The organism is Achromobacter agilis (genome assembly GCF_900496965.1).
GTDB lineage: Bacteria > Pseudomonadota > Gammaproteobacteria > Burkholderiales > Burkholderiaceae_B > Achromobacter > Achromobacter agilis.
Map to the genome: position 1 here is coordinate 55,921 of NZ_UFQB01000004.1, position 54,856 is coordinate 110,776.

General features: G+C 65.2%; 57 protein-coding genes and 4 tRNA genes (2 of these 61 running past the window's edge). 28 read left to right on the forward strand and 33 right to left on the reverse strand.

The window, feature by feature from the left end:
• A protein-coding gene (locus AGI3411_RS06080; RefSeq protein ID WP_129526502.1) for a c-type cytochrome crosses the window boundary here: on the reverse strand, nt 1-90 show its 5' end (the start). The gene continues 264 nt to the left of window position 1, outside the view; the window shows 90 of its 354 coding nt (coding positions 1-90); it begins with the start codon at nt 88-90; the stop codon falls past the left edge of the window.
• 175 nt (nt 91-265) lie between these two features.
• On the opposite strand from AGI3411_RS06080, the gene AGI3411_RS06085 reads away from it, so the two are divergent.
• Both AGI3411_RS06085 and AGI3411_RS06090 read left to right on the forward strand, forming a co-directional pair.
• Nucleotides 266-1,147 carry an AAA family ATPase gene (locus AGI3411_RS06085; protein ID WP_129526503.1) on the forward strand — a complete coding sequence of 294 codons (882 nt, stop codon included), beginning with the start codon at nt 266-268 and terminating at the stop codon, nt 1,145-1,147.
• A 23-nt stretch (nt 1,148-1,170) separates the two neighbouring features.
• Entirely contained in the window at nt 1,171-2,343 is a 1,173-nt protein-coding gene (locus AGI3411_RS06090) for a vWA domain-containing protein (RefSeq protein ID WP_129526504.1), read from the forward strand.
• A gap of 51 nt (nt 2,344-2,394) precedes the next feature.
• Here AGI3411_RS06090 and AGI3411_RS06095 read toward each other — a convergent pair whose 3' ends face one another.
• The 3 genes from AGI3411_RS06095 to AGI3411_RS06105 all read right to left on the reverse strand — a co-directional run bounded on the left by AGI3411_RS06095 (nt 2,395) and on the right by AGI3411_RS06105 (nt 4,257).
• Complete coding sequence (locus AGI3411_RS06095) at nt 2,395-2,952, reverse strand: GNAT family N-acetyltransferase (RefSeq protein ID WP_129526505.1); 558 nt, start codon at nt 2,950-2,952, stop codon at nt 2,395-2,397.
• 118 nt (nt 2,953-3,070) lie between these two features.
• Nucleotides 3,071-3,448, reverse strand: coding sequence for a hypothetical protein (locus AGI3411_RS06100; protein ID WP_129526506.1), 378 nt, complete (start codon nt 3,446-3,448; stop codon nt 3,071-3,073).
• Between the two features lie 215 nt (nt 3,449-3,663).
• The gene (locus tag AGI3411_RS06105; protein ID WP_129526507.1) at nt 3,664-4,257 is read right to left on the reverse strand and encodes a GNAT family N-acetyltransferase; all 594 of its coding nucleotides are present in this window, start codon (nt 4,255-4,257) and stop codon (nt 3,664-3,666) included.
• A 108-nt stretch (nt 4,258-4,365) separates the two neighbouring features.
• Here AGI3411_RS06105 and AGI3411_RS06110 point away from each other — a divergent pair, with 108 nt between their 5' ends.
• Both AGI3411_RS06110 and AGI3411_RS06115 read left to right on the forward strand, forming a co-directional pair.
• Nucleotides 4,366-7,122, forward strand: a complete 2,757-nt coding sequence (locus tag AGI3411_RS06110; RefSeq protein ID WP_129526508.1) for a M16 family metallopeptidase — start codon at nt 4,366-4,368, stop codon at nt 7,120-7,122.
• 287 nt (nt 7,123-7,409) lie between these two features.
• Nucleotides 7,410-7,799: a DUF4148 domain-containing protein gene (locus AGI3411_RS06115; RefSeq protein ID WP_129526509.1), complete on the forward strand. Its 390-nt coding sequence runs from the start codon at nt 7,410-7,412 to the stop codon at nt 7,797-7,799.
• Nucleotides 7,800-7,824: 25 nt separating this feature from the next.
• Here AGI3411_RS06115 and AGI3411_RS06120 read toward each other — a convergent pair whose 3' ends face one another.
• From AGI3411_RS06120 to hrcA, 8 genes are all read right to left on the reverse strand, one after another.
• Nucleotides 7,825-8,025, reverse strand: a complete 201-nt coding sequence (locus tag AGI3411_RS06120; protein ID WP_129526510.1) for a hypothetical protein — start codon at nt 8,023-8,025, stop codon at nt 7,825-7,827.
• 52 nt (nt 8,026-8,077) lie between these two features.
• Nucleotides 8,078-9,202, reverse strand: a complete 1,125-nt coding sequence (gene dnaJ / locus AGI3411_RS06125; protein ID WP_129526511.1) for a molecular chaperone DnaJ — start codon at nt 9,200-9,202, stop codon at nt 8,078-8,080.
• Nucleotides 9,203-9,311: 109 nt separating this feature from the next.
• Nucleotides 9,312-11,237 (reverse strand): molecular chaperone DnaK, encoded by a 1,926-nt coding sequence (dnaK, locus tag AGI3411_RS06130; RefSeq protein ID WP_129526512.1) that lies wholly within the window; start codon nt 11,235-11,237, stop codon nt 9,312-9,314.
• A gap of 80 nt (nt 11,238-11,317) precedes the next feature.
• Nucleotides 11,318-11,722 (reverse strand): thioredoxin family protein, encoded by a 405-nt coding sequence (locus AGI3411_RS06135; RefSeq protein ID WP_129526513.1) that lies wholly within the window; start codon nt 11,720-11,722, stop codon nt 11,318-11,320.
• 14 nt (nt 11,723-11,736) lie between these two features.
• A complete protein-coding gene (grpE, locus tag AGI3411_RS06140) occupies nt 11,737-12,294 on the reverse strand; it encodes a nucleotide exchange factor GrpE (RefSeq protein ID WP_129526514.1) in 558 nt (185 codons plus the stop codon).
• A gap of 123 nt (nt 12,295-12,417) precedes the next feature.
• On the reverse strand, nt 12,418-12,654 hold the full coding sequence (locus AGI3411_RS06145) for a hypothetical protein (protein WP_129526515.1): 237 nt from the start codon (nt 12,652-12,654) through the stop codon (nt 12,418-12,420).
• A gap of 12 nt (nt 12,655-12,666) precedes the next feature.
• Nucleotides 12,667-13,758 carry a ferrochelatase gene (hemH, locus tag AGI3411_RS06150; protein ID WP_129526516.1) on the reverse strand — a complete coding sequence of 364 codons (1,092 nt, stop codon included), beginning with the start codon at nt 13,756-13,758 and terminating at the stop codon, nt 12,667-12,669.
• 45 nt (nt 13,759-13,803) lie between these two features.
• Nucleotides 13,804-14,808, reverse strand: a complete 1,005-nt coding sequence (gene hrcA / locus AGI3411_RS06155) for a heat-inducible transcriptional repressor HrcA (RefSeq protein WP_129526517.1) — start codon at nt 14,806-14,808, stop codon at nt 13,804-13,806.
• Between the two features lie 142 nt (nt 14,809-14,950).
• On the opposite strand from hrcA, the gene AGI3411_RS06160 reads away from it, so the two are divergent.
• The gene (locus AGI3411_RS06160) at nt 14,951-15,850 is read left to right on the forward strand and encodes an NAD kinase (RefSeq protein ID WP_129526518.1); all 900 of its coding nucleotides are present in this window, start codon (nt 14,951-14,953) and stop codon (nt 15,848-15,850) included.
• 13 nt (nt 15,851-15,863) lie between these two features.
• Nucleotides 15,864-17,525 carry a DNA repair protein RecN gene (gene recN, locus AGI3411_RS06165; protein ID WP_129526519.1) on the forward strand — a complete coding sequence of 554 codons (1,662 nt, stop codon included), beginning with the start codon at nt 15,864-15,866 and terminating at the stop codon, nt 17,523-17,525.
• A gap of 111 nt (nt 17,526-17,636) precedes the next feature.
• Here the strand turns inward: recN and fur are convergent, their stop codons facing one another.
• Entirely contained in the window at nt 17,637-18,056 is a 420-nt protein-coding gene (fur, locus tag AGI3411_RS06170; protein ID WP_043543731.1) for a ferric iron uptake transcriptional regulator, read from the reverse strand.
• 152 nt (nt 18,057-18,208) lie between these two features.
• Here fur and AGI3411_RS06175 point away from each other — a divergent pair, with 152 nt between their 5' ends.
• Both AGI3411_RS06175 and dapB read left to right on the forward strand, forming a co-directional pair.
• Nucleotides 18,209-18,745, forward strand: coding sequence for an outer membrane protein assembly factor BamE (locus AGI3411_RS06175; protein ID WP_129526520.1), 537 nt, complete (start codon nt 18,209-18,211; stop codon nt 18,743-18,745).
• A 16-nt stretch (nt 18,746-18,761) separates the two neighbouring features.
• Nucleotides 18,762-19,553, forward strand: a complete 792-nt coding sequence (gene dapB / locus AGI3411_RS06180; protein WP_129526521.1) for a 4-hydroxy-tetrahydrodipicolinate reductase — start codon at nt 18,762-18,764, stop codon at nt 19,551-19,553.
• A 68-nt stretch (nt 19,554-19,621) separates the two neighbouring features.
• Here dapB and murB read toward each other — a convergent pair whose 3' ends face one another.
• Complete coding sequence (gene murB, locus AGI3411_RS06185; protein WP_129526522.1) at nt 19,622-20,668, reverse strand: UDP-N-acetylmuramate dehydrogenase; 1,047 nt, start codon at nt 20,666-20,668, stop codon at nt 19,622-19,624.
• Between the two features lie 200 nt (nt 20,669-20,868).
• Between murB and AGI3411_RS06190 the strand changes: the two genes are divergently transcribed.
• From AGI3411_RS06190 to AGI3411_RS06200, 3 genes are all read left to right on the forward strand, one after another.
• Nucleotides 20,869-20,944: transfer RNA gene (locus AGI3411_RS06190), tRNA-Gly, on the forward strand.
• A 240-nt stretch (nt 20,945-21,184) separates the two neighbouring features.
• On the forward strand, nt 21,185-22,801 hold the full coding sequence (locus tag AGI3411_RS06195) for a thiamine pyrophosphate-binding protein (protein WP_244240266.1): 1,617 nt from the start codon (nt 21,185-21,187) through the stop codon (nt 22,799-22,801).
• Nucleotides 22,802-22,863: 62 nt separating this feature from the next.
• On the forward strand, nt 22,864-23,865 hold the full coding sequence (locus AGI3411_RS06200; RefSeq protein WP_129526523.1) for a Bug family tripartite tricarboxylate transporter substrate binding protein: 1,002 nt from the start codon (nt 22,864-22,866) through the stop codon (nt 23,863-23,865).
• Here the strand turns inward: AGI3411_RS06200 and AGI3411_RS06205 are convergent.
• Complete coding sequence (locus AGI3411_RS06205; protein ID WP_129526524.1) at nt 23,862-24,827, reverse strand: LysR family transcriptional regulator; 966 nt, start codon at nt 24,825-24,827, stop codon at nt 23,862-23,864. The genes AGI3411_RS06200 and AGI3411_RS06205 overlap by 4 nt on opposite strands.
• A 119-nt stretch (nt 24,828-24,946) precedes the next feature.
• Here AGI3411_RS06205 and AGI3411_RS06210 point away from each other — a divergent pair, with 119 nt between their 5' ends.
• Nucleotides 24,947-26,476, forward strand: a complete 1,530-nt coding sequence (locus tag AGI3411_RS06210; RefSeq protein WP_129526525.1) for a CoA-acylating methylmalonate-semialdehyde dehydrogenase — start codon at nt 24,947-24,949, stop codon at nt 26,474-26,476.
• 10 nt (nt 26,477-26,486) lie between these two features.
• On the opposite strand, the gene AGI3411_RS06215 is transcribed toward AGI3411_RS06210, so the two are convergent.
• The 10 genes from AGI3411_RS06215 to AGI3411_RS06260 all read right to left on the reverse strand — a co-directional run bounded on the left by AGI3411_RS06215 (nt 26,487) and on the right by AGI3411_RS06260 (nt 35,063).
• Complete coding sequence (locus tag AGI3411_RS06215) at nt 26,487-27,239, reverse strand: sulfite exporter TauE/SafE family protein (RefSeq protein WP_341867901.1); 753 nt, start codon at nt 27,237-27,239, stop codon at nt 26,487-26,489.
• 64 nt (nt 27,240-27,303) lie between these two features.
• Nucleotides 27,304-28,305, reverse strand: a complete 1,002-nt coding sequence (locus tag AGI3411_RS06220) for a Bug family tripartite tricarboxylate transporter substrate binding protein (protein ID WP_129526526.1) — start codon at nt 28,303-28,305, stop codon at nt 27,304-27,306.
• A 140-nt stretch (nt 28,306-28,445) separates the two neighbouring features.
• On the reverse strand, nt 28,446-29,348 hold the full coding sequence (locus AGI3411_RS06225) for a LysR family transcriptional regulator (RefSeq protein WP_129526527.1): 903 nt from the start codon (nt 29,346-29,348) through the stop codon (nt 28,446-28,448).
• 53 nt (nt 29,349-29,401) lie between these two features.
• Complete coding sequence (locus tag AGI3411_RS06230) at nt 29,402-30,235, reverse strand: amidohydrolase family protein (protein WP_129526528.1); 834 nt, start codon at nt 30,233-30,235, stop codon at nt 29,402-29,404.
• A gap of 51 nt (nt 30,236-30,286) precedes the next feature.
• Entirely contained in the window at nt 30,287-30,967 is a 681-nt protein-coding gene (locus AGI3411_RS06235) for a fumarate hydratase C-terminal domain-containing protein (RefSeq protein WP_129526529.1), read from the reverse strand.
• The gene (locus AGI3411_RS06240) at nt 30,961-31,896 is read right to left on the reverse strand and encodes a fumarate hydratase (protein WP_129526530.1); all 936 of its coding nucleotides are present in this window, start codon (nt 31,894-31,896) and stop codon (nt 30,961-30,963) included. Before AGI3411_RS06240 ends, AGI3411_RS06235 begins: the two co-directional genes overlap by 7 nt.
• A 13-nt stretch (nt 31,897-31,909) precedes the next feature.
• Complete coding sequence (locus AGI3411_RS06245; RefSeq protein WP_129526531.1) at nt 31,910-33,649, reverse strand: L-aspartate oxidase; 1,740 nt, start codon at nt 33,647-33,649, stop codon at nt 31,910-31,912.
• 1 nt (nt 33,650) lies between these two features.
• Nucleotides 33,651-33,995 carry a succinate dehydrogenase/fumarate reductase transmembrane subunit gene (locus AGI3411_RS06250; protein ID WP_129526532.1) on the reverse strand — a complete coding sequence of 115 codons (345 nt, stop codon included), beginning with the start codon at nt 33,993-33,995 and terminating at the stop codon, nt 33,651-33,653.
• A complete protein-coding gene (locus AGI3411_RS06255) occupies nt 33,992-34,327 on the reverse strand; it encodes a succinate dehydrogenase (RefSeq protein ID WP_129526533.1) in 336 nt (111 codons plus the stop codon). Before AGI3411_RS06255 ends, AGI3411_RS06250 begins: the two co-directional genes overlap by 4 nt.
• A 1-nt stretch (nt 34,328) precedes the next feature.
• Complete coding sequence (locus AGI3411_RS06260; protein WP_129526534.1) at nt 34,329-35,063, reverse strand: succinate dehydrogenase/fumarate reductase iron-sulfur subunit; 735 nt, start codon at nt 35,061-35,063, stop codon at nt 34,329-34,331.
• Between the two features lie 232 nt (nt 35,064-35,295).
• Here AGI3411_RS06260 and AGI3411_RS06265 point away from each other — a divergent pair.
• Both AGI3411_RS06265 and AGI3411_RS06270 read left to right on the forward strand, forming a co-directional pair.
• Nucleotides 35,296-35,371 (forward strand) — tRNA-Gly (locus tag AGI3411_RS06265).
• Between the two features lie 85 nt (nt 35,372-35,456).
• Nucleotides 35,457-36,071 (forward strand): hypothetical protein, encoded by a 615-nt coding sequence (locus AGI3411_RS06270; protein WP_129526535.1) that lies wholly within the window; start codon nt 35,457-35,459, stop codon nt 36,069-36,071.
• 80 nt (nt 36,072-36,151) lie between these two features.
• Here the strand turns inward: AGI3411_RS06270 and AGI3411_RS06275 are convergent, their stop codons facing one another.
• Nucleotides 36,152-39,025 carry an autotransporter outer membrane beta-barrel domain-containing protein gene (locus tag AGI3411_RS06275; RefSeq protein ID WP_129526536.1) on the reverse strand — a complete coding sequence of 958 codons (2,874 nt, stop codon included), beginning with the start codon at nt 39,023-39,025 and terminating at the stop codon, nt 36,152-36,154.
• Nucleotides 39,026-39,845: 820 nt separating this feature from the next.
• On the opposite strand from AGI3411_RS06275, the gene AGI3411_RS06280 reads away from it, so the two are divergent.
• From AGI3411_RS06280 to AGI3411_RS06310, 7 genes are all read left to right on the forward strand, one after another.
• On the forward strand, nt 39,846-40,571 hold the full coding sequence (locus AGI3411_RS06280; protein ID WP_165359082.1) for a Bug family tripartite tricarboxylate transporter substrate binding protein: 726 nt from the start codon (nt 39,846-39,848) through the stop codon (nt 40,569-40,571).
• Between the two features lie 32 nt (nt 40,572-40,603).
• The gene (locus AGI3411_RS06285; RefSeq protein WP_208748023.1) at nt 40,604-41,308 is read left to right on the forward strand and encodes an MBL fold metallo-hydrolase; all 705 of its coding nucleotides are present in this window, start codon (nt 40,604-40,606) and stop codon (nt 41,306-41,308) included.
• A gap of 148 nt (nt 41,309-41,456) precedes the next feature.
• Nucleotides 41,457-42,041, forward strand: coding sequence for a ProQ/FinO family protein (locus AGI3411_RS06290; protein ID WP_129526538.1), 585 nt, complete (start codon nt 41,457-41,459; stop codon nt 42,039-42,041).
• A gap of 190 nt (nt 42,042-42,231) precedes the next feature.
• A tRNA-Gly gene (locus AGI3411_RS06295) sits at nt 42,232-42,307 on the forward strand.
• Between the two features lie 54 nt (nt 42,308-42,361).
• A tRNA-Cys gene (locus AGI3411_RS06300) sits at nt 42,362-42,435 on the forward strand.
• Nucleotides 42,436-42,492: 57 nt separating this feature from the next.
• The gene (locus AGI3411_RS06305) at nt 42,493-42,849 is read left to right on the forward strand and encodes a hypothetical protein (protein WP_129526539.1); all 357 of its coding nucleotides are present in this window, start codon (nt 42,493-42,495) and stop codon (nt 42,847-42,849) included.
• A 2-nt stretch (nt 42,850-42,851) separates the two neighbouring features.
• Complete coding sequence (locus AGI3411_RS06310; protein WP_129526540.1) at nt 42,852-43,451, forward strand: DUF2946 family protein; 600 nt, start codon at nt 42,852-42,854, stop codon at nt 43,449-43,451.
• A gap of 14 nt (nt 43,452-43,465) precedes the next feature.
• Here the strand turns inward: AGI3411_RS06310 and AGI3411_RS06315 are convergent, their stop codons facing one another.
• Nucleotides 43,466-43,930 carry a nuclear transport factor 2 family protein gene (locus tag AGI3411_RS06315; protein WP_129526541.1) on the reverse strand — a complete coding sequence of 155 codons (465 nt, stop codon included), beginning with the start codon at nt 43,928-43,930 and terminating at the stop codon, nt 43,466-43,468.
• Between the two features lie 99 nt (nt 43,931-44,029).
• A complete protein-coding gene (locus AGI3411_RS06320; RefSeq protein ID WP_129526542.1) occupies nt 44,030-44,431 on the reverse strand; it encodes a DoxX family protein in 402 nt (133 codons plus the stop codon).
• Between the two features lie 129 nt (nt 44,432-44,560).
• On the opposite strand from AGI3411_RS06320, the gene AGI3411_RS06325 reads away from it, so the two are divergent.
• The 5 genes from AGI3411_RS06325 to AGI3411_RS06345 all read left to right on the forward strand — a co-directional run bounded on the left by AGI3411_RS06325 (nt 44,561) and on the right by AGI3411_RS06345 (nt 48,750).
• The gene (locus tag AGI3411_RS06325; protein WP_165359083.1) at nt 44,561-45,493 is read left to right on the forward strand and encodes a LysR family transcriptional regulator; all 933 of its coding nucleotides are present in this window, start codon (nt 44,561-44,563) and stop codon (nt 45,491-45,493) included.
• A gap of 10 nt (nt 45,494-45,503) precedes the next feature.
• Nucleotides 45,504-46,085 (forward strand): NUDIX hydrolase, encoded by a 582-nt coding sequence (locus AGI3411_RS06330; RefSeq protein ID WP_129526543.1) that lies wholly within the window; start codon nt 45,504-45,506, stop codon nt 46,083-46,085.
• Nucleotides 46,082-46,855 (forward strand): leucyl/phenylalanyl-tRNA--protein transferase, encoded by a 774-nt coding sequence (gene aat, locus AGI3411_RS06335; RefSeq protein WP_129526544.1) that lies wholly within the window; start codon nt 46,082-46,084, stop codon nt 46,853-46,855. Before AGI3411_RS06330 ends, aat begins: the two co-directional genes overlap by 4 nt.
• 41 nt (nt 46,856-46,896) lie before the next feature.
• A complete protein-coding gene (locus AGI3411_RS06340; RefSeq protein WP_129526545.1) occupies nt 46,897-47,634 on the forward strand; it encodes an arginyltransferase in 738 nt (245 codons plus the stop codon).
• Between the two features lie 75 nt (nt 47,635-47,709).
• Nucleotides 47,710-48,750 carry a quinone-dependent dihydroorotate dehydrogenase gene (locus AGI3411_RS06345; RefSeq protein WP_129526546.1) on the forward strand — a complete coding sequence of 347 codons (1,041 nt, stop codon included), beginning with the start codon at nt 47,710-47,712 and terminating at the stop codon, nt 48,748-48,750.
• A gap of 247 nt (nt 48,751-48,997) precedes the next feature.
• Here AGI3411_RS06345 and AGI3411_RS06350 read toward each other — a convergent pair whose 3' ends face one another.
• The gene (locus tag AGI3411_RS06350) at nt 48,998-49,576 is read right to left on the reverse strand and encodes a phasin family protein (protein ID WP_129526547.1); all 579 of its coding nucleotides are present in this window, start codon (nt 49,574-49,576) and stop codon (nt 48,998-49,000) included.
• A gap of 383 nt (nt 49,577-49,959) precedes the next feature.
• Between AGI3411_RS06350 and AGI3411_RS06355 the strand changes: the two genes are divergently transcribed.
• Nucleotides 49,960-50,937 (forward strand): tripartite tricarboxylate transporter substrate binding protein BugD, encoded by a 978-nt coding sequence (locus AGI3411_RS06355; protein WP_129526548.1) that lies wholly within the window; start codon nt 49,960-49,962, stop codon nt 50,935-50,937.
• A gap of 77 nt (nt 50,938-51,014) precedes the next feature.
• Here the strand turns inward: AGI3411_RS06355 and AGI3411_RS06360 are convergent, their stop codons facing one another.
• The 3 genes from AGI3411_RS06360 to AGI3411_RS06370 all read right to left on the reverse strand — a co-directional run bounded on the left by AGI3411_RS06360 (nt 51,015) and on the right by AGI3411_RS06370 (nt 53,708).
• On the reverse strand, nt 51,015-51,878 hold the full coding sequence (locus AGI3411_RS06360; protein WP_129526549.1) for an IclR family transcriptional regulator: 864 nt from the start codon (nt 51,876-51,878) through the stop codon (nt 51,015-51,017).
• 171 nt (nt 51,879-52,049) lie between these two features.
• Nucleotides 52,050-52,865, reverse strand: coding sequence for a competence/damage-inducible protein A (locus tag AGI3411_RS06365; protein ID WP_129526550.1), 816 nt, complete (start codon nt 52,863-52,865; stop codon nt 52,050-52,052).
• Nucleotides 52,866-52,898: 33 nt separating this feature from the next.
• A complete protein-coding gene (locus tag AGI3411_RS06370) occupies nt 52,899-53,708 on the reverse strand; it encodes an EI24 domain-containing protein (protein ID WP_129526760.1) in 810 nt (269 codons plus the stop codon).
• A 64-nt stretch (nt 53,709-53,772) separates the two neighbouring features.
• On the opposite strand from AGI3411_RS06370, the gene AGI3411_RS06375 reads away from it, so the two are divergent.
• On the forward strand, nt 53,773-54,156 hold the full coding sequence (locus AGI3411_RS06375) for a thioredoxin family protein (protein WP_129526551.1): 384 nt from the start codon (nt 53,773-53,775) through the stop codon (nt 54,154-54,156).
• A gap of 72 nt (nt 54,157-54,228) precedes the next feature.
• Here the strand turns inward: AGI3411_RS06375 and AGI3411_RS06380 are convergent, their stop codons facing one another.
• Nucleotides 54,229-54,856: the 3' portion of a DEAD/DEAH box helicase gene (locus AGI3411_RS06380; RefSeq protein WP_129526552.1), read on the reverse strand. Its footprint extends 845 nt past the window's final position; only the last 628 of its 1,473 coding nucleotides appear in the window; the start codon falls outside the window, past its right edge — the gene reads right to left on this strand; the stop codon is at nt 54,229-54,231.

The window sequence follows — 54,856 nt, forward strand, 5'->3', positions numbered from 1 at the left end:
GTCTGCAGCAACAGCCTGGCCGGCGATCGCACAGGATGCCATTGCGGCCAACACAGATAGCGTGTACTTCAGAGAGGTTCGCAACTTCATTGGAGTGGCTCTTCTTCGTATGGCTAAGGACTAGGGCCTGCTTGCAAGAAAAGGCCCTCGGCAAACACGTTGCGGGTCGAACCCAAAGCAAAACCGCCTGATTGTACGATAATTGCTCAGGATTAATACCTTACGATGGTATTGATCACCATCAAACCACAGAAGCCATCCGACCATGTCCGCAGCCCAGTCCGCCACTTCCGCCTCGCCTGACCGCTTCGACGGGACCGACAGCTATGTCGCCACCGATGACCTGAAACTCGCCGTCAACGCCGCGCTCATCCTGCAGCGCCCGCTCCTGATCAAGGGAGAACCCGGCACCGGGAAAACCATGCTGGCGGAAGAAGTGGCGCGCGCGCTGGGCCGGCCGCTGCTGCAATGGCACATCAAATCCACCACCAAGGCGCACCAGGGCCTGTACGAATACGACGCCGTGTCGCGCCTGCGCGACTCGCAGCTGGGCGACGAGAAAGTCCGCGACATCCGCAACTACATCGTGCAGGGCACGCTGTGGCAGGCCTTCCAGTCGCCGGAGCCGACCGTGCTGCTGATCGACGAGATCGACAAGGCCGACATCGAATTCCCGAACGATTTGCTGCGCGAACTCGACCGCATGGAATTCCATGTGTACGAAACGCGCGAGACCATCTCGGCACGCCACCGCCCGCTGGTCATCATCACGTCCAACAACGAAAAAGACCTGCCCGACGCCTTCCTGCGGCGCTGCTTCTTCCACTACATCCGCTTCCCCGACCGCGAAACGATGCGCGACATCGTGGCGGTGCACTATCCGGACCTGAAGCAGGACGTGCTGCGCGCGGCGCTCGACACCTTCTTCGCGCTGCGCGAAGCGCCCGGCCTGAAGAAAAAGCCTTCCACGTCCGAACTGCTGGACTGGCTGCGCCTCCTGCTGGCCGAGGACGCCACCGCCGCCGAGATCGACGCCCACACCGCCACGGCAGTGCCGCTGATGGCGGGCGCCCTGCTCAAGAACGAGCAGGACGTCCACCTGCTGGAACGCCTGGCGGCCATGACGCGCGGCGGCCAGCGCCGCTGATCGCACCCACGGGCGGTCCTCACATGCTGATCGATTTTTTCTACCATCTCAGGGCGCACAAGCTGCCCGTCTCGGTCAAGGAATACCTGACCCTGGTGGACGCCCTGCGCCAGGACCTGATGGCGCCCACGCTGGATGATTTCTACTTCCTGGCGCGCGCCACGCTCGTCAAGGACGAGGCGCTTTACGATCGCTACGACAAGGCTTTCGGCGCCTACTACCGGGGCATCGCGGCCGCCCTGCCCCCGGGCAAGGAAATCCCGCTGGACTGGCTCATCAAGCAGTTCGAGAAAAGCCTGAGCCCCGAGGAAAAAGCCGCCATCGAAAAGCACGGCTGGGACAAGCTGATGGAGCTTTTCAAAGAGCGCATGGAAGAGCAGAAGGAACGCCATGCCGGCGGCAGCAAGTGGATCGGCACCGGCGGCACCTCGCCCTTCGGCAATGGCGGCTACCATCCCGAAGGCATCCGCGTGGGCGGCGACTCCGCCGGCAACCGCAGCGCGGTCAAGGTCTGGGACATGCGCCAGTTCAAGGACTACGACGACCAGGTCGAACTGGGCACACGCAACTTCAAGGTCGCCCTGCGCCGCCTGCGGCGCTTCGCGCGCCAGGGCGCCGAGATGGAACTGGATCTGGACGACACCATCGCCAGCACCGCGCGCAATGCCGGCCACCTGGACCTGCGCATGGTCCCGGAGCGCCACAACACGGTCAAGGTGCTGATGCTGCTGGACGTGGGCGGCAGCATGGACGACCACATCGAACGCGTCGAAGAACTGTTCTCGGCGGCGCGCAGCGAGTTCCGCAACCTGGAGGTCTATTACTTCCACAACTGCCCGTACGAAAGCCTGTGGCAGAGCAACCGCCGCCGCCAGAACGAACGCTTCGACACCTGGGACGTGCTGCGCAAGTACAACCCCGATTGGCGCCTGATAATCGTCGGCGACGCCACCATGAGCCCCTACGAAATCCTGCAGCCGGGCGGCTCGGTCGAGCACTACAACAAAGAGCCCGGCGCGGAGTGGGTGCGGCGGCTGCTGGAAGCCTGGCCCAAATCGGTCTGGCTCAACCCGGAGCCCACCGCGTCCTGGCAATACCGCCAGTCCATCGCGCTGCTGCGCGACATCATGCAGGGCCGGATGTACCCGGTCACGGTCGCCGGCCTGGAACAGGCCATGCGCACCCTGTCGAAATAACGCGCCGGGGCTCGCGACCGCAGTGCACGCCGCTCCGGTCGCGGCTTCGCGTCAGCCGTCCGCCGGGCTGTCGGGCGTCTCCAGCGTCAGCTGGTAGAACGCCAGGTCCAGCCAGCGCCCGAACTTGAAGCCGGCCTCGCGGATCGTGCCCGCATGCGTGAAGCCCAGCTTCTGGTGCAGGCGGATGCTGCCCTGGTTGGCCGCGTCGATGCCGCCGATCAGCACGTGCACCTGATCGGCCCGCGCCCGCGCGATCAGTTCGCGCATCAGCGCTTCGCCCAGCCCCTGCCCGCGGAAACGCCCATCCACATAGACGGAATGCTCGACCGAATACTTGTAGGCGGGCCACGCGCGGAATGTGCCGTAGCTGGCGAACGCCATCAATTCGCCTGCTTCGTTTTCGTATCCCACCACCGGGAAACCGCCCTGCCGCTTCGCCTGGAACCAACCCGTCATCGCCTCGCGCGGCCGCGGCTTGTAGTCGTAAAGCGCGGTCGACGTGGCGATCGCGTCATTGAAAATGGCAAGGATCTGGTCCGCATGACGCTCGTGCGTGCAGTCGACCAGAATGGCGCCCCCGGGCGCACGGATTTCGGCCTGCGTAGTCATGGCAGAAATTGTAGCCGGGGGAAGAAGGAGGCGCTTTTGCCTTGGGGCGGCGGCTTAAGGCGAAAAAAAACCGGCGATATCCGCCGGTTCAGTGAGATGTTGCCGCTTCTGGCCGCTCTCACGCAGCGCGGCTCTCCACAGATCGGTCGGCGGAAGGAGCCTGGCGCAGGCAGGGGCACTGGCGCCAGGACAGCTCGTCGCCATCCATGTCGAGGTCAAAGAGATCATTCGCGGCGGGCCAGGGATGGCTGCGCGCTGCGACGCCCTCCATCTCCAGCACGTGGCCGGCGAATCCCCTGGGCGATCCGCCGCATTCCGCGAAATACCGTTGTGTGCTCAAGTCCACCACGTACGTGGTCATGTCGTGGGTCAGTATGGCCACGAATTGGCCGTCATCGCTGGCATAAGCGTACTGAAACTGCCCTTTGATCCCGTCGCCGCTCAGGGGGGAGCCGGTCAATTGGGACAGCGCACGCGTGACGATCTCGGTCAGCATGGGTCGTTCCTCCGAAAGATGCGCCGGCAGGATGCCGGCAGCGAAGGCGCGAACGACAATCACCCGCACCGCGCGCAAGGGGCGGCGCCGGGCGTTGGACGGGAAGCCTGTAGGCGGCTATCGCGCATCCCGTCGGCGGACTGCTACTACGTCTTGGACAGCTTACACCCGCAGGCCGCGAGACCTCAAATCGCCCCCGCCGGCAGCAGGGCTTCCTATGCGGCAGCGACCGGCGTTCCGTCTGCGTCACCGTTTTTCTGGCCACGCCAGCCCTGGCGGCCGATCCGGTAGAGCACGTGCTCGCGCAGCGGGCTGCCCACGGGCACGGCGGGGTGATCGAAGCGCGCCGGGTCGGCCTTCATCCCCAGGCGCTCCATGACCGCCCGGGAACGCTGGTTTCCCGTCACCGTGAAGGCCACGATCTCGTTCAGCCCCACTTGCTCGAACCCTACTTTCAGCGCGGCCCAGGCTGCCTCGCTGGCATACCCCTTGCCCCAGTGCGGCCGCGCCAGCCGCCAGCCGATCTCCACGCCTGGCGCGAACGGCAGCGTGGGCGGCAGAGGCTTGATGCCCACGAAGCCGATGAACGGTGCGACGCCCGGCGCCTCCACCGCCCAGAAGCCCCAGCCGTGCTCGTCGATGCCGGCGGCCAGCCGGTCGGCCAGCGCGTCGCTCTCGGACGCCGTCAGGGGCAGCAGATATTCGGTGACGCTGGGGTCCCCGTTCAGCGCCGCGAACGGCTGGCGGTCGGCCGCAAGCCATTGCCGCAGCACCAGGCGCGGCGTTTCAACCTCGATGGATAGGGACATATGCCGGATTTCCTTGCCTTGCGGCCAGGAGACGCGCCGGGCGGCCCCTGAACCATTGTCAACGTATACACTCCAACGGATTCTGCCATGCCAAAGGAATTGTCTGCCATGCGCCTGTCCCTATCGAAGCTGCCGCGCCCGCTGGGCGCGCTGCTGTTTACCTCCTTCCTGGCCTTCCAGGCCGGGGCCGCCAGCCTGCCGGCCGGCGTTTCGGAGGCCGCCTCGATCGAAGGCATTACCGAATACCGCCTGGCCAACGGCCTGAGGGTGCTGCTGGTTCCCGACGAATCCAAGCCCTCCACGACCGTCAACATGACCTACCTGGTGGGCTCGCGCAACGAGAACTACGGCCAGACCGGCATGGCCCACCTGCTGGAACACATGCTGTTCAAGGGCACCTCGACCACGCGCAACGCCATGGGCGAATTCTCCCGCCGGGGCCTGCAGGCCAACGGTTCGACCTCCAGCGACCGCACCAACTATTTCGCCAGCTTCGCCGCCAACCCCGACACCCTCAAGTGGTACCTGGGCTGGCAGGCCGACGCCATGGTCAATTCCCTGATCGCCAAGGAAGACCTGGATTCGGAAATGACCGTGGTCCGCAACGAAATGGAAAGCGGCGAAAACAGCCCCTTCCGCATCCTGATGCAGAAGATGCAGTCCGTGGCGTTCCAGTGGCACAGCTACGGCAAGAACACCATCGGCGCCCGCTCCGACGTTGAAAACGTCGACATCGCGCAACTGCGCGCCTTCTATCACGAGTACTACCAGCCCGACAACGCGGTGCTGATCGTGGCGGGCAAATTCGACCCGCAGACGACGCTCGCCGATATCGAGGAAACGCTGGGCAAGCTGCCCAAGCCCGACCGCCGCCTTCCACCCGAATACACCGTCGAACCTGCCCAGGACGGCGAGCGCTCGGTGACGCTGCGCCGCGCGGGCGGCACGCCGCTCGTGGCCGCGATGTACCACATCCCCGCCGCCGGCAGCCCCGACTTCGTGCCGCTGGACCTGGCCGCCACCATCCTGGCCGACACGCCCTCCGGCCGCCTCTACCACGCCCTGGTGCCGACCAAGCTGGCCTCCGGCGTGTTCGGCTTCACCATGGAGAATCTGGACCCCGGCCTGGCGATGTTCGCCGCGCAGCTCACGCCGGGCAAGAGCCTGGACACCGCCATGCAGGCGCTGACCAGCACGCTGGAATCCCTGGGCAAAAAACCGTTCACCCAGCAGGAGCTCGACCGCGCCCGCAGCAAATGGCTGACCGCATGGGAACAAACCTACAGCGATCCGGAGCAGGTCGGCGTCGCGCTGTCCGAGGCCATCGCCGCCGGCGACTGGCGCCTGTTCTTCCTGCAGCGCGACCGGGCCCGCAAGGCCACGCTGGCCGAAGTGCAGCACGCCGCGACGTCGTACCTGGTGCAGAGCAACCGCATCGAAGGCCGCTACATTCCCACCGAAAAGCCCGTGCGCGCCCCGCAGGCGCAGCGCGTGGACCTGACCGCCGTCTTCAAGGACTATAAGGGCGACCCGGACTTCAAGGCCGCGTCGGCCTTCGACCCCTCGCCCGAAAATATCGACAAGCTGACGCAGCGCAAGAAGCTGGACCTGCCCAACGGCCCGGTACAGCTGGCGCTGCTGCCCAAGGCCACGCGCGGCAACCGCGTGCAGGCGCAGATGCTGATCCAGTTCGGCAACGAAAAAGACCTGCGCGGGCAGCGCGTGAATTCCGGCGCGGTGGCCGACCTGCTCTCGCGCGGCACGGCCAAGCTGTCGCGCCAGGACATCCAGGACCGCCTGGACGCGCTGCAGGCCGAACTCGGCTTCAACGGCAGCGGCACCACGTTGAAGATCGCGATGTCGACCAAGGGCGAAAACCTGCCCGAACTCACCGCGCTGGCGCTGGATATCGTCCGCAACGCCAACTTCCCGGCGGAACAGCTCGAGGAATACCAGCGCCAGATGGAAACCTCGATCCAGAACGCCATGACCGAGCCCTCGGCCCTGGCCGGCCGCGCGATTGCCCGCCAGGACAATCCCTGGCCCGCCGATGACCTGCGCTACGTGCCCACCTTCGAAGAAGCGCTCGCCAGCGCGCGCGGCCTGACGCGCGACGCCTTGGTCAAGTTCCACTCCAGGTTCTACGGCGCGGGCAATATCGAGTACTCCGCCGTCGGCGACTTCGAACCCGCCGCGGTGGAAAAAGCGCTGAAGACCGGGCTGGCCGGCTGGAAGAAGGCGCCCGCCTACACCCGCGTGCCCAACCCGTACCGCGACATCCCCGCCAAGCAGTTCGACATCGACACGCCCGACAAGGCCAACGCCTTCTACATCTCCCGCATGCCGCTGAAGCTGCAGGATACGGACGAGGACTACGCGGCGCTGTACCTGGGCAACTACCTGTTCGGCGCATCGGAAACCTCGCGCCTGTGGAACCGCGTGCGTGAAACCGAGGGTCTGTCCTACAACGTGCGCAGCTCGCTGTCCGTGTCGTCGTTCGAGCCCACCGCCAACTGGACCATGTACGCCATCTACGCGCCGCAAAACCGCGAACGCCTCGAAAAGGCGATAGGCGAGGAACTGGCGCGCGTCCTGAAGGACGGTTTTTCCGACAAGGAAATCTCCGACGGCATCAACGCCTTGCTGAACTACCGCAATCTGGCCCGCGCCCAGGACGACGTGCTGGCCAGCACCTGGCTGGACTACCTGCAGCGAGGCCGCACGTTTGCCTGGTCCGCCGAGATGGACAAGAAGATCTCCGCGCTGACGCCCGATGCCGTCAACGCCACCCTGCGCAAATACCTGCGCCCGGACGGCTTCAGCACGGCGGTAGCCGGCGACTTCAAGAAAAAGACGGCCCCCTGACCGTCAGCCGCCGCGCCACGCAAGCCCCGCTCCGGCGGGGCTTTTTTCTTGGCGTTTCAACCGCCGTTTCCACTTCCCCGCGTGGGAGCCCCCTGTAACCATGCCATCCATGGGGTGAATAAAAGAAAAAAAGTTTATTACTCGTTTATATGGAAAGATGTTTTCAAGAAATACGGGTTTATCCCAGGTGGGATAGCGATCACAATTCAGTCATCGGGAACAAACAACGAACCACGACGGAGGGCCGCCGGATTCGGTCCCCACACAAGACGAATTGGAGGTCTACCATGAAAAGCCTAACCACCACCCTTCTGCTTTCCCTGGCCCTGGCGGGCGTCGGCGCCCAGGCTGCCGGCATCGAACAAGCCAAGAGCAGCGCCCAAGTGGCAACCGAACTGCAGGAAGCCAAGGCCAGCGGCCAATACACCTTCGGCGAACTGGACTATCCCCCCGCGCGGCCGCAAAAGGCCAGCCTGAGCTCGCAGGAAGTGCAATCCCAACTGCAACAGGCCAAGTTCAACGGCCAGTACACGTTTGGGGAACTGGAATACCCGCCCGTCTCGGCGGCACCGGCCAGCGCCAAGTCGCGCGCCGATGTCCAGGCCGAATTGGCGCAAGCCAAGGCCAGCGGCCAATACACGTTCGGCGAACTGGAATACCCGCCGATCACCCGGTGAGCTGCTTGCTGTGGCCCGGCCGGCCTCAGGCGGCATCATGGTTTGAGGCCGGTTTTTTCCGGCGACAGCGGCGGTCGATGTAGCACGAGCAGTTGAAGTTGCAGTCGATGTCGCAGTAGAAGTCGAAGTTGCAGTTGAAGTAGCAGTTGAAGTAGCAGTTGAAGTAGCAGTTGAAGTAGCAGTTGAAGTAGCAGTACGGCCGCGGCGCAAGCCGCGGCTTTTTCATGCGAAAAAAAAGCCGCGATGGTTGTCGCGGCTTTCTTATTCCGTCATGCAGCTCAGCTGAAGAATTCCTTCACCCGGTCCGTCCACGACTTGCTCTGCGGCGAGTGGCGGTCGCCGCCGTCGTTCAGCGACGCCTCGAACTGGCGCAGGATGTTCTTCTGGTCGTCGCTCAGGCGCACCGGCGTTTCCACCACGACGTGGCAATACAGGTCGCCCGGATAGCTGCCGCGCACCCCCCGGATGCCCTTGCCGCGCAGGCGGAAGGTCTTGCCGGACTGCGTGCCTTCGGGAATCGAGATCTCGGCCTTGCCGCCCAGCGTCGGCACCTGGAGCTCGCCGCCCAGGGCCGCGGTGGTGAACGGGATGGTCAATTCACAGTGCAGGTCGTCGCCGTCGCGCTGGAAGATCTTGTGCTGCTTGATGTGGATTTCCACGTACAAGTCGCCCGGAGGCCCGCCGTTGATGCCGGGTTCGCCGTTGCCGCTGGAGCGGATGCGCATGCCGTCGTCGATGCCGGCCGGAATCTTGACCTGCAGGGTCTTGTTACGGCGGATACGGCCCACGCCGTCGCAAGCCGCGCACGGATCGGTAATTTCCTTGCCGTTGCCATGGCAGGTCGGGCACGTCTGCTGCACGCTGAAGAAACCCTGCTGCATGCGCACGGCGCCGGATCCGCCGCAGGTGCGGCAGGTCTTGGGCGAGGTGCCGGGCTTGGCGCCCGAACCGTGGCAGGTGTCGCAGTTTTCCCAGCTCGGCACGCGGATCTCGGTGTCGAAACCGGCCGCGGCCTGCTCCAGCGTGATCTCCAGCGCGTACTTCAGATCGGCGCCGCGGTAGACCTGCGGGCCGCCGCCACGGCGGCCACCGCCGCCGCCGAAGATTTCGCCGAAGATGTCGCCGAAGGCATCGGCGAAACCGCCGCCCATGCCGCCGCCCATGCCGGCGGCGTTGGGATCCACGCCCGCATGGCCGTAGCGGTCATACGCGGCGCGCTTCTGCTCATCGCCCAGGACCTCGTAGGCTTCCTTGGCTTCCTTGAACTTCTCTTCGGCTTCTTTGCTGTCCGGATTGCGGTCCGGATGGTATTTCATGGCCAGCTTTCGATAGGCCTTTTTGAGTTCGTCGTCCGAAGCGTTTTTCGCCACGCCGAGGACGTCGTAATAGTCGCGTTTTGCCATGATCCGTGGGCTCGAAAACGAGCCTTCTTTTCAGTGCTACAGAATGAGTACGCCCGGTAGGCGGATTTCTCCGGCTACCGGGCGGCAGAGGCTGGTCAGCGCCCGGCCATTATTGGTCGCGCTTGACTTCCTTGAAGTCGGCGTCGACGACGTTGTCGTCCACCGGCTTCGCGTTGTCGGCCGCCTGCTGCTGGCTGGCGGCTTGCTGCGCCTGCATGTCGGCGTACATCTTCTCGCCCAGCTTTTGCGACGCGGTGGACAGCGCTTCCGTCTTGGCGTCAATGGCGGCCTTGTCGCCGTCCTTCAGCGTGTCTTCCAGCTCCTTGATGGCGGCTTCGATGCTTTCCTTTTCGGAGGCTTCGAGCTTGTCGCCATATTCGGTCAGCGACTTGCGGGTGGCGTGCACCAGCGCGTCGGCCTGGTTGCGGGCCTGGGCCAGTTCGGCAACGCGGTGATCTTCCTCGGCGTTGGCCTCGGCATCCTTGACCATGCGCTGGATCTCGTCTTCCGACAGACCCGAGTTGGCCTTGATGGTGATCTTGTTTTCCTTGCCGGTGCCCTTGTCCTTGGCGGACACGTGCAGAATGCCGTTGGCGTCGATGTCGAACGTGACTTCGATCTGCGGCATGCCGCGGGGCGACGGGGGAATCCCTTCGAGGTTGAACTCGCCCAGGGCCTTGTTGCCCGCGGCGATTTCGCGCTCGCCCTGGAACACCTTGATCGTCACGGCCGGCTGGTTGTCGTCAGCGGTCGAGAAGGTCTGCGAGAACCGGGTCGGGATCGTCGTGTTCTTCTGGATCATCTTCGTCATCACGCCGCCCAGGGTTTCGATACCCAGCGACAGAGGCGTCACGTCCAGCAGCAGCACGTCCTTGCGGTCGCCCGACAGCACGGAGCCCTGGATGGCGGCGCCAGCGGCGACGGCTTCATCGGGGTTCACGTCCTTGCGCGGATCCTTGCCGAAGAATTCCTTCACCTTTTCCTGGACCTTGGGCATGCGGGTCATGCCGCCGACCAGGATCACGTCGTCGATGTCGGAAACCTTCACGCCGGCGTCTTTGATGGCCACGCGGCAGGGTTCGATCGTGCGTTCGATCAGCTCTTCGACCAGCGCTTCCAGCTTGGCGCGCGTGATCTTCAGGTTCAGGTGCTTCGGACCCGAAGCGTCCGCCGTGATGTACGGCAGGTTGATTTCGGTCTGCTGGGCCGAGGACAGCTCGATCTTGGCCTTTTCGGCGGCTTCCTTCAGGCGCTGCAGGGCCAGCACGTCCTTGGACAGATCGACGCCCTGTTCCTTCTTGAACTCACCGATGATGTAGTCGATGATGCGCTGGTCGAAGTCTTCGCCGCCCAGGAAGGTATCGCCGTTGGTCGACAGCACTTCGAACTGCTTCTCGCCATCGACGTCGGCGATTTCGATGATGGACACGTCGAACGTGCCGCCGCCCAGGTCATAGACGGCGATCTTGCGGTCGCCCTTTTCGGTCTTGTCCAGGCCGAACGCCAGCGCGGCAGCGGTGGGTTCGTTGATGATGCGCTTGACTTCCAGGCCCGCGATGCGGCCGGCATCCTTGGTGGCCTGGCGCTGGCTGTCGTTGAAGTAGGCGGGCACGGTGATGACGGCCTCGGTCACTTCTTCGCCCAGGTAGTCCTCGGCGGTCTTCTTCATCTTGCGCAGCACGTCGGCCGACACTTGGGGAGGCGCCATCTTCTTGCCGCGCACTTCCACCCAGGCGTCGCCGTTGTCGGCGCGGACGATGGCGTAGGGCATCAGGTTGATGTCCTTCTGCACCGCCTTTTCTTCGAACTTGCGGCCGATCAAGCGCTTCACCGCGTACAGGGTGTTCCGGGGGTTGGTCACCGCCTGGCGCTTGGCCGGGGCGCCGACCAGCGTTTCGCCATCGTCCATGTAGGCAACGATGGAGGGGGTCGTGCGAGCGCCTTCCGCGTTTTCAATGATTTTGACCTGCCCGCCGTCCATGACAGCCACGCAGCTGTTGGTCGTGCCCAGGTCAATGCCAATAATCTTGCTCATGGTGGGTTACCTTGATTGAATCTGTGAAAATAGGGAGAAACTTCTTGTCCCCACGTAACTGGGGCTGCCCGCAGGGTTTTTCAAGACGCCTGGCTCGAATTTTCCGATGCCGCGTCCTGCAGGCGCCGGATCGCCGCCGTGAACTGGGGCAGCCCGGGCCAGCCGGTAATGCGCCCTAGCCGCTTTCCGGCCCGGTACAGCACAAAAGTGGGGACACCATGCAGGGAAAAGCGCCGGCCCAGGGGCTCGTCGGCGTAGACGTCGGCCTCGAACCATGTCAGGCCCAGCCCCAGCAACGTTTCCCGGTGCAGCAGCGCGGCCTGCTTGAAAAGATTGCAGTTATAGCAGTCCTGGCCCCACAGGAACACGCAGCGCAGATCCGCCCCCGGCGCCTCGGCCACCGCTGCGTCGAACCCGGCGGTATCGACGTGGCGCATGCCGAACACCTGGAATACCTGGGCCGGGTCGAAGCGGGGGCCGTTCATGGCGCGCGGGGGGCTCAGCCTTGTCCGGCGGACACCACCACCAGCGCCGGACGCAGGGTCCGGTCGGCGATGGAATAACCCTTTTGCAGCAGCTGCACCACGGTATTGGCGGGCTGCTCGTTGGGAATGGAGGAAATGGCCTGGTGCAGGTGCGGGTCGAATTTGTCGCCTTGCGCCGGCGCGATTTCCTTGAGCAGATTGCGTTCGAAGGCGGCCGTCAGCTGCTTGAGCGTCACTTCCACGCCTTCGCGCAGCGCGTCGACGGTCTGTTCGGGCTGGGCCAGGGCGGCTTCCAGGCTGTCTTTCACCGGAACCAGGCTCTCGGCGAACGACTCGATGCCGAACTTGCGTGCCTTGGACACGTCTTCCTGGGAGCGGCGGCGCACGTTCTCGGCTTCGGCCTGCGTGCGCAGCAGCTGGTCGCGCTGCTCATTGACGGTAGCCTGGGCGGCGTCCAGCTGGGCGCGCAACGCGTTCAGTTCGGCCTGCGCGGCGTCCTGGTCGGCGGGGGCCGCGTCGGCGTTCTGGCCGATTTCGGGCGCCTGGTCCGCAGGCTCGTGGGGTGCCGTCATGGGGAATCCTCCAAAAAGAATGGCTTTCGCAGACATGAATGGGGGCCAATACCCCTATTTCAAGCCCGGGAAAGCGAAATATTCCCTGACGGCGCCCGGGGGACCCGCCCGCCGGCCTCCCGCCTATTTCCGCGAGGGTTGCGACGGCGCGGCCGGATCGCTGGCCGGGAAGCTCTCTTTCAGCGCGTGGTCCACGCGCTTTTCGCCGTCGTCGGGTTCCGGGTGGACAGCGATGGGATCGCTGGCGGGAAAGGTCTCGGCAAGCGCCTCGTCGAGCTCGTGCTCGACCTGATCCTCGTCCACCGGAGTGCCAACCGTCCCTTTTTTCACTACCTTGCCAGTCTTGGGATCATGGTGCATGCGCCTTCTCCTTCAAGTCCGTGATTGCGTGGGCCACCCCTGCAAGTGCCGTTCCACCAGGCTGGCCAGCCCTGCGATCCAGGCAGGATCGTCGTTGATCGCGGGAATGTAGCGGAACTGCTTTCCGCCCGCCTCGATGAAGGCGTCGCGGCATTCCAGGCTGATCTCTTCCAGGGTTTCCAGACAGTCTGCCACAAAACCCGGGCACACCACATCGACCTCCGTCGTGCCGGCCGCCGCCAGCGCCTTCAGGGTCGGTTCCGTATAGGGTTCGAGCCAGCGGGCGGAACCGAAGCGGCTCTGGAACGTCACCTCGATCTGCTCCCGCGGCAGCGACAGCCGCTCGGACAGCAGGCGCGCGGTATCCATGCAATCGCGGTAGTAAGGATCCCCCAGTTCGATCGAATAGCGCGGCAGGCCGTGGAAGCTCATGACCAGTTTCTGAGGCTTGCCGTGCTCCTGCCAATAGCGCTCGATGCGGCCCGCCAAGGCGTCCAGGTAGCCCGGCTCTTCATGGAAGCGCTTGATGAAGCGCAGCGCCGGCTGGTCGCGCAGGCGGCCCGCGTGGCGGGTCACGGCGTCCACCACCGTGGCAGTCGTGGACGCCGCATATTGCGGATAGAGCGGAACGGTCAGAATGTGTTCGCAGCCTTGCTCGCGCAGCCGCGAGATGGCCTCGGGGATGGACGGATTGCCGTAGCGCATGCCCAGCTCCACCACGGCCTCGATCCCCGCCGCCGCCAGGGCGGCGCGCACGCCGTCGGCCTGCCGCTTGCTGTAGACCATCAGCGGCGAGCCCTCCTGCATCCAGACGCCTGTGTAGCGCGGCTCGAGTTTCTTGGGCCGCATCGTCAGGACCAGCCCGTGCAGGATCGGCTTCCACAGATAGCGCGGGATTTCGATCACCCGGGGATCGGACAGGAATTCGCCCAGGTACTTGCGTATGTCCTTCTTGCCCGGCGTATCCGGCGTGCCCAGGTTCGCCAGCAGCACGCCGACCTTGCCGGGTCCGCGCGGCGGCGGGTCTTCGTCGAAGGGGTCGTCCTGCTCGGGCTCGGGCAGGTACCGTTCAGGCCACAAGTACTTGAACAGGCGAAGAAACACAAAAACTCCCCTTCCTCCGCAAGGAGGATGTCGCTTTGAATGGGCCTACTGGTTGTGGCTGAGGGCGTTGGACAACAGGCGCGCCGTGATGTCCACGATGGGGATGACCCGTTCGTACGCCATGCGCGTCGGACCGATCACGCCAAGCGTGCCCACCACCTTGCCGTCCACCCCGTAGGGCGCGGTGATGACGGAAACTTCCTCCATCGGCACCAGCTGCGAATCGCCGCCAATGTAGATCTGCACGCCCTGGGCGCGGCTGGAGACGTCCAGGAGCTGCAGCAGATCGGTCTTTTTCTCGAACAGCGAAAACATCTTGCGCAGACGATCCATGTCGGACGCAATGTCGGTCACGTCCAGCAGCTTGCGTTCGCCGGAAATCACCATGGCGTCGCCGTCCTCTGCCGCTTCCGCGCTGGCCTCGACGGCCGCCTGCATCAGGCGTGAAATGTCTTCCCGCAGCTGGGCCAGCTCGGTGGACAAGGTCTGCCGCACGACGTTGAAGGACTTGCCGGCGAAATGCATATTGAAGAAATTGCCGGCTTCCAGCAATTCCGTCTCGGCGTAATCGCGCTGGACGAAGAGAATACGGTTCTGGACGTCGCCGTCGGGCGTGACGATGATCAGCAGCACGCGCTTGTCGGACAGGCGGATGAATTCGATCTGGCGGAACACCTGCGCGCGCTTGGGCGTCAGCACCACCCCGGCGAACTGGGTCAGGTTGGATAGCAGCGCCGCCGCGGCGTTGACGGCCCGGGTGGGTTCCGCCGCCGCCAGCATCTCGCCCATGTTGTGGGGTTCCAGCTGATAGGACTGCACCGCCAGCAGGGAATCGACGAACATGCGGTAGCCCCGCGGCGTAGGAATACGGCCGGCGGAGGTATGCGGACTGTGGATCAGGCCCAGTTCTTCCAGGTCCGCCATGACATTGCGGATCGTGGCAGGGGACAAATCGAAGACTTTCGATAGCGTCCGCGAGCCGACTGGCTGCCCATCGGCGATATAGCGTTCGATCAACGCTTTCAGTAGTGCGCGTGCACGGTCATCCATAACAGGTATTTTAGGGAAACTTTTCCGATTGAGGCGATTTTTGTCCTGCAAGCCGATATGCGGCCCCATATAATCGGCTAAACAGCCCATTCCGGGCGGGTTTCGGCCTGACGGCCCGCCCTTTTTGGATTCGCACGCAGCCATGCACTTTCCTACCGTCGCCCTGATCGGCAGATACCAGGACACCGGCCTGGACACACCGCTGAGAGCCCTTGCCCACGCGCTGGCGCAGGCAGGCCGGCACGTGCTCATCGATGCGGACACGGCGCGCAATACCGGGCTGACCGAATACCCTGTCGCCACCCTCGAGGAAATCGGCGAGAACGCATCGCTGGCCGTGGTGATGGGCGGCGACGGCACCGTGCTCGGCGCGGGGCGCCACCTGGCGCCCTACGGCGTGCCGTTGATCGGCATCAACCACGGGCGCCTGGGCTTCATCACCGATATCGCGCTGCAGGATGCGCATGGCGCGCTGGCGCGCGTGCTCGAGGGCAGCTTCCAGATCGAAGAACGCACGCTGCTCGAAGGCAGCGTGTGGCGCGGCGACCAGAAAATGTATTCCGCCACCGCCCTGAACGACGTGGTCCTGAACCGCGCGGGGCGCGGCGGCATGATCGAAGTGCGCGTCGAACTGGACGGCGCCTTCATGTACACGCAGCGCGCCGACGGCCTCATTATCGCCACCCCCACCGGCTCCACCGCCTATGCGCTGTCGGCCAACGGCCCCATCCTGCACCCCGGCATGAACGCCATGGTGCTCGTGCCCGTGGCGCCGCAGACGCTCTCCAACCGCCCCATCGTGATCCCCGACACGGGCGTGCTCAACATGACCCTCACGGCCATGGGCCGCGTGGAAGTGGGCGCCAGCGTGCATTTCGACATGCAGACCTGGTCCGACCTGCAACCCGGAGACCGCATCGTCGTGCAGCGCGCCCCCTATGCCATCCGCTTCGTGCACCCTGAAGGCTACAGCTTCTTCTCCACCCTGCGCCGCAAGCTGCACTGGAATCTGATGCCCCAGGCCACCGACAACGTAGAGTAGTAAGCGCCCCGTCATGCTGCGCACCCTGCATATCCGCGACTTCGTCATCGTCGAACAGACCGAGATCCATTTCGGCCCCGGCTTCACCGTCTTCTCCGGCGAGACCGGCGCGGGCAAATCCATCCTGGTCGACGCGCTGGCGCTCGCGCTCGGCGAGCGGGGCGACGCCAGCATGTTGCGCGAAGGCGCGACGCGCGCCGACATCACCGCCGTCTTCGACACGCCCAAGGCGCTGCACGCCTGGCTCGAAGAACGCGAGATCGACGCCGACACCGAACTGTCGCTGCGCCGCGTCATCGATGCGCAGGGCCGCAGCCGCGCCTACATCAATGGCACCCCCGCCACCGTCGCGCAATTGCGCGAGCTGGGCGACAGCCTGGTCGACATCCACGGCCAGCACGCGCACCAAAGCCTGATGCGTCCCGACGCGCAGCGCGACCTCCTGGACGCCCATGGCGGCCACGGCGAACTGCGGCACGCGATCGGCCAGGCCTGGAAGCAATGGCGCGCGCTGGCGCGCCAGCTGGAATCCGCCGAAAAAGATGCCGAAAGCCTGACCGCCGAACGCGACCGCCTGCAATGGCAGGTCGACGAACTGGACCAGCTGGCCCTGGGCCCGGACGAATGGGAATCCCTGCAGTCCGAGCACACGCGCCTGTCGCATGCGCAATCCCTGCTGGACGGCGCCACCCAGATCCTCGACGCCCTGGACGGCGAAGGCGATTCGGCGCACCACCGGGTCACCCAGGCCAACCAGCGCATCCAGCAGATGCTGCGCCACGACCCTGGCCTGCAAGGGGTGTACGACGAGCTGGAATCCGCGCGCATCGCGATCACCGAAGCCGTGTCCGATCTGAACAACTACGTCAGCCGCGTCGACCTCGATCCCCAGCGGCTCGGCACCGTCGAAACTCGGCTGAGCCTGGTGTTCGAGACCGCCCGGAAATTCCGCACCGAACCCGACGCGCTATGCGAACTGCGCGAAACGCTGCATGCCCAGCTGGCGGCGCTGCAGGCCGCGGGCGATATCGACGCGCTGCGCGCCCAGGCGCAGGCCGCCCAGGCGCAGTACGACGTGGCCGCCGCCAAGCTCACCGCCGCGCGCCGCAAGACCGCCAAGGACCTCGGCAAGCTGGTCACCCAGGCGATGCAGACCCTGGCCATGCAGGGCGGCAAGTTCGAGCCGACGCTCGCCCCCTCGGCGCCCTCCGCCCACGGCAACGAACAGGTTGAATTCCTGGTGGCCGGGCATGCCGGCACCACGCCGCGCTCGCTGGCCAAGGTGGCATCGGGCGGCGAACTGTCGCGCATCTCGCTGGCGCTGTCCGTCATCGCCAGCCGGGCCGCGCGCGTGCCCACCCTGATCTTCGACGAAGTCGACAGCGGCGTGGGCGGCGCGGTGGCCGAGGTCGTGGGCAAGCTGCTGCGCGAACTCGGCGAACGCCATCAGGTGCTGTGCGTGACGCACTTGCCACAGGTCGCGGCCTGCGGCAACAACCAGTTCCTGGTCAGCAAGGCCGAATCGCGGGGCACCACGCGTTCCAGCATCGAAGAACTGGGCGCCCAGGCCCGCGTCGAGGAAATCGCCCGCATGCTGGGCGGCATCAAGCTCACCGCCACTACGCGCGAACACGCGCGCGAAATGCTGCAAGGCGTCGGCCAGGCGCCCGCATAAGGCGCAAAACCCCAGCCATCCGGAATAAAAAAAGCCCCTTCAGCGCGAAGGGGCTTTGGAATTCACTGGCCCGCTGCGAGCGCAGCCACGGGCCGGGAGATCAGCCTGGGATCAGCGTCCTTTCATGCAGCTGCCGCAGATGCCGTACAGCACCATGGCGTGGCTTTCCAGGGCAAAGGAGTTGTCTTTGGCAATCTTCTGCTGTCGCTTTTCGATCTCCGGGTCCGAAAACTCGACCACCTTGCCGCAATTCGTGCAGATCAAGTGATCGTGGTGGTCCCCGTCGTTGAGCTCAAAAACCGCCTTGCCGCTGTCGAACTGGCTGCGGGCAAGAATGCCGGCCTGTTCGAACTGGGTCAGGACGCGGTACACGGTGGCCAGGCCGATTTCGACGTTTTCGCCAATAAGGGCGCGATAGACGTCTTCGGCGCTGAGGTGCCGCTGGTCCGATTTCCGGAAAATATCAAGAATTTTCAGGCGCGGGAACGTCGCCTTCAAACCCATGTTCTTCAGTTCGCTTTGGTCGCTCATGGTGTAATCGCTCTCCGTCCGCGTTGGCATGGGCAGGATGGGTGCACCGCGAGCCGGCTCACCGAATTCATGCCGCCACGCGGAACTATCCTTATGAAACCTTTATGATAACGGTTTTGTCTGCTTCCAAATAATAGGGGCGCGTAGTGTCCATGATTGCACGAATTCCCTCCCGCTCGCTCAAGACCGGTTTGGCGGTCGCCGCCCTGGCCGTCGCCCTGGCCGGATGCTCGGGCGACAAGTGGGGCTTCCCCTACAAAGCCTCCGTCCAGCAAGGAAACTGGATCACCCAGGAACAGGTCGCGCTGCTGCAACCGGGCATGACTCGCGAACAGGTGCGTTTCGCGCTCGGCAGTCCCACGCTGACCAGCGTGCTGCACGCCAACCGCTGGGACTACCCCTACTACTTCAAGCCCGGCTACGGCGAAGCGCAAGAACGCAAGTTCACCGTCTGGTTCGAAAACGACCGCCTGGTCCGCTGGGAAGGCGACAAGCAGCCCGACCTGCAGCCCTACCAGATCAACACGCCCAGCTCGGTCGCCGACGAAAAGGCGGACAAACGCCTGAACGAGGAAGAAGCCCGCCAGCAGGAAGAAGAAGGCGAGACCCGCCGCGACTCCGCCGCTCCCGTCAGCCCGCTGAACCAATACCCCGGCCAACCGGGCAATGCGCCCGAGCCGCTCAATTAATTCCAAGGACTCCGCCATGCGTATTGCAATTGCCGGCGCCAGCGGCCGTATGGGCCAGATGCTGATCGACGCCGTCCTGAACGCCCCCGACCTGCAGCTTGCCGTTGCCCTCGACCGCAAGGGTTCGGCCGCGCTGGGCCAGGACGCCGGCGCGCCGCTGGGCAAGCAGACCGGCGTGGCCATCACGGACGACCTCGACGCCCTCTCCCTGGCCGACTGCCTGGTCGACTTCACCCGCCCGGAGGGCACGCTCGAACACCTGCAGGCCTGCGTCAAGCACGGCGTGAAGGCCGTCATCGGCACCACCGGCTTCGACGACAACGGCCGCGCCGCGATCGAGGTCGCCGCGCAGAAGATCGGCATCGTCTTCGCGCCCAACATGAGCGTGGGCGTCAACGCCACGCTCAAGCTGCTCGACATGGCCGCGCGCATCCTGAACGCCGGCTACGACGTGGAAGTCTTCGAAGCGCACCACCGCAACAAGGTCGACGCCCCCTCGGGCACCGCGCTCAAGATGGGCGAAACCATCGCCTCGGCCTGGGACGTCGCCCTGCCGGACGTCGCCACCTGGAGCCGCCACGGCGACACCGGCGTGCGCAAGCCCGGCACCATCGGCTTCTCGGTCCTGCGCGGCGGCGACATCGTGGGCGACCACACCGTCTCGTTCTGCGGCATCGGCGAACGCGTCGAGATCACGCACCGTTCCTCCAGCCGCGCCACCTACGCGGAAGGCGCCCTGCGCGCCGCCCGCTTCCTGGGCGGCAAGCACAACGGCCTGTATGACATGCAGTCCGTTCTGGGCCTCTGACACCGCCCCGCCAAAAACGAAAAAAGGACCCTTCGGGGTCCTTTTTCATTCCTGCCTTCGGGCTTGCGTCAAACCACCACGGGCTCCGGCTCGAGCCGCACGCCGTAGCGCTGGAACACCGAGTCCTGGATGGCGCGCGCCAAGGCCATGATGTCGGCGGCGCCGGCGCCGCCGCGATTGATCAGCACGAGCGCCTGCCGGTCGTGCACGCCTGCCGCGCCCAGCGCCCGGCCCTTCCAGCCGCATTGGTCGATCAGCCAGCCCGCGGCCAGCTTGTAGCGGCCGTCCGGCTGCGCATAGGACACCAGCCCCGGATAGCGGCCGGCCAGCGCATCGCGCGTTCCGGCCGGGACGATCGGGTTCTTGAAGAAGCTGCCGGCGTTGCCGGTCACCGCGGGGTCGGGCAGCTTGGCTCGGCGGATGTCGCATACGGCATCAAATACGTCCCGCGCCGTCGGAGCGCCGGCGGCCAGCCGCGCGTGGCGCTGCAGATCGGGGTAGCCCAGCACGGGCCGCCAGGGCCGCGGCAGGGCGAAACGCACGCTCACGATGATCCAACGCCCCGGCTCGTCATGCTTGAATACGCTGTCGCGATAGGAAAACCGGCAATCCGCCTCGCTCATTTCGACATATCGGCCCTCGCGCACATCCCAGGCGGTCAGCCCATGGAAACGCGCTTGCAGTTCCACGCCATAGGCGCCGATGTTCTGCACCGGCGCCGCGCCGACCGTGCCGGGGATCAGCGCCAGGTTTTCGAGCCCGTCCCACCCCTGGCCGACGCAGGCTTCGACGAAGCCGTGCCAGGTCTCGCCGCCCGCCGCCTCGACCAGCCAGGCATCCGGCCGGGCCTCCAGCAGGCGCACGCCCTTGAACGCCACCCGCGCCACCAGCCCTTCGACGCGCTCCGGCAGCACCAGGTTGCTGCCGCCGCCCAGCACCAGCAGGGAAGACGCCTCGCCCGCCAGCCGCGACACCTCCGGCAATTGCGCCGGGTCGGCCAGCGTCACGAACGCGTCCGCCCGCGAGGCCAGCCCCAAGGTATTCAGCCGGGAAAGGTCCTGGCTGACCGGGGTCAAGACGAGGGACGCGGGATCGGTAGCGGGCAAATTTGACATGGGTGCTGCAGGGTGTGCTATAGTTTCTGTCTTCGCTCATATTACTTGATTGAGTGCCTGCCCTGAATTTCAGGCTTTGTTCGACAACTGCTCGCAGTGCACAACGCCGCAAGAAGCCCAGGCCAAGACAAACTCAAAAAAATCATGTAGAATGCGCGCCTTCTGATCGATAACCAAGTTGATCAGAGTGAATAAGAAATGCGGGAGTAGCTCAGTTGGTAGAGCGCAACCTTGCCAAGGTTGAGGTCGCGAGTTCGAGACTCGTCTCCCGCTCCAAATTTTGATTTCCAGCCGTCCTTCACGGCGTTCTGGAAATTCTTGAGAAAGGGCCCTCCGGGCCCTTTTTTCATTTCAGCGCCGGTTCCGGCCATCGCGCGAGCCATCCCCCTAGGTTCAAAAAACATCAACCAATGCGCCGTACATCGCCGATAAACTGAACGCTCCCACAACCGGTTGAAAGAAGCGCGCGGCACCGCCGGCGCGGCCATCACGGAGGCGAAGGTGCTTGGATCTCAGTTGATTATCCGTTCGCTGCATCGCCTGGGCGTCAAAACCCTCTTCAGCCTGTCGGGCAACCAGATCATGCCGCTCTACGATGCCTGCCTGGACGCGGGCATCCGCATCATCCACGTGCGGCATGAAGCGGCCGCCGTCTTCATGGCGGATGCATGGGCCCAGATCACCGGCGAGCTCGGCGTCGCAATGCTCACCGCGGCGCCCGGCATTACCAATGGCCTCGCGCCGCTTTATTCGGCATCGCAGGCGGAAAGCCCCGTGCTGCTCATTTCCGGCGACTCCCCTGTCGCAGAAGACGGCTCGGGCGCGTTTCAGGAACTGGACCAGGTCTCCATCACCCGTCCGCTGACCAAGCTCTCGCTCCGCCCGCTCAGCGTGGCGGAACTCTATCCCGCGCTCGACAGCGCGGTCGCCGAGGCGCTTGCGCCCCGGCGCGGCCCGGTTCACCTGGCCCTCCCCTTCGACTTGTTGACAGCCGAAACAGGCCTGGCGGAACTCCCCGCGGCCACCGCGAATCGCGCGGCCTCCTCGCTGGACACAGACTGCCTGGAAACACTTGCCACCCTGCTGGATTCGGCAGAGCAGCCGCTGGTTCTGGCAGGGCCGGCCGGCGCGCGGCCGCACCTGCGTTCGGCCCGTACGGCGCTCGAAGAGACGCTCGGGCTGCGCATCATCCCCATGGAAAGCCCGCGCGGCCTGAAGGACCCTTCGGTGGGCGCCTTGGCCGAACTCATTCCGCACGCAGATCTCATCGTGCTGGCGGGCAAGTGCCTGGACTTCACGCTGGGGTTCGGCGGCACGGGCGCGCTCGGCAGGGATGCCCGGGTCGCGGTGATCGACCCGGATCCCGGAATGCTCGAACGCGCGCGCCGTCTTCTCGGCGAACGCCTCGTCCTGGCGATCCAGGGAGAACCCTTTGCGGCGCTGTCCGCGATGCGGGCGGCGGCCCCGCGTGCCGGGCGCGACGCATGGCGCGCCCGGGTGGATGAGGCGCTTCGGAACCGGGCCGGCAAGGGGCCGTCCGTACCCGCCGGCGGCGCATTGAACCCGCGCGCGCTTTGCGAGACGGTACAGGCCTTCCTGGCGTGCGCGCCAGACCCGGTCCTGATCTGCGACGGCGGTGAATTCGGCCAGTGGGCGCAGGCCTTCTGCCAAGCGCCGGTACGCATCATCAACGGCATGTCCGGGGCAATCGGCGCGGGCATCTGCTACGCGATCGCCGCGAAGATCGCGCGGCCGGACGCGACGGTGGTCGTCCTCATGGGCGACGGCACGGCCGGCTTCCACCTGATGGAGCTCGACACGGCGGTGCGCGAAAACGCCGCGGTCATCGCCGTGATCGGCAACGACCTGCGCTGGAACGCGGAACATCTGATCCAGGTACGCACCTACGGCCCGCAGCGGCTGATCGGCTGCGAACTTTCGCCGACGGCGCGCTACCACGACGTCGCCTCGGCCCTTGGCGGAGCGGGTTTCGCGGCGCAAGACGCCGAGAGCCTCGGCACGGCCCTGCGACAGGCCGCCTGCAGCGGGCGGCCCTCCTGCATCAACGTTTCCATGGCGGGCGAGGCCGCCCCGGTTTTCAGCGCATCAACGCAGTCCGCGACCGGTCATTGACCTCGAGGCATCGAGCACAGCTGCAGTCCGGTTTCGTCCCTTAGAACGACAGGAGACCTCCCATGATCCGCCTTACCGGCATTCCGCCGGGCGCGTTCGCTCGCGCCGCGATTTGCATGCTCGCCACGATTCCCGGCCCGGCATCCGCCCAAACCTATCCCGCCAAACCGGTCCAGCTCATCGTTCCCTTCAGCGCGGGCGGCGACGCCGACATGGCGGCCCGCAACCTGTCCGCCGCCGCGCAAGACGTTCTCGGACAGCCCGTCGTCGTCGTCAACAAGGCGGGCGCGAACGGCGCGATCGGCTCCACCGCCGTAAAAAATGCCGCGCCCGACGGCTACACGCTGCTGGTGGGCCGGATAGGCTCCCAAGTCTTGCTGCCCGCCCTGCAGCCTAAAACGACGCCATACACGTCGAAGGATTTCACCTTCATCGGGCTGCTGGAGCTGAACCCAGTGGTCTGTATCGTGCATCCGGACAGTCCTTACAAGACCCTCGGCGACCTGACGCAGGCATTGAAGGCGAATCCCGGCAAGCTCAACTACAGCCATTCCGGTCCGGCAACGGTACAGAACCTTGCTCCCCAGCTGCTGCTCAGCAACCTCGGGTTGAAGCCGGAGACGGTAGTCAGCGTTCCGTACAAGGGCGGCAACGAGGTCGCCCTCGCGGTCCTCAGCAAGGATGTCGATTTCGCCTGCAACAACCTGAGCTCGATGACCGGCATTCTTGCGAGCGGCAAGCTGCGCGCCCTGCTGACGACCACGCCCGAACGCCTGGCGCAGTTCCCCGACATACCGACCGCGCGCGAATTGGGGCTGCCTCAGCTCGAGGCGGTCATCGGCTGGAGCGGGCTTTTCGGCCCGCCCGGCATGAGCCCCGCCGCCGTCGATAAGTGGGCGTCCGTGCTCCAACAGATCGCACAGGACCCGAAGTGGGTCGCCGGGAACGCCAACTTCGGAGGCATTCCCCATGTGCTGTCGCCAGCCGAGACCGAGAAGTACGTCAGCCAGGGGGCCACGATCTATGCCGATCTCGTGGCCAAGGCGGGGTTGCAGGTCAACTAGCGGCCGTCGCTTGCCGCCGGGAAAGACCCGCCCAGGCCTTCGGACGCCGGGATGGCCTTGCGCAGATAGCCGACGAACGACGACACGGTCAGGGGCACGCGCGGCGTGTAAGGCCTGACCGCGTAAAGCCGCTCGGCATAGTCGCCCACCACGCGCCACTCTTGCAGCACTTCGACCAGCGCGCCGCTCTGCAGGGCCTGGCCCGCGCTGAAGTCCGGCAGCAGCGCGATCCCGAGCGAACCGGCCGCCGCTTCCCGCAGCACTTCGCTGTTGTTCGCGGTGAAGCTTCCACGCACCGGCACCGCCACGCGCTTCTCTCCGGCGCGCGACTCGAATGACCAGGTGGCGCCGCCGCTGCGCCGGAGATAGTGCAGGCAGTTGTGGCCCGCCAGGTCCATCGGCGTCCGCGGCGTGCCGTTCTTCGACAGGTATTCCGGGGCCGCGACGAGAACGGAGCGCGTCTCGCAGATCACCGAGGCCACATGCGTGTCCGGCACGCCAGCCACGTGCCGGATCGCCAGATCGAATCCTTCGGTGGCCAGGGACGCCAGATGATCGCTGAGCTCCAGTTGGATCCGTACGTCGGGAAAGCTCTTCAGGAATCCCGGGATCAGCGGCGCGATGACCTGGCGCCCCAGGGCCACCGGCGCGGTCAACGACAGCACGCCGCGCGGGCCATCGGAAAGGTCCCGCACGGCGGAAAACCCCTCTTCGATGCGAAGGTAGGCCGCGGCGGTCTGGTCGACCAGGCTCGCTCCCGCTTCGGTCAGGCTCACGCTGCGGGTCGTGCGGCGCACGAGCGGCACGCCGGCCGCCTGCTCCAGCTCCACGATCCGCTGGCTAACCGAGGCCTTGCTGATCTGCAGGCGGCGGGCGGCCGCCGTGAAGCTGCCGGTATCGGCCAGCACTCCCAGGCAGTGAATATGCGACCACAGGTCTTCCAGGCGTCTCGTTTTCGTCATGCCCTCCTCCATTGTTCAAAACCTCAAACACTGATTCCAGCCCCTTGGTCTCGACTGCCGGCCGCCAATGGGCGACAGTGCCAGCTCCCACACGCCATGCTTGAGCACAGGAGCAAACCATGAACGCAACCACGGCCAGCGCCGGCATCCGCGATGCCGGACACTTCATTGCCGGCAGCCTCGTCGACGGCGCCGGCAGCCGCCAGCCCATCTTCAACCCGGCCTCCGGCGCCGTCACGAAGCATGTGGCGATGGCCACGCCCGAAGAAGTGCAGCGCGCGGTGGAAAGCGCGAAAGCGGCATTCCCGCGGTGGGCGGACACGCCGCCGATCCGCCGCGCGCGCGTGCTGTTCAGGTTCCTCGAACTGATGAACAAGCACCGCGACGAACTGGCCCACCTGATCACCGCCGAGCATGGCAAGGTTTTCAGCGATGCGCAAGGCGAAGTCTCCCGCGGCATCGACATCGTCGAGTTCGCCTGCGGCGTCCCCCAGCTCCTGAAGGGCGCTCACACGGAGCAGGTTTCCACCGGCATCGACAACTGGACGCTGCGCCAGCCGCTGGGCGTCGTGGCGGGAATCACGCCCTTCAACTTCCCGGTGATGGTGCCCATGTGGATGTTCCCCGTGGCCATCGCCGCGGGCAACACCTTCGTGCTCAAGCCCAGCCCGACGGATCCCAGCCCGGCGCTGCGCATCGCCGAACTGCTGCAGGAAGCCGGCCTGCCCGACGGCGTATTCAACGTGGTGCAGGGCGACAAGGTGGCCGTGGACGCGCTGCTGGAACATCCCGACGTGAAGGCCGTTAGCTTCGTCGGCTCCACGCCGATAGCCAACTACATCTACGAAACCGGCGCCCGCCTCGGCAAGCGCGTGCAAGCCCTGGGCGGCGCCAAGAACCACATGGTGGTGATGCCCGATGCCGATATCGACCAGGCGGTGGACGCGCTGATCGGCGCCGGCTATGGTTCGGCCGGCGAACGCTGCATGGCGATCAGCGTGGCGGTGCTGGTGGGCGACGTGGCCGACCGTCTGCTGCCCAGGCTGATCGAACGCACGAAGGCGCTGAAGGTGCTGGATGGCGAAAATCCGGCGGCCGAGATGGGTCCGATCGTGACCCGGGCCGCGCGCGAGCGCATCAGCGGCTACATCGCTCAGGGAGAGGCAGAGGGCGCAAAACTGCTGGTGGACGGCCGCGGCTTCCAGGGCTCGCAGGCCGGCGAAGGCTGCGGCGACGGCTTCTGGCTGGGGGGCACGCTGTTCGACCACGTCACGCCCGATATGCGCATCTACAAGGAAGAAATCTTCGGCCCGGTGCTGGGCTGCGTGCGCGTGAAGGACCTGAAAGAAGCCGTGGACCTCATCAACGCCCACGAGTTCGGCAACGGCGTGGCCTGCTTCACCCGGGACGGCAACGTGGCGCGCGAGTTCGGCCGGCGCATCGAGGTGGGCATGGTGGGCATCAATGTGCCGATCCCCGTCCCGATGGCCTGGCATGGCTTCGGCGGCTGGAAGCGCAGCCTGTTCGGCGACATGCACGCCTATGGCGAAGAAGGCGTGCGCTTCTACACCCGCCAGAAGTCCATCATGCAGCGCTGGCCCGAGAGCATCGGCAAAGGGGCCGAGTTCGCGATGCCGACGGCGAAGTAGCACCGGGGCGTCACGCGGGCGAGACCCATCCCCGGTAGATGGCGCCCGCGCCGGCAATCGCAAGCAGCACGAAGATGGACCGCTTCAGCAGCTCGGGGGAAACTCGGCTCCTGAGGCGGGACCCCGCGTACAGGCCGGCGAGGGAAATGGGCAGCAACATGGCGGCGGCTGTCAGGATGTCCGGTTGCGCGTACAGTCCGGCGGCGCCGAAGGCCGCCGCCCGTATCACCCCGCTCAGCAGGATCACCACCGAGATGGTCGCCCGGAACTGATCCAGCGCGTCGAGCCGGCGCGAGAGATAGATGGTGTAGATCGGGCCCCCGGTGCCGAACAGCGCGCTGAACACGCCGCCGAAGACGCCGAACGGAAAGGCCCAGGCCCCCTTCATCGGCGCCGCGGCCCTCCCCGGCGCGCCTCGCAGCCCCCGGATGCACACCGCCAGCACGAAGCCCCCCAGAAGCATCAAAGGCCACCTGGCGCCGGCATTGTGCAGCAACGTCACGCCCAACGCGATCCCGAGCAGCAGCCAGGGAAACAGGCGCTTGAGTTCGGCCAGGGAGACGCGCCTCCAGTTGCTTCCGCCGACCAGCGCGGTGCAGGCCAGGTCGAACAGAACGACAAGCGGCACGGCGAATTGCAGCGGAATGAACTGGACCAGGACCGGCACGGCCACCATGGCCGCGCCGAATCCGGTCATCCCGAAGACCGTGTAGGCGACGAAAATGACGGGGGCAACGATAGCGAAGGATTCGGCGGGCATCATGCGGGCACGGCAACCTTGATGGATGGGAAAGGCCTTTGGCGCGCCGAAAGGCCCGGGGGCATGCTCAGCTGGCGGTGATTTTCTTCTTCAGCACCAGCGCCTTCCATTTGGCCGACTCTTTCGCGATCTCGTCCTTGAGTGCCGCTGCAGGCACGATGGTCGCGGACATGCCTTGGTCCTCGAGGTAGCGCTTCAGGCTCGGCTGTTCCACCGCCATCCTGGCGTCGGCCAGGAGCCGGTCGACCGAGGCCTGCGGCGTTCCCGCCGGCGCCAGCAGCGCGAACCAGCCAGTGAACTCGAAGCCCGGCACGCCGTCCTCCGCCGTGGTCGGCACGTCCGGCAGCAAGGCCGCGCGTTCCGTGCCCGTGACCGAAAGCGCCCGCAGCCGTCCGCCCTTGAGCAACGGCGCAATGGCGTTGATGTTGCCCACGGCAACCTCGATCACGCCCGCCATGAGGTCGGTGTAGGCGGGCCCCTCCCCCTTGTACGGAACGTGCATAAGTTCGATCCCCGCGGCGTCGGTGAAGGCCTCGCCCGCCATATGCGTCTGGCTGCCGACGCCGGCGGACGAGAAGCTGAGTTTCCCCGGCCTGGCCTTGGCGTATTCGATCAGCTCCCGCGTGTTCTTGACGGGAAGGCTGGCGTTGACCGTGATAACCATCGGCCCGTTCGCCACCTTGCCGATGAGGCTGAAGTCGTCCAGCGAGTACGGCAGCTTGCTGTAGATGAACTGGTTGACGGTGAACATGCTGCCCGACGCGAGCAGCAGCGTGTAGCCGTCCGCCGGCGAACTGGCGACGGCCTGTGCGCCCACGCTGCCGCCGGCGCCTGCGCGGTTCTCGACAATCACGCTCTGCTTCAGGCCCTTGCCCAGCTCTGAGGCGAGCGCGCGGCCCAGCAGATCGGTCGCGCCGCCCGCCGAAAACGGCACGACCATCCGTATGACCTTGTCCGATGGCCAGGCCGCGCGCGCCGGCATCGCAAGAAACGGCGAAAGCGCCAGCCCATACCCCATGGCTTTGACGATACGGCGGCGCGCATTTACAGATTGATTTGCGTCTTTCATGGCTCTGTCTCCTTCAGTTCACGGACGGCGAGGCCCGCCGGCGCGGGCCGGCGGACGATTCGCCAGGCAACAGCCGTCCCTCGGGCCGATTGGGCTCGATTCCTCAGGTATGGGCTGTGGTGATTCTTCTTGGTGGACTACTAACCGGAGCCGGCCTTCTCCGTAAGCGCGTGCTGGCCGGCGCACACCGACTTCAATGCCTCAAGCAGCAACTGCGAAAGGTGGGACCGCGGGTTCTCCTTCGGAGCCAGGATGCCCAGCCGCCGGGTGACGGTCGGAGAACCGAACGGAATGACGCGGATGCCGGGCGGGAACTCGTTCCTGCCTCGCCTGGCCGGCACCACCGATGCGCCCAGGCCGTTGGCAACCATGGCAATGACACCCTCGAGGTTGTCGATTTCCATGGTCGAGCGCACGGTGATGCGCCTGCGCACCATCTCTTCCTGCACGAGATGCCCAACGCGGGCCGAGCGGTTGAAGCGGACGTAAGGCGTCTGCTCCAGGATCTCCTGATCGCTCGCGCCCTTCACCGAGCGGTGCGCGATGACGACCAGTTCTTCCTCGACGAACGGCAGGAAGTCTAGGCCCGACCGTGGCGCGTCGGGTTCCGTCACGATGGCCACGTCCAGCTGCCGGTGATAGATGGCCCGCTCCAGGTCGTGCGTCAGCCCCGTCGTGACATGGACCTCCAGGCCATGCCCCTGCTTCTGCAGGTGCCGCAGGGCGAGCGGCAGCACGCCCGACACACAGGTATGGACGCTGCCGAGCTTGAGCAGCCCCGCGGACGTCCCTTTCTTGAGCGAGGCGCTCATGCTCTCCCAGTGCGCGATCAGGTCGCGCGCCCGGTGTACCAACGCAAGGCCCGTGTCCGTGAGGATCGGCGGACGCCGGCTGCGGTCGAAAATCGTAATGCCGAGTTCGTCCTCGAGCGCGCGGACCTGCATGCTCACGGCCGACAGCGACAGGCCGATGGTGTTGCCGGCCTCGGCGAAGCTGCCATGGTCTGCAATCGCGATCAGCGTGTAGAGCGTCCGGATGTCCATGCAAGAGGTGTCCTGGTAAAGATCAGCGTTGCGAAACGCGGGAGTATGAACCGCTAGATGCCAAGCAGCCGCCGGGCGTTTCCGCCCATGACCTTCTTCAGGTTTTCTTCCCGGATCGGCAACTGCTCGAACCACTCTTTGTACCCTTGCACGGGGCAGAATGGGAATGAACTGGCGTAGAGCATCCTGTCCGAGAGGAAACCGTCGGCCGCCTTCACGTACGCCTCCCAGCCGGGCATGCGGGAAAAATACATGTCGGGGGACAGCCACAGATTGGGCCGCCGGAAGCCCAGGTGCAGGATTTCATTGACCCACGGCCACCCGCCGTGCGCCACGACGACATTGAGGCCGGGGAAATCCGCAAGGACCCGGTCTGTCCGGATCGGGTCCGAATAGCTCAGATCCGGGCCCGCCGTACCCCCGACCATCATGATCACCGGCACGCCGATGTCCTCGCAATGGCCGTAGATCGGGTAAAGGCGCCGGTCGTCGGCGTACATCGGCACCGGATAGGAGCCGGGCTCTATATTGATCAGCCGGAATCCCTCCTCGACCGCCCGGCTGATGGTCTGGCACGCCTTGCGCCGGTCGGCGGGGTCGATGGAGGCGGCGCCGATGAACCGTTCCGGGCGGCCGGCCACGATGCCGCGCACGTCCTCATTGGACACGCTGCCCAGCACCCCGGCCAGGCGGCCGACAACCACGCCGCGGTCGACACCCGCGGCATCCATCTCGTCGAGGAGCAGATCCATCGACTGCCGCTGTGCGGCCGCGGAAGGCTCGAAGCCTACCGTCCGGGTGAAACCGTCGCGGCGCTCTCCCGCCGAGTACATCAGCGTGTTCAGGAAGCCGCCCACGGGCGGCCGAAGCCGAAAGTCGATGATCATCGCAGTCTCTGTGTCTGGAACCTGGTTGCGGGAAGTTGCGCGTTGCCGCGCCTACATCACTTCGTCCTTGCGGTCGTCCGTCTCGCCGTAGCGGTGCAGCGCGGGCGGCTTAAGCCCCGCGTAGAGCTTCTCGATGCCCGCATTGATCGTTTCGGCGTGCTGTGCGAACAGCGAGTTGCCGTCGAGATCGCTCTCGACGATGAACGGCCCGAAGTTCTCGACCTCGAACAGCCACATGGCCTGCGCGATGCCGAGCTCATCCAGCCAATGCACCTCGCGCACCCGCTTGATGCCCCGGCCCAGCAACGCGCCCGTGCCGTAGCCGACCGTCGTCAGGTAGATCGCGCCGCCCGGCGCCAGCACCTTCTTGTAGTCGTCCGCCGGCATCCCGCCCTTGCCGATCAGGATTCGGCATCCCGTTTCGTCCAGCCATCGCGGAATCCACTTGGAGAACCGGAACGACGCGGTGGCGGTGACGGCGCCCACGTTGTAGCCGCCCTGGCCGTCCGGCGCGGCGGCCGGCGAGCAATGGAAATTGACGTTGCTGATGGACCGCAGATCCAGCGGCAACGGCAAACCCTGGTCCAGAACCTTCTTGTAGACGCCTTCGCGGGCCGTGTACACCAGGCCATTGAGATAGACGGCCGAACCGAGTTCGAGCCTGGCGATGTCTTCCCTTCTGGCCGGCAGGTCGAGGTGAAAGACCTTGATTTCGTCGTCGTTGCTTACCATTCGACCGTCTCCCGGCGCAGGTAGGGCGTGAACCACTGAGGATCGGTGCGGTACTGGATGTCCCCGTTGGCGTGAATCCGCGCGGTGGCGCGGCGCGAAGACAGGCAGAACGTGTGCAGGCTGATGGGCATGCCGCCCGTATGCGTATAGCCGCATTCGATGTGGCAGTCGACCACCATGCCGGTGCCGACGAAACCCATCGCGCCCATGCCGATGGCGTTCCCCAGCTTCATCAGTTCGAGCTCCAGTTCCGCCACCTTGGGGTCGGGATTCCGGTCTCCCACCGTCCGCAGGCAGGCGGCCTGCTTGCCCAGCTGCATGCAGGTGTCCTTCGATCCGCCCAACCCGATGCCGACGATGGCCGGCTGGCATGCCAGCCCGCGCTTGCCGAACGCGATCAGCGTATCCAGCACAAAGCGCTTGATGCCGTCTATGCCGTCCCCGGGGAACAGCATCCGGTAGTCGGTGCCGAACAGACCGCCCTTGTGCACCGTGGTGATTTCGATCCAGTCGGCGTCAGGTTCGAAAGACCATTCGATCTCGGGCGCATTGATGCCGACGTTATTGTTGTGGTCGGTGCGCCAGAGCGGATGCACGCGGTTGGGGCGCAACGGAATGGTGACCGTCGCCTCCGCCGTGGCATGCCGCAAGGCGCGCTCCACGGCGACGAAACCTGCGTCTACCGAAGCATTGTTGCCGACCTTGACGTAGTACCGCGGCAGACCGGTGTCGGCGCACATCGGGCGCCGATCCTGGTCGGCGGCTTCCCAGTTGTCGACCATGGCATGGATGACAAACCGCGGCAGCTTGCCGGTTTCCTTCTTCTGGAGTTCCTGGATGCCTTGCTTGTAGTCGGCGGGGATTTCGATCGCCGCGCGGCGCATGATTTCCAGCGCGGCCTCTTCAACTTTCTGGACAGGGATTCTCATGGTGGGATGCGCCTCAGCTCTGGGGGGTGCCTGCCTCGCCTTCGATAAGCGATTCGCCGGGCTTTATGATGTCGAAGGAAACCGGAACCATCTCCAGCTGAACTTCGCCGTCCTGCGCGCTCACGCGCGTGTAGCGGCTGGTGTGCAGGTCCCCCGGTTCGGAGAAGTCTTCGCGGAAATGCGCGCCGCGGCTGTTCTCGCGCGCGAGCGCCGAGACCGTAATGACTTTGGAGATGTCGACCAGGCTTTCCAGGTTGAGCCAGTCGTGCCACGTCAGGTTGTAACGCCGGTCGCCGTCCGCCACGCCGATGTCGCGCAAGGCCGCGTGGTGGCCGGCAACGGCGCCAAGGCCGCGCTCCATCGCCTCGCGATGGCGCAGCACGCCCACGTCGTCCCACATCGTCTGCGAGAGCGCGTCGCGCAGTTCGTGGATGCGCCCCGGACGCCGGGAGAACGGGAACTCGGCGCGCTCGACGCCCCGCGCAATGATGCGCCGGTCCGGGTCGCGCCACTGGCCGGTTTTCGCAACATAGGCGGCCATCGAGTCGCCGGCGATTCCGCCGAACACCGTGGAGTTGGCCACGCCGTTTCCGCCCAGGCGGTTGGCGCCGTGCACCCCGCCGCAGTCTTCGCCGGCCGCATAGAGACCCGGCGTAGCGGTCGAGCCGTCCACGTTGAACTCGACGCCGCCCATCAGGTAGTGGGCCGTCGGCACCACTTCCACCTTGCCGCCCGCCAGGTCGAATCCGCAATCCTTGCAGCGGTTGACCATGCCAGGGAACGTCTTGGCCACCTTCTCCGGGCCAAGATGGCTCACTTGGATATAGACCCCGCCCATCGGCCCCGTGCGCCCGGCGCGCATTTCGGCGTAGATGCCCCGGCTGACCACGTCGCGCGTGGCCCGTTCGCCGCGCTTGTCGTAGTTGGCCATGAAGCGCTCGCCGTCGCCGTTGAGCAGGTAGCCCCCGGCGCCTCGCAGCCCTTCTTCGAGCACCGTGCCGGTCATCCGCGTGTCCGGCCCGCCGAGCAGGCCGGTCGGATGGAACTGCACCATTTCCATGTCTCTCAGCTTCAATCCGTATCGCAACGCCATGGCCAGACCGTCGCAGGTCTTGTCGCCGGAGGGCGTGTGGTAGCGGTACATCGTCGGCCCCGCTCCCGTGGCCAGCAGCACCGCCTTGGCCTGGATGAACCGATAGGCGCCGGTCCGCATGTCGATGAACAGGACGCCCGAGATGCCCGAACCGTCGGCCGCGGGGATCAGCTCGATGGCGCGATGCTCCTCGAGTTCATCGACGTCCATCGCCCGTACCTGCTCCATCAGGCGGTTGATGATTTCGATGCCCGTCAGATCCGCCTTGTGCACAGTGCGGTCGAAGCTCTGGCCGGCAAACGCCTTGGAATGCAGCGAGCCATCGGGATTGCGGTCGAAGAAGCAGCCGATCTCGTTTTCCAGCTCGCGTACCCGTTCTACCGCGCCTTCAACCAGCCGCCACGCCAGATCCTGGCGCGGCAGCCATTTTCCACCTTCGATGGTGTCCATGAAGTGGCGTTCCACCGAATCGCCCGTGGCCAGCGCAACGTTGTAGCCGCCCTGGACCATGCGGGTACAGCCGCACTTGCCGAGCAGGCCCTTCACGGTGACCGTCACCTGCAGGGACGGATTTGCCTTCTTGGCATGCAGCGCCGCGAACAGGCCGGCGCCCCCGGTGCCCAGCACCAGAATGTCTGTCTTGTGATTTTCGATATGCATGTCAGATCGCTCCAGCGATGAACACCAGGCCCGTAGCCATCGAGATCGCGAAGCCCCATCCGATCCAGGCGACGCGCGCGTCGCGCGGCGAATTCCAGGGCAGAAGCTCGAGCGCGAGCAGGCGCAGCCCGAAGAACATATGGAGCGTGAGGAGCAGCACCAGCCCCCATTCGCCAACCTTCATCGCCGGCATCTCGGCAAGCTTCAGGAACCCGTCCAGCCTCGCCTCGTCCAGCGCCATCGCCAGCACATAGAAGTGGGCGGGAAGGAACAGGGCCAGCGCAAGGCCGGAAAGACGGTGACCCAGGAAGGCCCAATACGCCTGGTGATTGCGTGCGGACTTCATGACGCCAGCCCTCCCACGGCCGCGACCGCGCGCATGCCCAGGATGAGCAGCGCCGCGCCGAACACCAGCCCGATGGCGGACGCCGCCGTCCGGCCGGTACGGAGCCACTCGATCAGGATGTTGCGGACGCCGATCGGCACGTGGATCGACACGCTCAGCACGAACAGGCCGTAGAAGGCGATCCAGAGCCAGTTCCCCTGGGTGCGCGAAAGGATCTCGCCCGCGGTCAGGCCGCCGCGGACCGCATAGATAACGAGCCCGACGTGCACGAAGACAAAGGGCGCCATCACCATCGCCGTGAGGCGCTGGAGCGCGAACAGACGTGCCTCCATGTCAGCCTCCCTTGAGCAGGCTGAAGATGGCGCTGCGCTTCAAGCCCGCGATGCTGCCGGTGGGGCTCAGGCTGACCGGACAGTGCTTCATGCAGCTGCCCTGCGTGTGACAGGCGTTGCAGCCGCTGCCGGCAGTGGCCTTGTGCAGCACGTCCTTGGGATCGGCGTGCCTCTCGTCATTGAACAGCGTCCATGCCCGGTTCAGGGCCGCGGGCCCCAGGTAATCCTTGTCCCAGGACACCACGTCACAGGCCGCGTAGCACACGCCGCAGTTGATGCATTCGATGGCTGCGTCCGCCAGCTTCCGCTTTTTGCTTTGGGGCGACACCAGCGCCGGCGGATCATTGCGCGTGGCCGTGCCGACGAAGGTGTTTCCGGCGCGCGCCCACTTCTGGAAGAACTCGCGCATGTCGACGACGAGGTCCTTGATCCGCGGCATGTTGCGCAAGGGTTCGATCACGATCACGCCGTCTTCCTCCACGCGGCTCACGTGGGTCCGGCACGTCCAGCGCGGCTTGCCGTTGACCGTCATCGCACAGGACCCGCATACACCGACACGGCAGGCATAGCGGTACGAGAGGCTTGGCTCCTGCGTTCGCTGGACTTCGGTCACCACGTCCAGAACCGTCTGGTTCTCCCGCCAGGGGACCGAATAAGTGGAGAAGGTTCCGTCTTCGGTTCCCCGAGAGATGCGGACCGTGAGTTGTCGCTGATTCGTGGAATTCCTGGTGTCCATTTTCTGCCCCCGAGCGACACACTGCGCCCATGAACAGCATTCTGGATCTCGCGAATCTATGAAGCAATATAGTTTTGATTGATATTTTTTGAACTTATTTTTATGCCGGTCATAGGACGGATGGGGCGATTTGACGCCTTGCGCGCCGCGGCATGTTCCAAAAAATTTAGGTATACTTCCGCCTCTTGTCGGAAATCACTCCGGATCGCGGGCGGATTCAGGCAACGAAAATGCGGGAGTAGCTCAGTTGGTAGAGCGCAACCTTGCCAAGGTTGAGGTCGCGAGTTCGAGACTCGTCTCCCGCTCCAAATTCGAAAAGGGCCCAGACTTCGGTTTGGGCCTTTTGCTTTGTGCGCAGGCTTGTGCCGATTGGGCAATGAAGGAACGCGGGCAATGGATAGTGCATTAATCCTGCTGATGGTTGTCGTCGCATGGCAGGTGCTGCGGGTGCGGTACCAGCGTGCGCGCATTGCCTTGTTGGGGCGTCATTTGGGCGGCCTGCAGCTTGAGCGCCACATGGAAACGCTGACGCAAGGCTACGCCCGCGCCATCCGCGAAGAATCCGAAGCACGTCAACTGCAGGTACTGGAAACCTATGCCCAGACCGAACGCGCCATGGCGGCGCAGGCGCAGTCGCTGGCCAACGCCGTGCAAAAGGAAAATCCGCAGGCCGCCCGCGTGTCCACGCTCTCGTTCTGCGTGCCGTACATCGAGCGCTTGCTTCCCGCTGCGACCAGGGATTTTCGTGAACTGCTGCATATCCACGCCGCCGGCCTGCGCCATGTGGTGGACAACGAAGATCGCCTGGATGCCAAAGCACGCGCGTACCAGCTCTCGGCAGAGTTGTATCTGCTGCAGCACAGTTGCCATTGGTTCTGCAAATCCCGCGCCGTGGCCGATGCGCGGCTGATGCTACGGCATCAGGTCAACCATCAGAAAGTCCTGGATTCAGTGTCCGCCGTGACCCGCTCGGCTTATCTGCAATGGCAAGGCCTCAATAAACATTAAGGCCGGCGGGCTAGCGATCATGGCGCAGGCGCCGCAAGCGCCATGATCGCGCTGCGGCGCCTGTGCGCCTGCCGGCCGGATTAGAAGCGCACCGCCAGCTTGAGCAGGCCGGACTGCTGCCGGTTGCCGCCGCCGAACTGCGCGTCGTAGGAAACGCCGGCCGTCGTGTTGCGCGCAATGGCCACTTCTGCGCCAAGCCCGACCACGGCGGCATCCCGCGCGATCGGCACGCCCGTCACCGAGAACGTGCTGCCGCCGTCGAAAGCCAGTTCCTGCCTCGGCTTCACATCGCCCATTGCGTGGCGCCAGCCCAGCGACGCGGTCAGGCGGCCCGGCGCGCGGTCGGACCCGAACTGCCATGCGCCGCGCAGCCCCAGCGTCGTGCTGGTGACGTCGTCGGTACTTCCCTTGCCATGCAGGGCCGCCGTGCCGCCCGACTCCTCAAAGCCGCGGGTGCGCACCTGGTTCCACGCCAGCCCGGCATAGGGCTCGATGGTGTACGCATCACCCAGCGGCAGGTTGTAGCCGAGCTCGGTGAACACTTGCGTCGACGAGGCATGGCAGGACGACTCGAGCTGCTGGTTCAGGCTTCCGGCCGCCACGTCGCGTTTCGCGTCGATATCGTGCCAGGTGTAGGCCGCGCCGGCCATGAAGCGCACATGGCCGGGGCCGGCCTGAAAATTGCGTCCGCCGAACAGGGTTGCCGTATAGCTATCGACATTCGTGCGCGAGGCCGCATCGTCGATCGAATTGTGGCTGCCGATGTAGCCGACCGCGCCGCCCAGCCGCCAGCCGCCCCCCACCGCGCCATCGCCGCCGACGAAGAGCCCGCCGGCCGATTGGCTCACTTCCGACGCGTTGCCATCGCTACCGAACTTGCTCCAGTTGCCGAAGGCCTGCGCCCAGAGCGGCGAGGCGCCGCTTTGCGGCAGGGCATCGGACGACGGCGCGCCCAATTGGGCCGTGGGCCGTCCGGCGAACACCGGCGCGTCGAGGTTGCCGCGCAGGTGAGCCAGCGGCATCGCGCGCACGGTATCCGCCTGGCTCTGCAGCACACTGGCGGTGCTCGCGTATGCCTCGCCGGAAAGCATCTTCAAAGCCGCGCGCGCCTCGCCCGGCGTCATGGCCAGGACGGCCGTGGTCACCTGGCTGGCGCCGGTCGTCTTGCCCGATGCGCTGCCGCTCCCGATCAACGACGATCCGTTTCCGGCCACCGGCGACCCGTTTCCAGCCGACGTCGATCCGTTGCCGGTCGAGGTCGAGCCATTGCCGGTCGAGGCCGAACCATTGCCGGTCGAGGCCGAACCATTACCGGTGGAGGCAGACCCATTGCCAGCCTCGGGCGGCGCTTCGTTATCCAGTGCACCGCCCACGCTGCTCTCGTTGTCCGTGTCGCCGATGCTGCCGATCGGCACGTCGTTGCGCGTCAGCGTCATGAAGGCATTCTTCGCGTCGTAGCTGAGCGTGGGCGTCAGGAAGGCATATGCGCTCGACGCGCCCGTGAACCGGCCCTGGATGCCGCCGTCCGCGGTCAGGATGTTGTAGGTCGTGCGCGGCGCGTAGTTGCCGTCGGGACCTACGTGCGCCACGGTGCCGTCGAGATAAGCGACGCCGGTGACGTGGATGCGATCGCTCGCGTTGCTGGCCGGATTGGCATGCACGCGATAGATGGTGTTTTCGGCGAAGGAAAGGTTGCCGTTGATGGTCAGCGTGCCGATGGGCGAACCGTCGTTGCCCGGGGAGACGACCGCGGTGGGATAGAGGGTGGTGGTGCCCAGCTGGCCGACCCCGGCCAGCACGACTTCGCGGCCGATATCGACGGGGCCGTTCAGCTTGCCGTCGATTTCCAGGGCGCCGTCGGCGATCAGGATGGGGCCGGTCAGGCCGCTGCTGTCGGCCGTCAGGATCACCGATCCCGGGCCCGTCTTGACGAAGCCCTGCGTGCCTTGCAGGGGGTTGTCGATGATGTCGACGAATTGGCCGGAGGCATAGGTGCCGTCGCCGACGACAATCGCGGGCGGATTGCCGCCGCTGCCGACCAGGGTGATGGGGGCGCCTTGCAGGCGATACCGGTCGGTGGCGAACTGGATACCCGACACGCGCACCGGGCCGGCGCCGCCATCGACAGTCACCACGCCGGCCGCGCCGGTGAAAATGGCGTATCCGCCATCGGGCAAGGCTCCCGCGGCATTGGTCGGGCTGTTCCAGTTCGCGCTGCCGGCGCTCCAGGTGCCATTGCCGCCGCCGGCCCGGGTGGCGGACGCCGCGCCGTTGCCGTTCCACAAGTTGGTGGTGCTGGGCCCCAGGATGAGGTTGATGTGCTTGTCGCCGGTTAACGACTGGATGGTCGCGCCGGGCACGGAATCGCCGGTCACCGAGCCCAACGTCAGCCCATTGCCGCTCAGCGTGCCGCCGTACGACATGATCCGGTAGTAGCCGGCATTGACGCCCAGCGTATTCACCGAGACGTTCAGCGTCGTGTTGTTCAGAGCGACATTGCCGCCGACGGTGACGTTGTCGCCAGTGCCGGGTTGGGTGATGGGCGGCCCCGCATAGCCGGTCTCGAAGTCGAACACGGCATTGTTCATCGACAGGTTGCCGTTGACGACGAGATTGCCGTTGGAAACGCCAGTCGGCGTACCGACGGCGTAACCGGGCGCAACGCGCGAATTGCCCGTCACGTTGAGATCGCCATTGATCGAGCCGAAGCCCGCGATAGTGCCGTTCGATGCCGCGTTGACATTCCCGCCGATGGTGACGCCCGCACCGCCGCCGTTGCCGCCGATCACCAGCGTGCCGCCGTTGACATCGACCCCGCCGGGGAAATTGGCCGAACCGTCGAACACCTGCGTATTGCCTGACGAAACGGTCAGGTCCGCAGCGGTGACGCTACCGCCGTAGGACGCGCTCAGCGCGAGCGTCGCCGTCAGCCATTTCTTCGTGCCATGTATCAACGTGGTTTCTCCATATCTGGGTTAATCGCCTACCGCCCAAGCATTACTGGATTGCTGTAAAAGTATTACTGCGTAACAAACCAATTGGCTGGGCGAAACGAGTTATCGCAAAAAAAAGGACGCAATTTATACCGTTTTTTTCGCAACACCAAGAATTAATGGATAGATACCATCTTTATTATTTATATGTCCCCGATGGATACCATCTTTATTATATTTATATAGACGATGGATACCATCCGTACGATTTAACCGATCAAAATGGACGCGATCCGCATTGATGGAATCGCCATACGGATACCATCCAACGCATTGATACATAAAGCATTAATACTATTAATATCGATACAAGCCCTTTTTTCGGCACGTGATTATTCTTATGCGCTCATAAAACGAACCGACACGCGCGGACATGCCAGGCGCATTCGAAATGGGCGAGTCGCACCCTGTTCCTGATTCTGTTTATCCGCGCCCCAGACAGCATTCCGGGAATAATCCCGCAAGCGCCTTCCCGGTCCCTTTTTATTTCCCGCTGTTCCTACCGGAATTCTGTAATTTCAAACCCATCCCTGGCTGCTCTGCTCTGCCGGCCGGCCCGCTGCCCTTGCTGGAATCCAGCGCTGCGCCTCTCTCCCGCCCCCGCCATCTCCCGCAAGAACGCCCACCGCCTGCTCGGGGCCGAGCCTAGGGGCAATCCTGTCTATACAAGTATAGATGTGTTGTCTACATTCAACCCCGCGATGCACTGGCGATACTTGGCGGACATACGGGAGCGTCCAATGAATGTACAGATGCCGCGGCGCAAGCGCCGCTACGCATCGTGGTCGGCTTTCCGCCGGGCGGCGCGCTGGACATTCTTGCCCGCGTCATCGGGCAGCGCCTGACGGAGACGCTGGACCGCCCCGTCGTCGTGGAAAACCAGCCTGGCGCGGGCAGCCTGGCGCTGGTCGCCGCTCCCACGGTCCCGGCGAGCAATCTCGTCGAGTTCATTGAATACGCCAAGGCCAGGCCGGGCGCCATCAATTACGGCTCCATGTCCGCAGGAACCCCTTCGCACTTCCTGGGCGTGATGCTGAACCGCGCGGCGGGCCTGGACATGCTCCACATCCCCTACAAGGGCACGGCGCCAGTGCTGATCGCGGTGCAGGGCGGCGAGATCCAGGCTGCGATCGTCACCTCGGGCGAAGCGGTCGAACTGCATAAGCAAGGGCGCATAAAGGTACTGGCCGTGACAGGCAGAGAGCGTTCGCCCCTATTGCCTGACGTCGCCACCATGGCGCAGGCCGTACCGGGCCTTCGCGCCATGGAGGATGTGTCGCTGTGGTATGGCTTCTTCGCGCCCAAGGGCACGAATGCAACGCAGGCTGAAACGCTCAACCAGGCGCTGGCCACCGCGCTGAAGGCGCCTGAGGTACAGCAACAGATCGCGCAGCAGGACCTGCGCACACGCTATCCGTCAGCCGCCCAGTTCGCCGAACGGGTGCGGATCGACAACGAGGTCTGGGGCGGCATCATCCGCACGGCCGGTTTCACCTTGGAGCAATAATGACGCGGCAGAGCACAGGCGCGGAGCTTCCCGTGCGCATCCAGACTCTTGGTACTGGCGGACCGCGCCCGGACCCCGAACGGGCCGGCCCCGCAACGGTGGTGAAGATCGGCGATCAAACCTTGCTGTTTGACGCGGGGCGCGGCGTCGTCGTCCAGATGGTTCGGGCAGGCATTGCGCTGGAGTCCCTGAAGGACATCTTCATCACCCATCATCATTTCAACCATATCGGCGACGTGTTCGACGTGGCGCTCAGCACATGGCTGCATGGGCGCCGCCACGCCATTGCATTTCGCGGACCGCCAGACACCAAACGCATCATGAACGCCCTGCTCACGCAGGTCTACAACAAGGACATCGAATGGCGTTCGGACGGCGAACCCACCCACGGCGGCTGGTCCGCGATCGATGCCATCGATGTGGCGCCCGGCTTGATCGCGGAAACGGATCGCTGGCGGGTTTTCGCCGAGTCCGTGGTGCACGGACATGGGCTGGCCTTCTCCCAGGCGTTTCTGAAACGCTGGATTTGCTATGGATACCGGGTGGAGAGCCAGGGAAAAGTCATCGCCATCAGCGGGGACACGGTCGATTGCGGAGGACTGCGGCGCCTGCAACGTCGGCACCCTGGTGTTGACCCATCACCGCCCCCGCGACGACGTGGCCATGATCGAGCGGTTGCGCGAAGAGGTGGCGCGCGACTTTCATGGGCGTCTGATCATTGCCAACGACCTGGATGAAATCACGCTCTGAAGCGCAGGAGTACGCGGGGAGCGACCAGGCAGGACAGGACGGCGGCCGCCCCCCCCCCCGCTCCCCGCACATGACCGAGGCACTGCACATGGGGTAACCTTCTGGTTGCACAAATCAGAGGTGTTGGAAAGAACAATGGGTTTTGAAAAACTTGCCGACCTGCGAGAGCAGCTCCGGGCGCAAGCTCAGCAAGCGGCGCCAGCCCAGCCGAAAGCGGCAGGCCAGGCCAAGAAACGGGAGTCCGGGAAGCAACGGGAATCTGCGAAAAAGCAGGAACCCGCCAGGAAGCGGGAGCCCGTCGACCCGACGGTCGAAGCGATCTGGCGCCTGCAAAAGCAGTTTCCGCTGGCTTTTCCAAAAAATCCTGCGCCCAAGGTGCCCCTCAAGGAGGGCATCCTGGCGGACGCCGCCCAGCATCTCGAGGCGCTGTCCATGACGGAAGAACAACTGAAGCAAGCAATTGCCGAATGGTGCAAGGGAAGCCGCTATTGGACCTGCCTGGCTGAAGACGCGCCCCGCGTCGACCTGCAAGGGCAACCCGTCGGCAAGGTGACCGCGCAGCAGGCGGCCTATGCGCGCCGCCAGGCCAGCCGCCGGCCCGGCGGCAAGCCTCGCCCTTCCAAGAAACCCGCTGCCGCGCAACCTTCCGCTGCGCCCACCCCCGCTGCGCAACCCTCCGAAACGCAGCCAGCGGCATCGCAAACGGCCGAAACCCCCTGATCCGGGCCGCCGCTTGGGCATCGGGCTGGCTAGGGCGCTCGCGCTATAACTGCGCGAGCGCTTTTTTCTTTCGCTGGCTTTCGCGTTCGCTACACAAGTCAAAAATTCTGTGTATAATCGCTGTCTTTGGTGGACACGGCCTTCTGAAAGAAATTTCGGAAATCGCACCAAAAATGCATGCAATGCATATGCGGGAGTAGCTCAGTTGGTAGAGCGCAACCTTGCCAAGGTTGAGGTCGCGAGTTCGAGACTCGTCTCCCGCTCCAAATACAAAAAGGAAGCAACGGCCAACACCGCGCTTCCTTTTTTCTTGAAATGCTGGCGCAATGGCAGAGTGGTTATGCAGCGGATTGCAAATCCGTGTACGTCGGTTCGATTCCGGCTTGCGCCTCCAGCAACTCCCCCTGCATCTCGTTACCCTTCCCTACGCTCCTTCAATCGAATGATTGCTATGGTGACGCCGTTTTCAATTGACGACGATCCTATGCGCATCCTTTCGAATTCCCGCCTCCGCACCGCTTCTCCGTTGCTGACCCTGTCTGCCGCGGCGCTGTTTGCGCTGGCGCCGCTTGCCGCACAGGCCGATTCCGACAAACACCGCCATCGGCACGGCCGCGAGTACAAAGAGCAATACTGGGACGGCGCCTGTAAAGTCGAACGCAAATGGAAGCGCAACGGCGACTACCAGGAAAAGCGCAAGTGCCGGGATGAATACCGCTACGGCTATGCGCCGCAGCCGGTCGTGGTTCCCGCGATGCCGGCGCCCGCCATTGTCATCAACCCGCCCCCGATCATCATTCGTCCCTGAACATGGACCAATCAGTGAAGGACGCCCTTGCCCGCTGGCCCGACGTGCCAGCGGTCTACGGCTGGCTGTCGCTGGATGCCAGGGGCCGCTGGCGCCTGCATCCGCAGGGCCAGTCCGCGCAAGGCGGGCCGGGCGAATCCATCACCAATAGCCAGATCCTGGAATTCATCAACCGCAACTACGAACACGATGAAGCGGGCCGATGGTATTTCCAGAACGGCCCTCAGCGCGTGTTCCTGCGGCTGGATGCGGCGCCCTACACGCTGCGGCTGAGCGATGACAATCGCAGCCTGCTCACCCACACGAACGCCGTGATCGACACGGTCGAGGCCTGGAAGCTGGACGATGCCGGCCAGTTGTACGCGATGACATCGTTGGGCGCCGGCATCGTACTGGATCGCGATCTGCCGCCGCTTCTCGAGAAGCTAGCCACGGATAGCGGCGCGCCGCTGCTGGACGCGCTGGCGGACCTGCCCCGCGGCGGCACGATCCAGGCCGCATTCCCCGGCGCCTATCCGGCCGCGCCCTTGTCGCTGATCGCGCAAGAAAACGTGGCGCAGGAGCTGGGCTTCGATCCCGATCCCAGGCCGCAGGCGGCCTAGGCGCCGCCACCCATTCAAAACATGCCGTTGGAATTGGCGGACTGCTCGGGAATGGGCTGCACCGCATCCCAATGCTCGACGATCTTGCCGTGTTCGAGACGGAAGATATCGATGATGGCGCTGCCGCGCGCGCCGGGTTCGCGCACCGCGTGCACGTGCAGGATCACGTAGTCGCCGTCCGTAAACACGCGCTTGATCTCGCTGTGCGACTGGGGAAACTTGTCGCGCAGAAAGGCGATGAATTGACGGAAGCCCTCGGGCCCGTCCGCCGCGTTCGGGTTGTGCTGCACATAGCGGTCGCCCACATACGTCAGGGCCGCGTCCGCGTCCTTCTGATTCAGCCCCTTTTCATAGAAGGCCAGCACGGCCGCTTTGTTGGCGGCCTCTTGCTCGGCGGACGCATGCGCGGCGGGCGACAAGGCAACGGCCAGCAGCGCCGCGCCCGCGGCACGCTTGAAAAACGACAGGGGCGGGAACATAGAAACTCCGGAAATGAATAGGGGCTGCCGCGCCATTCTAGGATCCGGCCGCCCCATCAACCATGCCCGTTTCAGTAGACAGTCTGGTGCGTGCGGCGCTCAGCCGCGGCCGCTCTTGACCAGCGCGAACTTGCCGTCGCCCAGCAGCGCCAGCACGGCGGCGGCCACCGTCAGGAAGATCGGGTATTCCCAGCCGCCGCCCGGATTGCCGAAGCCCCAGCCATTGCCGAAATGCACGGTCGAGGCCACAAACAACTGCACCACCGCGATGGCGGCGACCCAACGCGGCACAACGCCCAGGATCAGCATCGCGCCCGCGCCGATCTCGAAGAAGGTCACCGGATAGGCCAGCCAACCGGCAAAACCGATCTTCGCGAAGAACTGCGCGGTGCCAGGCAGCGTGAAGACCAGCAGCTTGGTCAGGCCGTGGGCCAGGAACATGACGCCGAGCGCCACGCGCAGCAGCAGCGCGGCATAAGGCGCGGTACGGGTATCAACCATTGCACTCTCCTAGAGCGGTTGGGAATCGCCCAGGACGGGAAGATTCTTCAAGAGCGCTATTCTTGCGATTCCAAAAACAAAGATAAACATGCAGAATTGCAAATTATTGTTCCTCAATAGGAAACAATCTTGGACACGCATACTGCCATGCAGACCTTCGCCAAGGTCGTGGAATTGGGGTCGTTCGCGGCGGCGGCCGACAAAATGGGCCAGGCCCGCTCCGTGGTCACGCGCCAGATCGCCTACCTGGAACAGAAGTACGGCGTGCGCCTGCTGAACCGCACCACCCGCAAGCTGAGCATGACCGACGCCGGCCGCGCCTTCTACGAGCGCGTACGGCCCATCCTCGCCGAAGTGGCCGACCTGGAGCTGTCGCTGCAGGCGGAAGGGCAGCGGCCCAGCGGCCGCCTGCGGGTGAGCGCGCCGGTGTCGTTCGGCATCCTGCACCTGGGGCCCGCCATCGCCGAATACCTGCAGCGGTATCCCGACGTGATCATCGACCTGGACCTCAATGACCGGGTGGTGGACCTGGTGGAAGACGGCTTCGATGTGGCGGTGCGCATCGGGCCGCTGCTCGATTCCTCGCTGGTCGCGCGGCCGCTGGCGCCCCAGCAATTACTGGTTTGCGCCGCGCCGTCCTATCTGGCGCGCCATGGCACGCCCCATCAGCCCGAAGCGCTCAAGCAGCATCGCTGCCTGCACTACGCCTATGCCAGCACCGGCAACGAATGGCATTTCGAGAAAGACGGCGTCACCCACCTGGTGCGCGTGAACGCGGCCCTGCGCGCCAATAACGGCGACGTCCTGCGCACCGCCGCGCTGGCCGGGCACGGGATCATCCTGCAGCCCGAATTCCTGGTGGGCGACGACATCCGCGCCGGGCGGCTGGTCACCCTGCTGGCCGACTACGCGCACACCCCGATCTCCATGTACGCCATCTACCCCCACCGGCGCTTCCTGTCGCCCAAGGTGCGATCCTTCGTCGAGCATCTGGAGGATCGTTTCGGCGCGCCGCCCCCATCCGCGCCCGGCCGGCGCGCCAGTCCCCGCCGCAGCCGTTAGAATCGTACTCATGACCGCAAAATCGCCCATCGAATATTTCCCCGCGCCGCGCCGTTCGCATTTCTGCAGCCAATGCGGCTCGCCCGTCAATCGCCGGGTGCCCGAGGGCGACAACCGCGAACGCGACATCTGCGATCACTGCGGCGCCATCCATTACCAGAACCCCAGGCTGGTGGTCGGCACGGTGCCGGTCTGGGAGAACCGCGTCCTGCTCTGCCGGCGCGCGATCGAACCCCGCTACAACACCTGGACGCTGCCAGCGGGCTTCATGGAGCTGGGCGAAAGCACGGCCCAGGGCGCGGCCCGCGAAACGCTGGAAGAAGCCGGCGCGCGCATCCAGCTCGGTGAGCTCTACACCATCATCGATCTGCCCCAGATCGACCAGGTCCACGTGTTCTACCTGGCCCAGTCGGTGTCGCCGGACCTGGATCCGGGCCCCGAAAGCCTCGAGGCGCGCTATTACGAGGAATCCGAGATTCCCTGGGACGACCTGGCGTTCCGCACCGTGGCGACGACACTGCAGCACTATTTCGAGGACCGCAAGCTTGGCGTGTTCGGGCCTCATCACTACACCCTAGAATCGCACCGTTGAAGCTGCCCTGGCTTGCCGTCGACACGCCGTTCCCGCCAGCCGAGTTCGCGCTGACGGACCCCGACGGCCTGCTGGCGGCCGGCGCCGACCTGTCGGTCCCGCGGCTGGTCCAGGCCTACTCCAGCGGCATATTCCCGTGGTATTCGGAAGGCGAGCCCATCCTGTGGTGGAGCCCCGATCCCCGCATGGTGCTGGCCATAGAAGACTTCGCGCCTTCGCATTCGCTGCGCAAGCTGCTGCGGCAGGTCGCCAGCCAGGAATTCGATGGCCACCCGCGCGTGCAGGTGCGGGTAGACACCGCGTTCCCACAGGTCATGGCAGCCTGCGCCGCGCCGCGCGACGGCCAGCCGGGCACCTGGATCACCGCCGCCATGCAGCAGGCCTATTGCGCCTGGCACGAGGCCGGTTACGTGCACAGCATCGAAACCTGGATCGACGGCGAACTGGCCGGCGGCCTCTACGGCATCAGCCTCGGCCGGATGTTCTTCGGCGAATCCATGTTCACCCGCGCGCCCAACGCCTCCAAGGTGGCGCTGGCCTACCTGGTGCGCTACCTGGCCGCGCACGGCGTGGAGCGCATCGACTGCCAGCAGCAGACGCGCCACCTCGCCAGCCTGGGGGCCCGGCCCATTTCGCGCGCCGCCTTCCTGCAATACGTCCGTGGCGCCACGGCCCTGCCCGCGGTTCCGTGGGCCCGCGGCACGCTGGACAGCACCGGACAGCTGCATCCGCAGGCCGAGTCCGCCCCCGGGTTAGGCGTTAATATGTAGCGATCCCCTCACGGATCCGCCGCCGCTCTCCGGGATCGCCCATGAGCCAGCTCAAAGAACTTCCCTTCTCCACCCTGCAGTTCTATGCAACCGCTCCCTACCCTTGCAGCTACCTGCCGGGTCGCCAGGCTCGGTCGCAGGTCGCCGCGCCCGGTCACCTGATCAACGCGGGCACGTATTCCCAACTGGTGGAACAGGGTTTTCGCCGCAGCGGGCTGTTCACCTACCGTCCCCATTGCGACAACTGCCACGCCTGCATTCCGGTGCGCGTGGACGCGGCGGGCTTCGCCCCCAACCGCAGTCAGCGGCGCGCCTGGCGCATGCACCAGGACCTGCAGTCTTTCGTGGCGGAACTGGCCTGGTCCCCCGAGCACTACCGGCTCTATACGCGCTATCAGCAAGGCCGGCATCCCGGCGGCGGCATGGACGAAGACAGCCGCACCCAGTATGCGCAATTCCTGCTCACCAGCCGGGTCAACACCCGGCTCGTGGAATTCCGTACCCCCGAAGGCGTCCTGGTGATGGTGTCCATCATCGACGTGCTGGACGACGGCCTGTCGTCCGTCTATACCTTCTACGATCCCGACCTCGCCGGCAGCCTGGGCACCTACAGCATCCTGTGGCAGGTCGAGCAGTGCCGCACCCTGAACCTGCCCTGGCTGTACCTGGGCTACTGGATCGCCGACAGCCGCAAGATGTCCTATAAGTCCAGCTTCCATCCCGCCCAGTTCCTGGTCGACGGCGCCTGGCGCGACCAGCCCGCGCCGCCCGCCGCCTGATCCCGCCCCCGGGGCGGCTGCCGGCCGCGCGCCCGTGGCGCAAGGCCGCCAAAATTCGCTCTACAATTCCGCCCCATGTCTATCCTCTTCCACGCCTATCCCCTGGCCCGCCCGGCGCTGTTCGCCATGGACGCGGAAACCGCCCACGAAGTCACTCTGTCGGGCCTGCAGCGCGCCTATGAATGCGGCGCCACGCGCAAGCTGCTGCACGCGCGGCCCAAGGCACCCCGCACGCTGATGGGGATGCAGCTGGCCAACCCGATCGGGCTGGCCGCGGGGCTGGACAAGAACGGCGCCTACATCGATGCGCTGGGGAACCTGGGATTCGGCTTTATCGAGGTGGGCACGGTCACCCCCCGCGCGCAGCCCGGCAATCCGAAACCGCGCATGTTCCGGCTGCCGCGCGCCAACGCGCTCATCAACCGGCTGGGCTTCAACAACCAGGGGCTGGACGCTTTCCTGGCCAACGTGCAGCGCAGCACGTGGCGCACGCAGGGCGGCATCCTCGGGCTGAACATCGGCAAGAATGCGGACACGCCCATCGAACGCGCCGCGGACGACTACCTGATCGGATTGGAAGGCGTGTACCCGCACGCCGATTACGTGACGGTGAACATCTCGTCGCCCAACACCAAGAACCTGCGCGCGCTGCAAGGCGGCGACGAACTGTCCGCGCTGCTGGCGCAGCTCGCGGAAAAGCGCAAGGCCCTGGAAGACCGCTATCAGCGCCGCGTGCCGATGGCGGTGAAGATCGCCCCGGACCTCACGCAGGAACAGATCGACTCCATCGCCGATACGCTGCCGCGCCACGGCATCGACGGCGTCATCGCCACCAACACCACGCTTTCGCGCGACGCGGTCGCGGGCCAGGCGCATGCCGACGAGGCGGGCGGCCTGTCGGGCGCGCCGGTGCATGAATTGTCGCTGGCGGTCATCCGCCGCCTGAAGGAACAGCTAGGCAACCGCTTGGCCATCATCGGGGTGGGCGGCGTGCTGTCGGGGCAGCAGGCCAGGGAAAAGATGGAAGCCGGCGCCGACGCGGTGCAACTCTACACCGGCTTGATCTATCGCGGCCCGGCCCTGGTAGGGGAATGCGTGCGAGCGGTGGCCGGGTGAGGATGCGTTCGTGTGTCTGACACCCGTACGGGATGGCCTATAAGCTGTAGCGATGTTCCGCGGGTGTCTGACACCGGCCGTGTCGGGACGGCGGCTCAAACTCAGTCGGTGTCAGACACTGAGGCAGAAGCCCGCTGAAAACAGGCAAAAAAAGGGGCCACCCGGTGGGTGGCCCTAATTCCAGCTCTGCTCTGTCACTCAACAGTACTACATTACTGCGGTTTGCGCACCGGGGTGCGCCGAAAACTTAGGCGCTGCGGCGGCTGCGGCTGGCAACCTTGGTCGCGGCGTCGGCGGCGTCCGTGGCGGCCTTGAAGGTCGCGTTGGCGGCGGCGTTCAGGTTGGACTCGGCGACTTCGGCGGCCTGCTTGGCGGCCTTGGTCATCGAATCGTAGGCGCTGGTCGCGGTGGCCAGCGAGGACTTGATCAGGGCAACGGCGCTTTCGGAACCGGTGGGGGCGTTCTTGGAGAACTGGTCGACCACGTCGCTCAGCTGCTGCTGGCTTTCGGCGATCTGTTCTTCGGTCAGCTTGACCAGGTTGCCTTGCACGCCGGCAACGATGTCATACACGTGCTTCGTGTAGGCCATGGCCTTTTCGGCGCCCGGCTGCAGCAGGCCCGAGGCGAAAGCGGCGGCTTCCTGCGGATCCTTCAGTTCGGTGGCTTGCTGCGACTTCTGGGCGACTTCGTCCAGGGTGGCCTTGACGACCTTCAGGTTCAATTCGACCAGCTTTTCGAAACCGGCGAACACGGCCGATTGGGCAGCCACGAGGGCGTTGAGGTTGGCTTTCTGGCGGTCCAGAACTTGTTGCGGAATGGCGCTCATAGAATGCTCCTTGATGGGTAGCCGGGGGCAATCCGGCAAATAAGGATGGGTGTCTGCGACGAAATAAGAAAACGTGCGCGGAAACTGGTACTACAAGCTACCGCCGGCCCGTTTGATGCACTGCACAATTGACATTCTAGACTGGGAAAAAAACTTGTCAAGGAATTTTTGTGCGGCGCAATAAATGATTGCACTTTGACGGTGCACACCCGCGACGGCGTTTGATCCGGCACAAATGTTTCATGGTTCGGGAAATACCGGACGTGACGGCGTATCAATTCTTTTCTACACTGCTTTCACGCTGATGACAGATAAAGACTACCGATAAGTCACCCGGCAAATAACGAAATCGCAGCAAGCAAAACCCTGCAATTGGAGACTCCATGACCCTCATTCCCCGCACGCTTACGGCCCTGTTCGCTGCAAGCGCCATGCTCGCAGCCGGCGCCGCCCAGGCGGAATACCCGGACCGCCCCATCAACATGGTGGTGCCGTTCGCCGCCGGCGGTCCGACGGACAACGTCGCGCGCTCGCTCGCGGAAGCCATGCGGCCGGCTCTGGGCCAAACTGTCGTGGTCGAAAACAAGGGCGGCGCCGGCGGCACGATCGGCACGACCCAAGTGGCGCGCGCCCAGCCCGACGGCTATTCCATCCTGCTGATGCACGCAGGCTTCTCGACGGCGCCGTCGCTGTACAAGAACCCGGGGTACGACCCCTACAAGAGCTTCGAGCCCATCGGCCTGGTGGTCGACGTGCCGATGACCATCATTGCGCGCTCGGACTTCCCGCCCAACAACATCCAGGAACTGGCCGACTACGTCAAAAAGAACAAGGACAAGGTCTCCCTGGCCAACGCGGGCATCGGCGCCGCCAGCCACCTGTGCGGCACCATGCTCGTCGAAGCGCTCGGCGTGCAACTGCTGACCATCCCGTACAAGGGCACCGCGCCGGCCATGAACGACCTGCTGGGCAAGCAGGTGGACCTGCTCTGCGACCAGACCACCAACACCACGCAGCAGATCGACAGCGGCAAGGTGAAGGCCTACGCCGTCACCAGCCTCAAACGCGTTCCCACGCTGCCCAAGCTGCCGACCATGGACGAGTCCGGCTACAAGGGCTTCGAAGTGGGCATCTGGCATGGCATGTGGGTGCCGAAGGGCACGCCCAAGCCCGTCGTGGACAAACTGGTCAAGAGCCTGCAGGCCGGGCTGGCCGATCCCAAGTTCCAGGAACGCATGAAGCAGCTGGGCGCGACCGTGCTCACGACCGAGGCCAACCCGCAGGCCCTCGAAGCCAAGGTCAAGCAGCAGGTCCCGCAATGGGCCGAGCTGTTCAAGAAGGCCGGCGTCGAACAGCAATAAACGCCGCGCGCCCGTCCGGGGCGCGCCCAAAAGCAAAGCCCCGCAAGGGGCTTTATTTTTGGGCGGCGCTTACGGTCTCAGGGCCTCAGGGCCTCGGCCGCCATGCCCAGGCCATTGAACCCCGTGGAAACCGAGGGCTCGTAGCCCAGCGCTTCCGAGATGCTGGCTGCGGTATCGACCAGCGCCTTGATCCATTCGTCCTGCAGGCGTTCCGCCGGAGCCGAGATGGACAGCCCCGCCACCAGTTTGCCGGTGTCGTCGAAGATGCCCGCGGCGATGCAGCGCACGCCGAGTTCCAGTTCTTCGTTGTCGCGCGCATAACCGTGGCGGCGCACCAGCGCCAGTTCGCGCTCAAGGCGGTCCAGATCCGTCAGGCTGTTGCGCGTGTGGCCCGCCAGGCCGGTGCGCAAGGCATAGGCCCGGACCTGCCGGGCATCGCCCGTGGAGAGGAACAGCTTGCCGGTGGAAGTCAGGTGCAAGGGCGCCCGGCCGCCGATGGCGCGCACCACCTGCATGCCCGAGCGTTCGCTCCAGGCCCGGTCGATGTAGACGATTTCGTCGCCCTGCTGCACCGACAGGTTGATGGTCTGCCCCGTCAGCTTGTGCAGGGAACGCATGGCGGAAATAGCCGCCTCGCGCACATTCAGGCGCCCCTTCACCAACGAGCCGAGCTCCAGCAGGCGCATGCCTAGCTGGTACAGGCCGTTGTCGACGCGTTCGACATAGCGGCCTACGACCAGATCGTTCAGGATGCGGTGCGCCGTGGACGCATGCAGGCCAGTGGTGGCGGACAATTCCTTGAGCGTCACGGGATCCGGTTGCGCGGCCAGGGCGTCGAGCAGGCGCATGGCGCGCTCGATCACCTGGATAGCGATGGGATGGGCGGAAGCGCCTTCGGTTTCGGCGTCCAGGGGATTGCGAGGGGTCGAAAGACGGGCCATGGGGAAGATGGGGGGCTAGGGCATGCTGACGCTAACGCCGCTACGCCGAAAGAAACCGGCCTTGCGGCAACGCAGCAAACAGTTCTTTCCCGTATTGTGAAATTTACTGGGCCATTTGGCAACCGGTTTTTTTCGAAAAAACAGGGTCGCGTCCTATTTTTCAAGCTACGGTCAGGCCGCGGAAGGCGGCGCCAGCTTCCCTCCAAGGCGCAACACCTCGGCCCGCAGAAACTCCAGCGCCGCGGCCGCGCCCTCGGGTTCGCCCTTGACGCCCAGCTCGATATGGGGCGTGCCGCCCGCCTCGCCGACGCTGGGCAGGCTGAAGGCCCGCACGCCGGGCCAGCGCGTTTCCACGCTGACCATGGCGGGCGTGATGCGCGATTCCGGCATGCTGAAAACCAGGAAAGAATGCTCCGTGTGGACCCGCACATGTTGCAGCGCACGATAGCGGGTATCGAGCGTCCATTCCAGCATCGGCCACGCCATGACGGGAAAGCCCGGCACGAACGTGTGGTCCTGGATGAAGAAGCCCGGGATCCGGTTATAGGGGTTGGGCACGATCTCGCACCCTTCAGGGAACACCCCCATCTGCAGGCGCTGTTGGTTTTCGGGCGTGCTCATGTCGGCCGTGCCCTGCCCCTTGGCGGCCATCTCGGCCGCGCGCTGCCCGATGGCCAGCTCGGCCTCGGGGTGCAGGGCCAGGGGCAGCCCCAGAGCGGCGGCGGCCGCCTGTCGCGTATGGTCGTCCGGCGTGCCGCCGATGCCCCCGCAGGAGAACACCACGTCGCCCGAGGCGAAGCTACGCTTGTAGGCGGCTACCAGCGTATCGCGATCGTCGGGCAGGATTTCGGCCCAGCCCAGTTGCATGCCGCGCGCGCTCAGGAGCTCGACAACCTTGGAAAAATGCTTGTCCTGACGGCGGCCCGAGAGGATTTCATCGCCGACGATGATGAGGCCGATACGGCGGGCGGCGGATTCTGCAGCCATGTCCGATTCCAGAAGATAAGTGGGACGACGCGGTCAGACGTCGATGACGCGGTCCTGACGCAAACGCTTGAGCGCTTCCAGACCGTAATGCGCGTAGACCAGGGCCGAAAATACCGGCAGGATGACCCACGCGGGCGGCAACAGGTTGAGCAGCGAACAGATCAGGCCGATGGTCCAGAAGCCGCCGTTGTTCCGTTCCAGGATGAGCTTGCGTTCGGCGGGGCTGGCATGTTCCACGATGGCGTCCACGCGCATCATGCGCGAAAACGCGAACGCCCACCAGAAAATCGACAGCACCACGGCCATGGGCGGCACGAGCCACAGCGGCAGCGTCAGCACCCACCCCGCGGCGAAAGCGAGAGATACCCAGACGGCATTCCAGACGCTGACCGCGGTGGAGAACTTCCCCTGGCGGGTCACGGCGACGTACTCGCGCTGGCCCACGTGGCGCAGCACCAGCGGCATGACGAAAACGGCGGCGATCGCCAGCCCCAGGATGCCGGACACCGGCAGCAGGATCGCCGCGGCAATGACCGGGATCAGGTAGATCTTCAGCGAGAACAGGCCCACCGCGACCAGCCATTCGTCCATGCGGTTGATGAAGTCCCAATGCGACACTTCGGCGCGCAGCCAGTCCGTCAGCGGCGTCCAGAACAGCCACAGCAGCAGGAAGGCGCCGGCCAGCGCGATCAGGAAAGGCAGCAGCACCGCGAACAGCATCGTCGGATGGCACTGGGACACCAGCGCGCGCTTGAATGCCTGGCCCACGCTGGCCGCGCCCGCGCCGGCGCTGGAAAATCGGTCCTGTTCGGGCGTGGCGGAGTCGGTGCGCAAAACGGTCATGGCGGCGGGAATGAGGGGGTGGACATCCCGGGTATGATAGTCAAACACGCCCTGATCTGCCCACATGCCTCTACTTGTACCCGATACCGACCAGGCCGCGCTGCGCGCGCGCCTGGGCTCGTCGCCCGGCACCTGGCTGGTCGCCTGTTTCTGCGCGGCCTGGTGTGATACCTGCGAACAATACAAGCCCAAACTGCAGGCGCTGGCCGAAACCATGCCGCAGCACGTCTTCGCGTGGATCGACATCGAAGACCACGCCGAATTGCTGGGCGAAGAAGACGTCGAGAACTTCCCCACCCTGCTGGTGCAGATCGGCCCGCGCGTGGTGTTCTACGGGCCGATGCTGCCGCATATCGGCCACCTCGAGCGCCTGCTCGAAAGCCTGGACGAACATAGCGCCACGGTCAGCACGGCGCTGCCCGACCTGCCGCGCCTGCTGGCCGCGTGAAACGCGTCACGCCGATAAAAAAAACCCGCAAGGCCTAGTGGCGTTGCGGGTTTTTCATTGCCGGGTACGGGCTCAGGGCTTGCGGCTGCCGCCCAGGAGCACGGCGATCTGCCGCTTCGGCGTGGACGAACCGCCGTTGGTCTTGGGCGCGGGCGCGTCGGCCGGCGCGGACGACGCCGAGGGCTCGTAGGGCTTCAGGAAGAAATCGTCCACGGGCTGGCGCGGCGTGCCGGAGGAGTAGCCCGAGCGGCGGTCGGCCGAACGGCCGCGATCGCCCCGGCCTTCGCGTGGCGAAGACGACGATGACGACGAACCGCCGCGGCGGTCGTCACTGCGGCGATGGCTGCGCGCGACCAAGTCGGCCGGCACGTCCAAGGTGCCGCGCGGCACTTCACGCTTGATGAGTTTTTCGATGTCGAGCAGGAAGCGCTCTTCGTCGGCCGTGAACAGGGCGATGGCCTCGCCCGAGGCGCCCGCGCGGCCCGTGCGGCCGATGCGGTGCACGTAGTCTTCGGCGTTGTACGGCAGGTCGTAGTTGATCACGCAGGGCACGCCGGCAACGTCCAGGCCGCGCGCGGCCACGTCGGTGGCCACCAGCACTTCCAGTTCGCCGGCCTTGAAGGCTTCCAGCGCCTTCATGCGGTCGGCCTGGGTCTTGTCGCCATGGATCGATTCGGCCTTGACGCCATCGCGCTCGAGT

Bases quoted from the DNA above. Each gene is read 5' to 3' on its own strand.
- dnaK (WP_129526512.1), bottom strand. From the start codon at position 11,237: ATGAGCAAGATTATTGGCATTGACCTGGGCACGACCAACAGCTGCGTG.
- recN (WP_129526519.1), top strand. From the start codon at position 15,864: ATGCTGCGCACCCTGCATATCCGCGACTTCGTCATCGTCGAACAGACC.
- AGI3411_RS06375 (WP_129526551.1), top strand. From the start codon at position 53,773: ATGCCTCTACTTGTACCCGATACCGACCAGGCCGCGCTGCGCGCGCGC.
- AGI3411_RS06225 (WP_129526527.1), bottom strand. From the start codon at position 29,348: ATGGACATCCGGACGCTCTACACGCTGATCGCGATTGCAGACCATGGC.
- AGI3411_RS06330 (WP_129526543.1), top strand. From the start codon at position 45,504: ATGACCGCAAAATCGCCCATCGAATATTTCCCCGCGCCGCGCCGTTCG.
- AGI3411_RS06220 (WP_129526526.1), bottom strand. From the start codon at position 28,305: ATGAAAGACGCAAATCAATCTGTAAATGCGCGCCGCCGTATCGTCAAA.
- AGI3411_RS06310 (WP_129526540.1), top strand. From the start codon at position 42,852: ATGGACCAATCAGTGAAGGACGCCCTTGCCCGCTGGCCCGACGTGCCA.
- AGI3411_RS06270 (WP_129526535.1), top strand. From the start codon at position 35,457: ATGGATAGTGCATTAATCCTGCTGATGGTTGTCGTCGCATGGCAGGTG.
- AGI3411_RS06145 (WP_129526515.1), bottom strand. From the start codon at position 12,654: ATGCACCATGATCCCAAGACTGGCAAGGTAGTGAAAAAAGGGACGGTT.
- AGI3411_RS06105 (WP_129526507.1), bottom strand. From the start codon at position 4,257: ATGTCCCTATCCATCGAGGTTGAAACGCCGCGCCTGGTGCTGCGGCAA.
- AGI3411_RS06360 (WP_129526549.1), bottom strand. From the start codon at position 51,878: ATGGCCCGTCTTTCGACCCCTCGCAATCCCCTGGACGCCGAAACCGAA.
- AGI3411_RS06245 (WP_129526531.1), bottom strand. From the start codon at position 33,649: ATGCATATCGAAAATCACAAGACAGACATTCTGGTGCTGGGCACCGGG.
- AGI3411_RS06315 (WP_129526541.1), bottom strand. From the start codon at position 43,930: ATGTTCCCGCCCCTGTCGTTTTTCAAGCGTGCCGCGGGCGCGGCGCTG.
- AGI3411_RS06135 (WP_129526513.1), bottom strand. From the start codon at position 11,722: ATGAACGGCCCCCGCTTCGACCCGGCCCAGGTATTCCAGGTGTTCGGC.
- AGI3411_RS06200 (WP_129526523.1), top strand. From the start codon at position 22,864: ATGATCCGCCTTACCGGCATTCCGCCGGGCGCGTTCGCTCGCGCCGCG.
- AGI3411_RS06230 (WP_129526528.1), bottom strand. From the start codon at position 30,235: ATGATCATCGACTTTCGGCTTCGGCCGCCCGTGGGCGGCTTCCTGAAC.
- AGI3411_RS06340 (WP_129526545.1), top strand. From the start codon at position 46,897: ATGAGCCAGCTCAAAGAACTTCCCTTCTCCACCCTGCAGTTCTATGCA.
- AGI3411_RS06260 (WP_129526534.1), bottom strand. From the start codon at position 35,063: ATGGACACCAGGAATTCCACGAATCAGCGACAACTCACGGTCCGCATC.
- AGI3411_RS06370 (WP_129526760.1), bottom strand. From the start codon at position 53,708: ATGACCGTTTTGCGCACCGACTCCGCCACGCCCGAACAGGACCGATTT.
- AGI3411_RS06160 (WP_129526518.1), top strand. From the start codon at position 14,951: ATGCACTTTCCTACCGTCGCCCTGATCGGCAGATACCAGGACACCGGC.
- AGI3411_RS06355 (WP_129526548.1), top strand. From the start codon at position 49,960: ATGACCCTCATTCCCCGCACGCTTACGGCCCTGTTCGCTGCAAGCGCC.
- AGI3411_RS06320 (WP_129526542.1), bottom strand. From the start codon at position 44,431: ATGGTTGATACCCGTACCGCGCCTTATGCCGCGCTGCTGCTGCGCGTG.
- fur (WP_043543731.1), bottom strand. From the start codon at position 18,056: ATGAGCGACCAAAGCGAACTGAAGAACATGGGTTTGAAGGCGACGTTC.
- AGI3411_RS06210 (WP_129526525.1), top strand. From the start codon at position 24,947: ATGAACGCAACCACGGCCAGCGCCGGCATCCGCGATGCCGGACACTTC.
- AGI3411_RS06235 (WP_129526529.1), bottom strand. From the start codon at position 30,967: ATGGTAAGCAACGACGACGAAATCAAGGTCTTTCACCTCGACCTGCCG.
- AGI3411_RS06255 (WP_129526533.1), bottom strand. From the start codon at position 34,327: ATGGAGGCACGTCTGTTCGCGCTCCAGCGCCTCACGGCGATGGTGATG.
- AGI3411_RS06090 (WP_129526504.1), top strand. From the start codon at position 1,171: ATGCTGATCGATTTTTTCTACCATCTCAGGGCGCACAAGCTGCCCGTC.
- AGI3411_RS06240 (WP_129526530.1), bottom strand. From the start codon at position 31,896: ATGAGAATCCCTGTCCAGAAAGTTGAAGAGGCCGCGCTGGAAATCATG.
- AGI3411_RS06205 (WP_129526524.1), bottom strand. From the start codon at position 24,827: ATGACGAAAACGAGACGCCTGGAAGACCTGTGGTCGCATATTCACTGC.
- AGI3411_RS06175 (WP_129526520.1), top strand. From the start codon at position 18,209: ATGATTGCACGAATTCCCTCCCGCTCGCTCAAGACCGGTTTGGCGGTC.
- AGI3411_RS06365 (WP_129526550.1), bottom strand. From the start codon at position 52,865: ATGGCTGCAGAATCCGCCGCCCGCCGTATCGGCCTCATCATCGTCGGC.
- AGI3411_RS06350 (WP_129526547.1), bottom strand. From the start codon at position 49,576: ATGAGCGCCATTCCGCAACAAGTTCTGGACCGCCAGAAAGCCAACCTC.
- grpE (WP_129526514.1), bottom strand. From the start codon at position 12,294: ATGACGGCACCCCACGAGCCTGCGGACCAGGCGCCCGAAATCGGCCAG.
- AGI3411_RS06290 (WP_129526538.1), top strand. From the start codon at position 41,457: ATGGGTTTTGAAAAACTTGCCGACCTGCGAGAGCAGCTCCGGGCGCAA.
- murB (WP_129526522.1), bottom strand. From the start codon at position 20,668: ATGTCAAATTTGCCCGCTACCGATCCCGCGTCCCTCGTCTTGACCCCG.
- AGI3411_RS06100 (WP_129526506.1), bottom strand. From the start codon at position 3,448: ATGCTGACCGAGATCGTCACGCGTGCGCTGTCCCAATTGACCGGCTCC.
- AGI3411_RS06095 (WP_129526505.1), bottom strand. From the start codon at position 2,952: ATGACTACGCAGGCCGAAATCCGTGCGCCCGGGGGCGCCATTCTGGTC.
- AGI3411_RS06085 (WP_129526503.1), top strand. From the start codon at position 266: ATGTCCGCAGCCCAGTCCGCCACTTCCGCCTCGCCTGACCGCTTCGAC.
- AGI3411_RS06250 (WP_129526532.1), bottom strand. From the start codon at position 33,995: ATGAAGTCCGCACGCAATCACCAGGCGTATTGGGCCTTCCTGGGTCAC.
- dnaJ (WP_129526511.1), bottom strand. From the start codon at position 9,202: ATGGCAAAACGCGACTATTACGACGTCCTCGGCGTGGCGAAAAACGCT.
- AGI3411_RS06345 (WP_129526546.1), top strand. From the start codon at position 47,710: ATGTCTATCCTCTTCCACGCCTATCCCCTGGCCCGCCCGGCGCTGTTC.
- AGI3411_RS06115 (WP_129526509.1), top strand. From the start codon at position 7,410: ATGAAAAGCCTAACCACCACCCTTCTGCTTTCCCTGGCCCTGGCGGGC.
- hrcA (WP_129526517.1), bottom strand. From the start codon at position 14,808: ATGGATGACCGTGCACGCGCACTACTGAAAGCGTTGATCGAACGCTAT.
- dapB (WP_129526521.1), top strand. From the start codon at position 18,762: ATGCGTATTGCAATTGCCGGCGCCAGCGGCCGTATGGGCCAGATGCTG.
- AGI3411_RS06120 (WP_129526510.1), bottom strand. From the start codon at position 8,025: ATGAAAAAGCCGCGGCTTGCGCCGCGGCCGTACTGCTACTTCAACTGC.
- AGI3411_RS06305 (WP_129526539.1), top strand. From the start codon at position 42,493: ATGGTGACGCCGTTTTCAATTGACGACGATCCTATGCGCATCCTTTCG.
- AGI3411_RS06215 (WP_341867901.1), bottom strand. From the start codon at position 27,239: ATGATGCCCGCCGAATCCTTCGCTATCGTTGCCCCCGTCATTTTCGTC.
- AGI3411_RS06110 (WP_129526508.1), top strand. From the start codon at position 4,366: ATGCGCCTGTCCCTATCGAAGCTGCCGCGCCCGCTGGGCGCGCTGCTG.